A 57671-nucleotide genomic window follows, 5' to 3' on the forward strand; every position below is an offset into this window, starting at 1 on the left:
ACGGCCGCACGGGCCTCCCGGCGACGGGCCTGCTGAGCCTGACCGTCGTGGCCGCCACACTCACCGAGGCGGACGCCACGGCGACGGCGGCGTTCGCGATGGGCGCGGAGGGCGTCGGCTGGGCCGCCGCGCGCAAGGGCTGCGAGGTGTTCGCGGTGGACACCGACCGGCAGGTGTCGCGGACGCCGGGGTTCCCGGTGGCCGCCTGAGAGCCTTGCTTGTTCTCGTACGTCCATGAGGGCGCCCTCCGTTGTCGACGGTGGGCGCCCACTGGCGTGCGGGGTGGTGGTGGGGTCAGTGGCCCCGGGTGATCCACTCCTCCAGGTGCGGTGCCTCGGCGCCGATGGTGGTGGGGTCGCCGTGCCCGGTGAGGACCTTCGTCTCGGGCGGGAGGGCGAGCAGCCGGTCCCGGATCGAGTCGATGATCGTCGGGAAGTGGGAGTAGGAGCGGCCGGTGGCGCCCGGGCCCCCGTTGAAGAGGGTGTCGCCGGTGAAGACGGTGCCGAGACCGGGGTCGTAGAGGCAGACGGCGCCGGGTGCGTGTCCGGGCGTGTGCAGGACGGTCAGATCGGCACCGGCGGCCTCGATGACCTGGCCGTCGGCGAGCCATGCGTCGGGGTCGCGGTCCGGGTGGGTCTGCTTCCACAGGGGCAGGTCGTCGCGGTGCAGCCAGATGGTGGCGCCGGTGCGCTCGGCGAGCGCGGGGGCCGCGTCGATGTGGTCGTTGTGCGCGTGGGTGCAGATGATCGCGGTCAGCCGCCGGTCGCCGAGAGCCTCGGCGATGGCGTCGGCGTCATGGGCGGCGTCGATGACGATCGCCTCGTGGTCGTCGCCGACGATCCACACGTTGTTGTCGACGTCCCAGGTGCCGCCGTCAAGGCTGAACTGACCTGAGGTGACGAGTCGTTCGACACGGGCGGCCATCAGAACACCACCACCGAACGCAGGACGTCGCCGCCGTGCATCCGCTCGAACGCCTGCTCAACCTCGTCGAGTTGGATGGTCTCCGTGACGAACTTCGCGAGGTCCAGGCGGCCTTGGAGGTGCAGGTCGATGAGCATCGGGAAGTCACGGGAGGGCAGGCAGTCGCCGTACCAGGACGACTTGAGCGAGCCGCCGCGTCCGAAGACGTCGATCAGCGGCAGTTCGAGCTTCATGTCGGGCGTGGGCACACCGACCAGGACGACGGTTCCGGCCAGGTCGCGGGCGTAGAAAGCCTGCTTGTAGGTCTCCGGACGGCCGACCGCCTCGATGACGACGTCGGCGCCGAAGCCGCCGGTGAGTTCCTGGATCGCCGCGACGGGGTCGGTCTCCTTGGAGTTGACCGTGTGCGTGGCGCCCATCGTGCGGGCCGTGGTGAGCTTCCGGTCGTCGATGTCGACGGCGATGATCTTCGCAGCACCGGCGAGGTTGGCCCCGGCGATGGCGGCGTCCCCGACTCCGCCGCAGCCGATGACGGCGACGGTGTCACCGCGCCCCACGTTCCCGGTGTTGATGGCGGCACCAATCCCGGCCATCACGCCACACCCCAGCAGCCCGGCGACAGCGGGCGAGACGGCCGGGTCGACCTTGGTGCACTGCCCGGCGGCGACCAGGGTCTTCTCGGCGAAGGCGCCGATACCGAGAGCGGGGGACAGCTCGGTGCCGTCGGTGAGGGTCATCTTCTGCTTGGCGTTGTGGGTGTTGAAGCAGTACCAGGGGCGACCGCGCAGACAGGCCCGACAATTCCCGCAGACGGCACGCCAGTTGAGGATGACGAAGTCACCGGGGGCGACATCGGTGACCCCCTCGCCCACCGACTCGACGATGCCCGCCGCCTCGTGGCCGAGCAGGAAGGGGAAGTCGTCGTTGATCCCGCCCTGCTTGTAGTGCAGGTCCGTGTGGCACACCCCGCAGGCCTGGATCTGGACCACGGCCTCGCCGGGACCGGGGTCGGGCACGACGATCGTCTCGACCCGCACCGGTTCGTTCCTGCCCGGTGCGATCACGCCGCGTACTTCCTGCGCCATGGTGCTGAACCCTTCCATCGGCCAATGTTCGGTTCTTCCCTCCGACCCTACGCGCGACTGATCGGTAACGCCGCGCCCACGGCCGAGCCAGCTTCTTGGATACCCCCGGGGGTACCTCTGCTACGGTGTCGAATATACCCCCGGGGGTAATTTTCAGAACGCTGTACGAGCTACGAGCTACGAGTTACCAGTACGGAGAGGGAGGAGTGCCGCCATGTACTTCGTCGACCGCATCGAGGTGCCGGGGCTCGGCAACCGCGGCTATCTGGCGGGCGGGCCGCACCGGGCCGTGGTGGTCGATCCGCCACGGGACATCGACCGGGTGATCGAGGCCGCCGCCAGGCGGGGCGTGCGCGTCGGGCATGTCGTCGAGACGCACGTGCACAACGACTACGTCACCGGGGGCCTGGAACTGGCCCGGATCACGGGGGCCGCGTATCTGGTCCCGGCGGGTGCGCGGGTCGCGTACGACAGGGTGCCGGTGACGGACGGGGACAGTGTGGAGGTGGAGGAGGGGCTGGCGCTGCGGGCGCTGGCCACGCCCGGGCACACCCCGCACCACACCGCGTACGTCCTGGAGGCGGACGGGCTGCCGGTGGCCGTGTTCACGGGCGGTTCGCTGCTGATCGGTACGGTCGGCCGGCCGGACCTGGTGGAGCCGAGGCTCACCGGGGAGTTGGCCCGGGCGCAGCACGCCTCGGCACAGCGGCTGGCGGCCGAACTCCCGGACGGGACGGCGGTACTACCCACGCACGGCTTCGGCAGCTTCTGCTCGGCGCGAGCCGCGGCGGGCGACGACGAGACGACGATCGGCCGGGAACGCGTGGCGAACGAGGCGCTGGTCAAGGACGCGGACACGTTCGTCGCGGAGCTGCTGGCAGGGCTCGACGACGTGCCCGCGTACTACGCGCACATGGGCCCACTGAACGCGGCGGGCCCGTCCCCCGTCGACCTGACTCCGCCGGCCCGGGCGGACGCGGCGGAGATCGCGGCGCGACTGGCGGCCGGGGAGTGGGTGGTGGACCTGCGCAACAGGGTCGCGTTCGCGGAGGGCCACGTGGCCGGCTCCCTGAACTTCGAGGCAGCGGGCCAGCTCGCAACGTACCTGGCGTGGCTACTCCCGTGGGGCAAGCCGGTGACACTGCTCGCGGAGTCGGCGAGTCAACTGGCGGCGGCACAGAGGGAGTTGACCCGGGTCGGCATCGACCGCCCGGCGGCTGCGGCGACGGGCTCGCCGGAGGGTTGGCTGCGCCCGGGGGAACGGGCGCGCAGCTTTGGGCGAGGGACGTTCGCGGACTTGGCGTTGCGGGTTGGTGGGAGTGGGCGGGGGTTGGTGGGGGCGGATCAGGAGGGGGCTGTTGGCAACTCCCTGTACAGCGCCGCAGACACGCGACACCTGGGCGAGCAGCCGCCCTCCACAGCCGCCGACCAGGGGACCCACCTCGTGGACGCCCAGCGGAAGTTGGTGAGCGCCGACATCGACTCGGCGGGCCGGGTGCACGAGCAGGTCGTCGTGCTGGACGTGCGGCGGGACTCCGAGCGGGCCGGTGGCTATATCGCGGGCTCGCTCCACATCCCGCTCCACCAACTCCGCGACCGGCTCACCGAGATACCCGGCGGAACGGTGTGGGTGCACTGCGCGGGCGGTATGCGGGCCGCGACAGCCGCCTCGCTGCTGGACGCGGCGGGGCGCGTGGTCGTCGCCGTCGACGACGGCTTCGCCGGTGCCCGTGAGGCGGGGCTGCCCATGGCCCGGATCACACCGGCCGAGGCCCACGAACACACGGGCGCGAACGGGACGGCCGTACTCCTGGACGTCCGCGAGGCGGAGGAATGGGCTGCCGGGCACGCCGCCGACGCGGTGCACGCCCCGCTGTCGGCACTGACGGCCGGTGCCGCGCTTCCGGGGCCCGCGCGAGACCGCCCGCTGGTCGCCATCTGCCGCTCCGGCAAGCGCTCCCGCGAGGCCATGGCCCTGCTCACGGCGCGCGGCGCCCAGGTCTCGGACGTGCTCGGCGGGATGGCCGCGTGGGCGGCGGCTGGCTTGCCGATGGCGACCGGAGGGGCTGGGGTGGTTGACGGTCGCATGTCGACCGGCGAGCCCACGATGGCTGCAGAACCCGCGCCGGCCGAAGAGTCCGCGGTTCCCGAGGGCCTCACACTGACCGACGGACCCACGGTGACCGCCGGGACCGTACTGACCGACGAGCCCTTGGTGGACGCGGGGCCTGGGGTGGCCGAAGAGTCACTCCCGGCCAAGGAGTCGGTCTCGGCCGGAGAGCCAGGTACGGCAGGCTGCCGGACCGCAGCCGGAAGTCGAGCCGACGCCCCACGCCAACCCCTCCCGGACTCCACCGCCGACCACGGGCCGGCCGCGTGAGCGTGGTCGTTCTCGCCCTGGTCGCCGGAGCGGTGACCGGTATCGCGCTGGGGGCTCTCGGAGGTGGCGGCAGTGTGCTGGCCGTGCCCGCGTTGATCTATCTGCTCGGGTTCACCCCGGCTGCGGCCACCACCGCGAGCCTCGCCGTCGTCACCGTCACCTCCGCCACCGCGCTCGCCGCGCACGCCCGTGCCGGCACCGTCGAGTGGCGGGCCGGTGCCCTGTTCGCGGCGGCGGGACTCGTGCCCGCGACGCTCGGCGGCGCCGTCAGCGGCTACGCCCCGCCCGCCCTCCTCACCGGCGCGTTCGCAGTGATCGCCGCGCTCGCCGCGTACCGCATGCTGCACCCCTCGGCCTCTCTGCGGGAAGGCGTGCCGGTACGCCCCCTTCAGGTCGCCCGGGCGGGCGCGGGGCTCGGCGCGGTGACCGGCGTACTGGGCGTGGGCGGCGGTTTTCTCGCCGTACCTGCGCTCGTGAACGTCGTCGGACTGCGGATGCGAGCCGCCGTAGGGACGAGCCTGCTCGTCATCACCGTCAACTCGCTGGCCGCGCTGCTCGCCCGGGCCGGCACGGCGACCCCCGTCGACTGGGCACTGGTCGCCCCCTTCGCCGGGGCCGCGATCCTCGGCGCGTGGGACGGAAAGCGGCTCGCGGGCCGGGTCTCCGGGAGCCGGCTCCAGCGGATCTTCGCCTGGGTACTGCTCGCGGTGGCGCTCTTCATGCTGGCCGACGCGATGACATGACAAGACGCCACATGACATGACTGTCTGACCACCAGATGAACAGACGACCAGATCGCCGGACCGTCACACCGTCCGACGACCGAGCCGCCGAGCCGCCGAGGTATCAAGCCACCCAACCCCAGCGACAGGGGAAGCCCCCGCCCTCCAACCAACCCCCCGAACAAACTCACGCCAACGACAAGAACAGCTTCTCCAACCGCGCCCTCATCTGCTCCTTCGTCTCCCCGCTCCGCTCCGCCGCCTCCACATCCGTCAAGCACTGCTGCAGCCCGGTCGCGATGATGGCGAAGCCCGCTCGGTCGAGCGCTCGGGACGCGGCGGCGAGCTGGGTGACGACCTCCTCGCAGTCGCGGCCCTCCTCGATCATCCGGATCACCCCGGAGATCTGCCCCTGCGCCCGCCGCAACCGGTTCAGCACCGACTTCAGCTCATCACCCTCGAACTGCAGCTCCACAACCACTCCTCCGCACACCCCGTTGCATACCCTTGGGGGTATTTTACCTCCCCAACGGTCACACCCCCCGAAAGGACCCCCTCACTCATGACCGCTCCCGCCGCTCTCGACACCGACCAGGCCCGCACCCGCCTGCCGCAGCTGACCGTCGTCGATGTCCGCACCCCGGGCGAGTACGCCTCCGGATACCTGCCCGGCGCCCTCAACATCCCCCTCGACAGCCTCCGCCGCGCCCTGCCCGCGCTCAAGGAGGCGGCGGAGCACGGCAGCGAGCTGCTCGTCGTCTGCGCCTCCGGCGCGCGTTCCGAGTCCGCCTGTTCCGTCCTCGTCGACAGCGGCATCCCCGCCATGACGCTGACCGGCGGTACCCAGGGCTGGCGGGACCAGGGGCATGAGCTGCACCACCCCGCCACCACCACCGAGGCCCGCGCCACCTGGTCCATGGAGCGGCAGGTCCGGCTCACCGCGGGCGGCCTCGTGCTCGCGGGCCTTGTGCTCGGCCGGGTGCGTCCCGCCTGGCGGCTGCTCGCCGCGGGCGTCGCGGGCGGGCTCGTGTTCTCCGCCGTCAGCAACACCTGCGGCATGGCCCACGTCCTGGGCAGGCTCCCGCACAACCGGCCCAGGCCCGCCGACCTCGACGCCACCCTCGCCACTCTCACCGCGCTCGCCCAGCGGTCACGGGAACGCGCCGCGACCCGTGACTCGGACGAACAGGCCGACGCCCTCAGCGCATGAAGTCCCGGACGGCCAGGGCGAGTTCCGCCTCGTCCAGGCCGCCTACGCCGTCCGGACCGCCCGTACCTCTCGTACCGCCCAGCGCCAGCAGCCGGTGCGGTACGTGGACCAGCGTGCCGGCGACATGGTGGGCCGACGTGCCGCGCGGGCACGGCTCGACCAGCACCACGTCGGCATGGTCGGCGGCCAGCACGGCCGTACGCAGTCCGACCTCGTCGAAGGGGCGGACGGTGGCCGTGTAGAGGACGGCGAGGTCCAGTCCGGCCGTGGCCCGCAGCACCGGGTCCAGCGTGGCGCCCACCGCCACCACCACACCGGCGCTTCCCTCCCGGACCGGTTCGAAGCCGTCGATCCCGCCGTGCGGTTCGGCGTTGGACTCGGCCGACACATGGACGTACGTCTGCTCGCCGCAGGCCATCGCGGTCAGCACCGCCCGCCGCACCTCGTCGGGGTGGCCGGGGACGTACACCGTCCAGCCGGGGCGGGCGGCGAACCTGGCCAGCTCCGCCGGGACACCGAAGCCGACGAGGACCCTGGCGTCCGGGCTGCCCGCGTCGCCTCCCGGCAGCGGCAGGGCGTCGGTGGCGGCGAGCAGCATCTCGGATTGCACGTTTTCCTCCTGGGTAAGAACTTGACGCACAGCATGAGGAATTCATGAGAAAAGGGCCGCGACACTCCTCTTCACATCGCTCCTGATTCCCCGGAATTTCTCCCTCCAAGCCGGTTTTTCCGGCCTTTAACAACCGCAGATGAACGTGGATGTTTCTTTGCCGTGCCCAGGCTGCGAGCTGGTGTCGACACACGTCGGCTCGTGCTTCTCTGGTCCCTGCTCAACAAACGGTTGCACGGATCGGGAGGGAAACTCCGATGGCCGAGGGCTCAGCGGATTGCGCGGTTCGTCCTTTTGTTCATCTGATCGCGGGGCCGACGGGAGCGGGAAAGAGCGCCGCGGCCAACGATCTGGCCCGGGTCACCGGAGCCCCGGTGGTCGTCGCCGACCGGCTCCAGTGCTTCACGGATCTCGCCACCACCAGCGCCCGCGCGGGCGCCCAGGCTCCGGGCGTACGCCGGTACTGGCTGGCCGACCGGACCGTCGCCGACGGCGACCTGGGCGCGGCGGCTGCCGCCGAGTCTCTCGTCGACCTGGTCGAACAGCTGGGCGCGCAGCATCGGTTCGTGATCGTCGAGGGCGGTTCGATCTCCCTCCTCAGGGTGCTGGCCGCGCGCTGCGTCGCACTCCCCTGGCAGCTCTCCGTACGGGTACTGCCGCTGCCCGCGTACGACGACTACGTCGGGGCGCTGACCGGCAGGGCGCTGACGATGCTCGCCCCGCCGACCCCCGACCGCAGCCTGCTGGAGGAGCTGGCCGCGCTCTGGGTCGATCCCCGGCAACGGCGTTTCGCGGCCTCCGTGAACGGTTTCGAGGCGGTGCTGGAATGCTGTGCGAAATACTCACTGGATGTAGAGACCATTCACAAACAGGTGCTGCCCGATCCGGTACGGTCCCGGATGGCCTCGCTCATCGCCCTGCGCCATGCCGAGCACGGCATTCTGCAGAGCCGCGTGTTCACCGAAACTTTCGAGAAGCGGATGCCCGGTCCGCTTTTCGATCCGAGCATGCTGGGGCGTGCGGCATGAAAGGACTCACCGGCGCCGTTTCCCGGTCGGATTACCTGGTTCCGTCCGCCGGCTCGGTCGGCGAGGGCATGTTCCGGGCCGCCGACGACTTCGGCCATATCGTCGGTTCGCAGCCGCTGGGCGTGTTCTCGCCCCAGTCCGTGGCCGCGCTGCGGGACTTCGTCGCGCTGGCCGGTCCGCAGGGGCTGCCGGTCACCGCCCGGGGCGGCGGCTACTCCGTGTACGGCCAGGGCCAGGCCGAGGGCGGGTACGTCGTCGACCTGGGCGCCCTCGACGAGGTGCGCTGCGTCCCGGCCGCGCGGACGCTGACCGCCGGAGCGGGCGCCCGCTGGAGCGAGGTCGTCCGGGCCGCCCTCGCCGAAGGGCTCACCCCGCCCGTGCTCCCCGACCATCTCGGCGGCAGCGTCGGCGGACTGCTGAGCACCGGAGGTCTGGGCGGCTCCAGCCACCGGCACGGCCTGGTCGCCGACCACGTAAGGGAGTTGGACGTCGTCACCGGGACCGGCGAGGAGGTGACCTGCTCGCGCGAGCGCCGACCCGACCTCTTCCACGCGGTGCTGGCGGGCCTCGGCCAGTGTGCGCTGATCGTGGGCGCCACCCTCGACCTGGTCGCCGCCCCCGCCCTGGTCCGGCGCTTCCGCCTCTACCACCACTCCCCCGGCACGTTCTTCGCCGACCAGCGCGCCCTGGCCCGCGACGACCGCTTCAGCCATGTGTGCGGCCAGGCCCGCCCCGCGCTCGGCGGCGCCTGGGACTACATGATCGAGGCCGTCGCCCCGCACACCGGCCAACTGCCCGACGACGACTCCCTGTTGACCGGCGGACTGCACCACGACCGGGACACCGAGGAGATCGAGAACCTCTCCTACGAGGAGTTCCTGCGCCGCATGGACCGCGACGAGCGGATCCTGCGCACCACGGGCGAGTGGCAGCGCCCGCACCCCTGGCTCACCCTGCTCCTCCCCGAGGAGACGGCCGCCGAGTTCGTCCCGACGGCACTCGCCGACCACGCGCAGAGCGGCCTGCGCGCCTGCGGAGTGGTCCAGCTGCGCCCGCTCACCTCACACACCCTGCGCGCCCCACTCCTGCGCAGGCCGCCCGGCGAACTCCTGTGCCTGCTCTCCCTGATGCGTACGGCCCCGCCGGGCGCCCCCGAGAACGTACGGGCCGCGGTCACCGCCAACCGCGCCCTGTACGAACGGGCCCGCGACCTCGGCGGAGTCCTGCACCCGACCAGCGCACTGCCGATGACCCCCGAGGACTGGCGGGCCCACTTCGGCCCCGACTGGGAGACCCTCGCCCGCGCGAAACACCGCTACGACCCGCACGCCGTCCTCACCCGGGGGTACGGGCTGTGGCCGTGACCCCTGCAACTCCCCTGTCCCCTATACCTTCTTCGACCCCCGTGACCCCCACACCTACCGCGACCGGCGTCACCGCCGCCCCGGCCATCACCGCCGTCACCGTCTTCTGCGGCGCCTCCCCCGGCCACTGCCCAGGCCATCGCGAAACCGCCGCCGAACTGGGCCGCACCCTCGCCGAGGCGGGCCTGCGGCTCGTCTACGGCGGCGCCCGCACCGGCCTGATGGGCGCGCTCGCGGACGCCGTGCTGGACGGTGGCGGCAAGGTCACCGGAGTCATCCCGCGCCGGCTGCTGCCGTACGAGATCGCGCACACCGGTCTCAGCGAGCTGGAGGTGGTCGCCGGCATCCATGAACGCAAGGCGCGCATGGCGGAGTTGGGCGACGCGTTCGTGGCACTGCCGGGCGGGCTCGGTACGGCGGAGGAGTTGCTGGAGGTGCTGTCCTGGGCGCAGCTGCACATCCACCGCAAACCGTGTCTGCTGCTCGACCCGGACGGCTTCTACCGCCCCCTGCTGACGTTCCTGGAGCACGCCCGGGACGAGGGTTTCCTGCACCCCGGGGATCTGGAACGGATCGTGGTGTGCCGGTCGGCCGGGGAGGTGCTCGCCCATTTCACCACTCCCGTACGGCAGTTGACCGAGAGGGCGACACCCGCGAGGCCGACCAGCCCACTCCGGCGGCGTCCTGACGGCCGTACCGCGTTCGTGTTCTCCGGCTCCGGCTCCGGCTCGCGGCGGCCGGAGACAGTGCGTGAACTCCACGACACCTTCCCGGTGTTCGCGTCGGCGCTCAAGGAGGTGTGCGCGGGACTCGACCCCTACCTCGACGTGCCGCTGCTGGACGTGATGTTCGCTGAGGCCGGGACGGGCACGGCCGCGCTGCTGAACCGAACCGCCTTCGGTGATCCGGCGGTCTTCGCCCTCCAGGTCGCACAGTTCCGGCTGCTGGAGAGCTGGGGCATCCGCCCGGACGTGCTGTTCGGCGACTCGGCCGGGCGGATGGCCGCCGCCCATGCCGCCGGGGTGTTCTCCCTCCCGGACGGCTGCCACGCCGTGGGTACGCTGTCGCGGCTCACGGGTACGGAAGTGGCCGCGCACTCGCACCACTTCGAGTCCCCCCACTTCGAGTCGCTCCGCGCCGACGGGTTCCGCCGCACCCTGGAGTCCCTGGACCTGCGCGCTCCGCGCCTGCCCCTGATCTCCGGCAGCACAGCCGAACCCGTCGGCGCGGAGGCGGCCACTCCGGAGTTCTGGCTGCGCGAAATGCGGGAGGCGACGCAACTAACCGACGCGGTACACCTGTTGGCGCAGGGCAAGGTGGCCACGTATCTCGAACTCGGACCGGGCGGCGAACTGACCGGCAGGCTGGACGACTGCCTGCCGAGGACAGACACCCCACCCCTCGTCCTCTCGACCGCGCTGGACTGGCGGGCGCTGTACGAGGAGTACGCCGACCCCGGCCGGTGACGACCGCCCCTCCGCTTGTCCGGCCGCCGACGTAGGGTGAATGTCCCGCCCGACAGCCCGCCGAGGAGCACCGTGAGCATCGCAGCACCGAACGCCGCTCAGCCCGCCTGGCGGCTGCTCCTCGGGTACGTACGGCCGCACCGGTGGACCCTCCTGCTGGGCGCCGTCCTGTCGCTGGCCACGGGGGCCGCCGGGCTGGCGCTGCCGCTGGTGGCGCGGGGGCTCATCGACGATCTGTCCCACGACCGCACGATCACCGGCGCCCTGCTGATGATGTCGGCGCTCGTCGTCGCCAACGCGGCGCTGGGCGCGCTGGGTTCGTACGTGCTGCGGCGGACCGCCGAGTCGGTGGTGCTGGGGGCGCGGCGGGCGCTGTCCTCCTATCTGCTGCGGCTGCGGATACCGGCCGTGGACCGGACCGAGCCCGGCGATCTGATGGCCCGGGTCACCTCGGACACGACCCTCCTGCGCGAGGTCACCACCGACTCGCTCGTCGGCCTCGGCACCGGCGGGCTCACCCTCGTCGCGACGATCGTGATGATGGGCCTGGTGGATCCGGTGCTGCTGGGCGTCACCCTCGCCGTGATCGTGGGCGCGGGAACGGTGCTCGGCGTGATCGTGCCGCGTATCAACAAAGCGAGCCGACGGGCTCAGGACGCGGTCGGGGTCATGGGCGCGTCGCTGGAGCGGGTGCTGGGCGCGCTGCGCACGATCAAGGCGTCCGGCGCCGAGCACCGCGAGGAGCGCAACCTGCACGCGGCGGCCGAGGAGTCGTGGCGGCAGAGCGTGAGCGCCGCCAAGTGGTCCGCGGCGGCGGGCAATACGGCGGGGCTCGCGATGCAGATCGCGTTCATCACGGTGCTCGCGGTGGGCGGCGCGCGGGTCGCGACGGGGGCCGTCGAGGTCGGCACGCTGGTCGCGTTCCTCCTCTACGTCTTCTATCTGATGTCGCCGATCCAGCAGGTGGTCGGCGCGATCACGCAGTACCAGACGGGCGCGGCGGCCCTCACCCGTATCCAGGAGGCCCTCGCGCTGCCCGCCGAACCGTCCTCGGCCCGGCCCGCGCCCCTCCCGGCCGCCGACGCCGAACCGGCGGCGCTGGCCTTCGAGGAGGTCCGCTTCCGCTACGACGACGATCTGCCGTACGTCCATCACGGTGTGACGTTCGCCGTGCCGGCCCGGGGCATGACGGCGTTCGTCGGCCCGTCCGGCGCGGGCAAGACCACCGTCTTCTCGCTGATCGAGCGGTTCTACGACCCCGAGTCGGGCGTGATCACGCTCGACGGCCGGGACACCGCCGACTGGGACCTGACCGAACTCCGGTCCGCCATCGGCTATGTCGAGCAGGACGCGCCCGTGCTGTCGGGCTCGTTGCGCGACAACCTGCTGCTCGGCAGTCCGGAGGCCGACGAGGAGGCGCTCACGCGTGTCGTGAAGACGACCCGGCTCGACGGACTCGTCGCCCGGCTGCCGCGCGGCCTCGACACACTCGTCGGGCATCGCGGCACCAAGCTGTCCGGCGGCGAGCGTCAACGGGTCGCCATCGCCCGCGCGTTGCTGCGCCGCCCCCGGCTGCTGCTGCTCGACGAGGCGACCTCGCAGCTGGACGCGGTGAACGAGGCGGCGCTGCGGGACACGGTCGCGGATGTCGCCCGTACGACGACCGTGCTCGTCGTCGCCCACCGGCTGTCGACGGTGACGATGGCGGACCGGATCGTGGTGATGGACGCGGGGCGGGTACGGGCGGTGGGCACCCATCGTGAACTCGTCGCCGGGGACCCGCTGTACGCCGAACTGGCGGCGACGCAGTTCCTGGCGACCACCGGCGCCGGCTGAGGCTCAGCTCTCCAGCCTGCGCAGGCGTTCGGAGTCGCAGGTGCGGGGGCAGGTGGAGCAGGCCTCGTCGGGGCGGATCGTGTAGTGGAGGCAGCAGCCCGCGCGGGTGCGGGTCGGGTGGCGGTGCCCGGAGGAGTCGGTGAGGTGGCGGAAGTCGGCGCCGCCGGGGTACGGGGAGACTGCGGAGGGCAGCAGTTCGGTGGCCGCGCGGACGGCGTCGCCCTCGCGGCCGAGGACGCGCCCGAGGTACCAGATCCCGGAGACCAGGTCGTCGGAGACCAGACCCCACAGGGCGCGCGAGCCCCGGCGGGCGATCGGGCCGAGCGCGGTCAGCAGCGGGGCCATGTGGTCGGCGACGGCGGAGCGCAACTCGGTGCGCAGGGCGTCCTCGTGGGGCAGTGCCGTCGCTCCGGAGAAGACGGCTGCGGGGTCGTCGGGGAGGCAGGAGAGGTAGGAGCCCGGTGTGATCTTGTACACGCCGGTGGCGAGGTCCAGCCGTACGTCCTCGGGCCGGATGCGCGGCACCCTGCGCTCCAGGTACCAGACCCCGCTCATCAGCAACCCGACCGTCCAGGCGTAGTCGTGCAGGGCGCGGGACGCGGCGACGTGCGGACGGGCGGAGTGCCCGTAGCGCTCCTGGATCCGCGCCGCCTCGGCCTCGACAAAGGCGTCCAGGGCATCCGGACTGTCCGTCAACTCCGCCCCTGTGACTCCTGCTTGAGGGCCCGTCAGACCCGGCTCGGCGACCTGCGCGGTGAGCACTTCACACACGTCGGTGAGGCGTTGATAGGCGCCGCCGAGCACGCGCGCGGCGGCGGTTGCCGGCGGGTTCTCAAGGGCGACGCTCATGGGTACTCCTGCGCAGAGAGGTGCGAGTGGGGTTAGATAGGCAAGGCTTACCTTAGCGACAAGATCGCAAGGTGATGACCGGGGCACCTCCCCTGTCGACGATCAAGGATTGCGCACGTCACAGCACCTCTACAGCTGGTTGAAATATAAAGCATGCCTAACCTAAACTCCCGGCTCGTGACTGTGACCCACCGGGGCGCAACGACCGGTGTGTCCTTCCGTGCCCTGCGGCACCTCCCGGTCCTGCTGACGGTGGCCGACTCGCTGTTCGGCCAAGCCCGGGGGAGAGACGCGCTCGTGGTGCTCGCCGACCGCTCTCGGGATCAACGCGGGCGCCGGTTTCGCGGTGGTGGTCGCCGTCTTCGCGCCGAGGCTCAACGACCCTGTCGAGCCTCCAGCTCGATCCCCCGACCTGGGCCCCAACCCCCACCCGCTAGCGGAAGTTGTTCCACGCCCTCATGCGTCTGTATCTCCTCGCCCTCAACCCCACCGACTCCGTCACCGAGGGCTTCCTGCCCGCCGCCGCCCGACTCGGCCTGGACGTCACCGTGTTGACGGACCAGCCCGACGCCCACCGGGCCGTGTACCCGGACATCGAGATCCTGGCCTGCGAGGTCCGTGACTTCCGGGCCGTGGTCACCCGGATCTCCACGCATCACCGGCCCGACGCCGTCTTCAGCAACAGCGACCACCTCCAGACCCAAGCAGCCCTGGCCGCGCACTACTTCGGCCTGCCCGGCAAGGACTGGCGGGCCGCGCTGGCCTGCAAGGACAAGGCGGAGATGCGGCGCAGGCTCGCCGCAGCGGGCGTGGACACCGTGTGGTCCGCCGAGCTGACCGAGGCCGGTCCCGTCGAGCCCGTCGCGTCGGACGCGCCGTACCCGTGTGTGCTCAAGCCTCGTGAGGGCGTGGCCAGCGAGGACGTCGTACTGGTCGGCAGCAGCCGGGAGTTGGAGGTCCGCGCCGGGGAGATCTTCGCGCGGCGGCCGGGTGCCGTGCTGGTCGTCGAGGAGTATCTGCCGGGCGAGCTGTACACGCTGGAGACGCTCGGCGACGGGGACGTCCGGCACGTGCTGGGCGGGTTCCACACCGAGGTGTCGGCACCCCCGTACTTCGTCGAGGAGCGGCTCGTCCTCGTACCGGCCCACCCCGAGCCGGTCGTCGCCCAGATACTGGCCCAACTCGACGCGCTGGGCGTCGGGTTCGGCGCGTGTCACACCGAGTTCGTGGTGCACGAGGGCCGCGCCCGGATCATCGAGGTCAACTACCGTGCCATCGGCGACCAGGTGGACCTGCTGCTGGCCCGGCTCCTGGACATCCCGCTCTTCGAGCACATCCTGCGCACCCATCTGGGCGAGCCGCTCCCGGCCGACCTGGGCGTCCGTCGCGACGGCGCGGCCCGGCTGGAGTACCCGTGCGCCGACCGCGCGGGCACGCTGGTCTCCGCTCCCCCGGCCACCGAACTCACCGTGGACGGCGTCCATCTGACGTACCGTCCGCTGCGCTCGGTGGGCGAGCGGCACGAGCTGTACCGCACCAACCGCGACTACGTGGGCGTCCTGCGTGCCACCGGCACCGATCAGGCGACGGTCGACCGCGTGTCAGCTGACTTCCTGGCGGCTCAGCGCTGGGTGGTCCAGCCGTGACCGTCGCTCCTCACATGACCGCCGAGGCCGAGCTGCTCACCCGCGTCCTCAGCGCCCTCCTCCGCGAGGACGTCGTCGGTCTGCGCACCCGGGGTACCCTCACCCACCGCCCGGACGGCACCTGGCTGCGCCTGCCGACCGACACCGGCGACGCCCTGCTGCTGCCGCTCACCGAGGACGGTTTCCAGTGCGTGTACGCGGCCCGACTCCCGCTGCTCGTACGCGAGTCGGACGGCGCCGAACTGACCTCGTACGACACCGTCCTCGCCGAACTGCGCGCACTGGCCGACCCCGTGGACCGCGACGGCTTCGACGCCTTCGCCGAGGAGTGCCGCCAGACTCTGGCCACCCTGCGGCTGCACGACGCGACGCGGGCGGAGGTCATGGAGCGGCTGACGGAACGGCACGGTGCCGACCCTGCCCGCTGGACCGGCCTGGCGGCCTCCCTCGCCCACGACACCCTCGCGGCCCGCGTCGACCATCCCGTGTACCCGACCGCACGCGGCCGGTCCGGGCTGGCGGAGAAGCAACTGCGGTCCTACGCACCGGAGTTCCACCCCCGTTTCACGCTGCGCTGGCTCGCCGTGCCCCGGGAGGCGGTGACCCTCGCGGGTGCGCTGCCGGAAGGCTGGCCGACGCCCGCCGTGCTCGGTATGGAGGAGCTGGACGGCACGCATCTCGCCCTGCCCGTGCACCCGTTGACCGTCGGTGCCCCGCTCGACGATGCGTTGCAGGTCACCGGGCTCGCGGGAGGCGCCCGGCTCGCCGAGCACGGGTACCTCGAAGTGGTCCCTACGCTGTCGATGCGTACCGTCGCGTTGGCCGCCGATCCCACCCTGCATCTCAAACTCCCCCTGGCCACCGCCACGTTGGGGCTGCGCAACCGGCGTTCCATCAAACCTGGCACCCTCGTCGACGGTGCCGCCGGACAGCGGCTGGTCAAGCGGGTCGTCGAGCGCGAGCCCCGCTTCCGGGACACCGTCCTGCACGCCGACGAGACGACGTACGCGCACGCCGGACACGAACTCCTCGCCGTCCTGGTCCGTCGCTACCCGGCCGGCCTCGACGAGGCGGCCGTCGTCCCGCTGGCCGCGCTGCTCGCCGAGGCGCCCGGCGGAGGGCTGGTCGTCGACCGTCTCGCCGACCGCTTCCACGGCGGCGACCCGCTCGCCCTGCTGGACGCCTGTCTCACCCTTCTCTTCGACTGGCAGACCACGCTGTTCGGTCACGGGATCGCCCTGGAGTCACACCAGCAGAACGTGTCGCTGGTCCTCGGGCCCGAACCGGGCCGGGTGCGGCTGCTGTTCAAGGACAACGACGGGCCGCGTGTCAACACCGAGCGGCTCGCCGCCGCCCTGCCGGGGCCGTGGGGTTTCGACGACGCGCGGACCTACGGCACCGAGGACGGGCCGGTCGCCGACGTGTTCGCCACCATCACCGTCCATCTGTGCGCGGGCGCCTACGCGTTCGGGCTCGCCCGGCACGGCCGCGCCCCGCTGCCCGCGCTCCTCGGCCTGGTCCGCGACCGGCTCGCCGAGGCCGTCGACCGGCTCGGCGGCACCCCGGCCGCCGTACTGCGCGCCCGCGTCCTGGACGCGCCGCACCTGCCCGTGAAGGCGATGATCAGCGCCGGGACGCTGCTCAGCAAGGAGCGTTCGGGCGCCGCCGACATCAACAAGCACTACACCACCGGCCCCAACTACCTTTTCCGGGCGGAGGATTCGGCATGAGCGCCGAGGCCTGGCGCCTGCCGAGACTCTCCTCCTTCGGCCGTGGCCAGGTGCACGCGGTGGCCGCCTGCTACTTCGTCGCGTCCTTCGCCGCCCTCGGTCTGCCGCCGTATCTCACCCGGATCCTCCCGGAGTTGGGCGACCGCGACGCCCGCTGGGCCGGGGTGCTGTACGTCGTCCCGACGGTGTTCGGCGCGCTCGGCGCCCCGCTCTGGGGGAGGCTCGCCGACCGTTACGGCCGTAAACGGCTGCTGCTGCGCGCCCAGTTGGGGCTCGCCGTCGCCTTTCTGCTCGCCGGGTGGGCGGACTCGCTGGCCACGTTCACGGTCGCGCTGGTCCTCCAGGGCATCCTCGGCGGCACCTTCGCCGCGTCCAACGGCTATCTGGGCGCCGCCCTGGAGGGCCCGGCGCTGTCGAAGGCGCTCACGCTGATGCAGGGCAGTGCCCGGGCCGCGCTGGTCGTCGCGCCGATCGTCGTGGGCGCGCTGTCGGGCCGGCTGTCGCCGCACCGCCAGTACGCGCTGCTGGCCGTACTCCCCCTGGCCGCCGCCCTGTTGCTCGCCGCGCTGTCCGAACCGGCCGAGGAGCGGGCCGCCGAGTCCATACCCGACACCACCGCGCCCGCCCCGGCACCGGTGGTCTCCCTGCGCGCCCTGTACGCCCTGGAGTTCGCGTTCGTGTTCTCCACCGTCATCTCCTTCCCCTATCTGATCTCCCTGGTCGAGGACCGGCTGCCGTGCACCTCGGCGACGCTGTCCGGTGTTCTCTTCGCCCTCCCCCACCTCGTCTATCTGGTGTCGGCACTGGCGGTGCACTCCGCCGTCCGGGACCGGCCCAGGGCCGGGATCGTGCTCGGCTTCGCCTTCATCGCGCTCGGCCTCGCCGGACACGGCGTCGCCGATTCGCTGGGCACGCTGATCGCCGTACGTCTGGTCCTCGGGGTGGGGCTGACGATCGGCCTGGTGTCCCTGTCCGTGCTGGCCGCCGACTGCGCCAAGGGCCGTGCGCCCGGCGGGATGTTCGGCGCGCTGGAGTTCTTCTCGAAGGCCGGCGCGGTCGCCGCCGGTCTCGCCGCGGCGGCGGGCAGCGCCCGCTTCGGCCCGGCCGCGCCGGTGCTGACCGGCGGCGGTGCCGCCGCCCTCACCGTGCTCGCCTCCCTCTTCCTCCCCAACCCCCGCTCGCCCCGCGCCCGTTGGAGCCGCTGATGCCTTCACTGACCGACTCGCCCGCCACCACCACCGCCGGTACCACCGCCGAACTCCCCACCGCCGACGACGTGGTGACCCACACCCTCCTCAACTGCCTGCTGCGCGAGGTGTCGGGCCCGGAACGCCAGACCGTCGTCGACGACGGCCACCTCCTGCTCCGCCTCCCCCGCCGCGGCGTCCTCCTGCGGGTGGGTCTGCGCCGTACGTCCCTCATCGGCGCCCACCGCTTCTCCGGCCCGGTGAGCGAGCGGGCCGGTGCCGGCTGGGCGGTGGTGGACTGGCGGCGGCTGGCCGAGTACACGCGCGACGAGCTGTCCCTGCGGACCGGGGAGCGCAACGACGAGTTCCTGGAACAGATCGCCTCCAGCCACCAGGCCGTCACGACCGCCCTCGCCCACGAGCGCCCCACCGGCCCGACGGCCGCGCACGCCGTACCCCGCACCACGCCCCACCCCGCGTCCCGCCCCGCCTCCCACCTCGCCGCCTATCTCGCCTCCGAGCAGTCCCTGCTGTTCGGCCACCGCTTCCACCCCACCCCCAAGGCCCGCACCGGCGACCCGCGCGCCTGGGCGGCGTACGCACCCGAGACCGGCGCCGTCTTCCCACTCCGACACCTCGCCGTGCGCGCCCGGTTCGTCACCGAGGAGTCCGCCGCGCCCTGGGCCTCCGCCGCGCTGGACGGTCAGCGCGTGGACGTCCCCGACGGCTACCGGCTGCTGCCCGCGCACCCCTGGCAGTACGAGACCCTGCGCGAACACCCGCTGCTGCGAACCGCGTCGGAGCGCGGCGACGTCTTGGACCTCGGCCCGGGCGGGCGCCCCTTCGCCGCGACCGCGTCTGTGCGGACGCTGTACGACGGTGAGACCTTCCTCAAGTTCAGCCTCAACGTGCGGATCACCAACTGCCTGCGCAAGAACAGCAGTTACGAGCTGTCCGGTGCCGTCGCCCTCACCCACGCCCTCACCCCGGCGCTCGCCGAGCTGGCCGAGCGCTTCCCCGGCAGCGCGGTGCTCCGCGAGCCCGCCTACCGCACGCTCGCCCTGCCGGGCCCCGACGGCACCCCCGACCGTGAACTCTTCGAGGGCTTCGGCGTGATCGTCCGCGAAGGCCTGCCCCGGCGCCTTGCACCCGGGGCAACTCCCCTGCTGGCGGCGGCGGTTGCCGACGAATACCCGGTGAGCGCCGCGCACATCTCCCGGCTGCTCACCGACGCGGACCCGGACACAGCCCTCGACTGGTGGTCGACGTATCTCGAACTGCTCGTACCGCCCGTGCTCGCCGCCTACTTCGACCACGGACTCGTCCTGGAACCGCATCTCCAGAACGTGCTGGTGTGCGTGGGCGCCGACGGCCGTCCCGCCCAGGTCCTCTTCCGGGACCTGGAGGGCACCAAGCTGATCCCCGAGCACCACACCGGGACCCTGGCCGCCGTACCGGCCGAGGTCGCGGGCCCGATGACGTACGACGCGGAACGCGGCTGGGACCGGGTCGTCTACTGTCTGCTCGTCAACCACATCGCCGAACTCCTCGCCGCCCTGGCCGACTTGCACCCGGACGCCGAGGCCGCGCTGTGGGCCCGGGTGCGCGACACGCTCCGCTCCTACGCCGACCGTTCGGGCTGCCCGCCCCGGCTCGCGGCGCTGCTCGCCGGGGTGCCGCTGCCCGCGAAGGCCAACCTGCTCACCCGCTGGGACCGAAAGGCGGACCGCGAGGCAGGATACGTACGGCTGCCGTCCCCGCTCGCCGAGGACATCCTGCGAGACACCCCCCGGAGCATCCGTTGACCCTCGCCGTGCGCGACCACGCACTGTCCCTGCCCGTCACCGAACTGCCCGCGTACATCTACGACTTGACGGAGCTGCGCAGTCACGCGGCGATGGTCAGGGCGGCTCTGCCCGAGCGGGTCGAGCTGTACTACGCGGCGAAGGCGAACCCGGAGCCGGAGATCCTGGCCGCGCTGTCGCCGCACGTGGACGGGTTCGAGGTCTCCTCGGGCGGTGAACTCGCCCATGTCGCCGAGGCGGTGCCGGGCCGTGCGCTGGCGTTCGGCGGGCCCGGCAAGACGCCGGACGAGGTCTTGGCCGCGCTGAAGCTGGGCGTGGACCGGTTCCATGTCGAGAGCGAGCACGAGCTGCGCATGCTGGGCGAGTTGACGCGGCAGGTCGGGCCCGAGCGGCGGGTGGCGGTGCTGGTGCGCGTCAACATCCCGGTGTCGGACGGCTCGTTGGCGGGCAGCTCGCTGACGATGGGCGGGCGACCGACCCCCTTCGGCCTCGACCCGGCAGGTGCCGCGCGGGTGTTCAGGGCGCTCGCGGAGGGGACCTACCCGCAGCTCGAACTGCGCGGAGTGCACGCCCACTTGGCGAGCGGGCTCGATGCCAGGCAGCAGCTGGCGGTGGCCGAGTCGGTGGTCACCTGGGCGGCGGGGCTCGGGGTGTGTCTCACCGAGGTCAACGTCGGTGGCGGGATGGCCGTCGACTACGCCACCCCCAACCGGCGTTTCGACTGGGCGGCGTTCGGCAGGGGCCTGGCGTGGCTGACCGAGGCGTACCCGGAACTGACCCTGCGGATCGAGCCGGGCCGCGCGCTGACCGCGTACTGCGGCTGGTACGCCACCGAGGTGCTGGATGTGAAGCGGAGCCACGGCGAGGAGTTCGCGGTGGTCCGGGGCGGCACCCACCATCTGCGCACCCCGGCGGCGAAGGGCCACGACCAGCCGTGCACGGTGCTGCCGGTGGAGGCCTGGCCGTACCCCTGGCCGCGCCCGTCGGCCGAGGGCGACCGGGTCACGCTGGCCGGTCAGCTGTGCACGCCGAAGGACGTACTGGCCCGGCAGGTCCCGGCGCCCCGGCTGCGGGCGGGCGACCGGGTGCTGTTCTCGCTGGCGGGCGCCTACGCGTGGAACATCTCCCACCACGACTTCCTGATGCACCCGCGACCCGGCTTCCACTTCCTGGACTGCAGGCGACAGCGGCAGGCGGCAGCGGCACTGCCGGTCCCGACAGGCGAGGGCCGCCCGGTCCGGCCGGGCGGCCCTCGCTCCTGCTCGTGATCTGCTCGTGGTCTGCTCGTGCGGTGTGTCCGTCAGGCCTCGACGGCCGGCAGCAGTCCGGTCACGGGGGCGGCCATGTCGGTGACCTGGTGGAGCTGCTGGAGGTCGCTGAGCCGGTTGAGCGAGCTGAGCTGGGTGGAGACCCGGGGCAGGTCCTCGTGGTACTGGGCGGGAATCTCGCTCACGGCGAGGGAGTCGAGCTGGGCGATCGGGTTCAGCTTGCCCGCGTTCTGGTCGGCGGCGGGGGCCGCGCTGGCCAGCGGGGCGGCGAGGCCGGTGACACCGACGGCGAGACCAACGGCGGCGGCGATTCGTCGTGTTGAGATCATGTATTCAGCAACGCCCACGCCCCGTCCCGGACACGGGCACCCCGCCTCGCTCACTCGTCAGGCTCATCCCCCGTCTGCGCTTGCCGAGGCCCCCGGGAGGGAGGAGCCTCGGGAGGAGAGGCCCCCGCGGCCCGCTCCCGACCGGGCCGCGCCCCTCGGAGGAGGTCACCATGGGCACCGCGGCCAGCCCCGCCTTCGACACCGAAGCCCTGCGCCGGGGCATCGAAGGACAGGACGCGACGGCACTGCTGTCGCTCTACGCCGACGACGCGGAACTGCGCGTCGTCGACCACAACACACAGCCCAGCCACCCGATGGTCATGCACGGACGCGCCGAGATCGGCGCCATGCTGAACGACGTGTACAGCAGGGACATGACCCACAAACTCGAACAGGTGGTCGTCCAGGGCGACCAGGTCGCCTACACGGAGTCCTGTCTGTACCCGGACGGCATCCGCGTACTCGCCGGCTCGATGCTGTCCCTGCGCGACGGCAAGATCGTCGACCAGACGGTACTGCAGGCCTGGGACGAGGAGGGCGGCTGAGACCTCGATTAGGCTGGGCTCCGGGTCGTGACTGGCGCTTGGGTGGATCACCACCGGGGAGCGGCCCTCACGGAGTGGGCATCCTTCCGTGGACGCGGAGTGCGTGCCGTGCGCCTGGGCGATGACGACTGTCACCCTCAGGAGTGGATCATGCCTCAGGCCCGGCTCATTGACGGCACCTCGCTCGCCCGGCGCACGGTCGAGGAGACGGCGAAGAAGGCCGCCGACCTCACCGACCGGACGGGCACGACGCCCTGTCTGGCGACGGTGCTGGTGGGCGCGGACCCCGCCTCGGTCACGTACGTCCGGATGAAGCGGAACCGTTGCCGCCAGGCGGGCATCGAGTCCCGCCATGTCGAGCTGCCCGCCACCACGACGACCGGGGAACTGGTCGCCGCGCTGCGCGCCCTCTCGGACGACCCCGCCGTGCACGGCATCCTGCTCCAGCACCCGATGGGCGGGCACATCGACGAGCGGGCCGCGTTCGAGGCGATCGCCCCCGAGAAGGACGTCGACGGGGTCACCTTCGCCTCCTTCGCGACGATGAGCTTCGGGCTGCCCGGGTTCGTGTCCTGCACCCCCGGCGGCATCATGCGGCTGCTCGACGCGTACGACGTCGACCCGTCCGGCAAGCGGGCCGTGGTGGTGGGCCGCAGCGCGATCCTCGGCAAGCCGGTCGGCATGCTGCTCCTCGGGCGCGACGCGACGGTGACGTACTGCCACTCACGGACCCGGGACCTGGCGTCGGCCGTCCGCGAGGCGGACATCGTGGTCGCCGCCGTGGGCCGCCCCCGGCTCATCCGGGGTGAGGACATCAAGCCCGGCGCGGTCGTGATCGACGCCGGGTACAACGCCGGGAACGTCGGTGACGTCGACTTCGACTCCGCCGTGGAGCGGGCCGGGCTGATCACGCCGGTGCCGGGTGGCGTCGGCCCGATGACGATCGCGGTGCTGCTGGAGCAGACCGTGGATGCCGCCGCCCGGCAGCTGGGGGCGTGAGGGCTTCCGGGAGCGTCAGGCGCCGCTCACGTTCTTGTCCGGAGGTGTCCAGCCCGCCGGGCGCAGGATGCCCAGGAGCATCCGGACCAGCTCGTCCACGACCTCGTCCAGGGTGGCGTTTACCCACCCCGCGCTCCAGTCGTGCAGCAGGCCGTTGACGCTGCCGATGAACGCGGTCGCGGCCAGCTGGTAGTCGCGCGGCGCCGCTTCCCCCGCCGCGACGGCGGCCTCCGCCTCCGTGCAGATGAGGTCGACCCAGCGGGAGCGCCGGGAGAGGCGCTGTTCCTCCAGGCGGGCGCTGACGCCGATGATCTCGACGAAGGTCATCCGGATGCGGCGCGGGTCGGAGGTGACGTTGGCGGCGTAGGCGCGGAAGATCGCGGCGGCCCGCTCGGCGAGGGGCAGGCCCTCGGCGGTGGAGAGGGCGTTGAGGGCCGCCTCCTCGGCCCAGTCGTTGACCTGGAGGTGCAGGGCGGCCAGCACGTCCTCCAGGCTGCGGAACTCCTCGTAGAACTGGCGGGTCGACAGGCCCGCCGTCTCACTGAGCGCGGCGACGGTCGTCGAGCGGTAGCCCGGGGTGTCGCCGAACAGCTGGAGCGCGGCGTCCAGGAATCGCCGACGCCGTGCGATCTGCCGCTCCTCGGCCGATTTTCCGGCGTAGCGGCCGGTCGGCGCCTTGAGCCTGCCCGCCAATGAGCCCTCCTTCGTCGGTCCGAGGGCCAAGTTTGTCGTGCACGCAGTCTTGTGGAGAAGGGCACCCCCTCCTTACTTTCCAGTAAGTCCAATCTGAACGTGCTCGTTTTCAGTTTCTTCGCTCCGCCGTGCCTGTCATGCACCCGCCACAGTTCGCATCCACACTCCCGGAGGGGAGAGCACTCATGCCCGCTTCCAGATCCAGGTACCTCTGTGCCATGGCCGCCGCCCTCGTCCTGACCATCACCGCCCCCGCGTCCGCCGCCGTCGCGGCGACCGACGCCGAGGATGTCGGCGCCGCCGCCCTGCGCGAGGTGATGTTCGTCGGCAACAACTGGGAAGGCACCGCGGACGTCATCAAGTCCACCGGCGACTTCGCCAAGATCGGCCGGATCAACGTCGTACCGGACAAGGCGGCCCGGCTGGCCGCGATCAACGCGGACCCGATCAAGTGGATCTACTTCATGGCCATCCGCAACGGGGTCGGCGAAGGCCATGACCAGCTGGTCGACGACATGTACTCCACCCCGGACGGCAAGTCGATGGTGGTCTCCCGGCCGAGCTTCGCCGACGTGGTCTCGATCAACCTGGCCACCGGGGCGATCAACTGGCGCTTCCCCGTGTCGGGTTACCGCTCCGACCACATGGCGGTCTCCCCCGACGGGACCCGGGTCGCGGTGTCCGCCTCGATCTCCAACACCGTGCATGTGCTCGACATCAACACGGGGGCGCAGGTCGGTTCGTTCAAGACCGGCGACAAGCCGCACGAGAACATCTTCACCAAGGACGGCAAGTACATCTGGAACATGTCCATCGGTGACGTCAACACCGATCAGGACGCCCCCTGGCAGGACTTCACGAAGGGCGACCGGAAGATCACGGTCGTGGACGCGGCCACCTTCCAGCAGGTGAAGGTGATCGACATGCGGGCGCGGCTCGACGCGATCGGTCTCACGGACTACTCGGACGCGGTCCGTCCGGCCGCCTTCTCGCCCGACGAGACGAAGCTGTACTTCCAGGTCTCGTTCTTCAACGGCTTCTTCGAGTACGACATCGCCACCGACAGGATCACCCGGACGAAGACCCTGCCCAAGAACCCGGCGACCAGCGACGACCGCACCACGTTCGTCAACGACTCGCGCCACCACGGCATCTCGATGAAGCCTGACGGCACCAAGCTGTGCGTCGCGGGCACGATGGACGACTACGCGACGGTCGTCGACCGTGCGACCCTCCAGGAGGGCCCGCTCGTCACCGCCTCGAAGCCCTACTGGGCCACGGTGAGCGGTGACGGCAAGTCCTGCGTCATCTCGGAGAGCGGCTCCGACCAGATCACGGCGATCGACTTCGCCACGGGCCAGAAGACGGTCTCGGTTGCGGTGGGCGACCACCCCCAGCGGGTCCGCCTCGCCCATGTGGAGGCGAACTGGACAAGCCCGACGGCCAATTGAGACACCGGCTCCGCTGAAGCCACGAACAGCCCCGCGCCCCTGTCTTTCAGGGGCGCGGGGCTGTGTCGTTTGAACTACCTGTCCTAACTGAACTCGGACGCAGCCCAGGAAGCCAGCTCAGCCCGGGCGGCGCTGAGCAGGGTCGCGGACGGGGCGGTCGCCCCGTTGGTCACCAGCGCGTAGTGCAGTACGCCGGTGTCCGCCGAGGTGAGCAGGAGACGGCGGCTGCCCGTGCCGCCGGGCTCGGTGCCCGCCGCGATCGGGGTGGTGCTGGTGTAGGCCGGCGGGCCGTACACCGTGCCGAGGTCGGAGACGACCGTGGTCGTCGCGGTCGGGAAGGACGCCGGCAGATGGAGTTCGGTCGGCGCGGAGATGCCCTTCGAGCGCCACACCAGCACGCTGTACTGCCCCGAGCCCACCAGCGAGGACACGTTCGGCAGCGAACTCGGCACCGGGTTCCAGGTGAGGGTCGTGGACCCGTCCCGGGAGCGGTCCTCGTAGGTGAAGGCGAGCGTCGTCCCGGCCGTGGCGCCCGGGTAGACGCGGTCCAGCATGCGGGCGTCCTGGCGCAGGACCGCCGTACCGGAGTCGTCGAGGCGGACTGCGGACAGGTCCTCGTCGTTCCAGGCGTCACCGGTGGTGAGCACCTTGTCGGGGTTGTCGTTCATCAGCTCGTTGTGGCGGCCGTTGTAGATGTCCCACTGCCACTGGCTGCCCGAGAGGACCGGCCCCGACCCGCTCGCGCCGGACCACCAACTCGCCCCCTTCACACGGGAGTCGAGGGCCTGGTACATCGCCTTGTAGACCGTGGGCGCCTTGCCGGAGACCGAGCCGGCCAGCGGGTGGCCGAACTCGCTGATGATCCCGGTCGTCCCGAGGGCGGTGGCCCGGTCGCGGATCGTGCCGAAGTCGGTGACGTACTGGCCGTCCTCGGCGTTGCCCCACATGAAGACGCCGGAGATCGCCTTCTGGTCGTAGAAGTGCGTGTTGAAGACGTAGCGCGTACCGATGGCACCCGCGTCGAGGAGTCCGCCCTCCTGCTTCTGGAAGTCGATGTTGGCGTTCCAGAAGAGGTTCGGCTCGACGAAGGCGGGCTTGTCCTGCCAGCCCGCCGCGTCCATCCGGGCGCGGAACTTGACGTAGAACGGCCACATGACGTTCTTCTCCCACGTCCGGCTGGTCTCGCCCGAGTCGAGGATCCCGAAGTGCGGCTCGTTGTACGGGTCGAAGCCGACGACACCCGTGAACTGGGCGCTGGTGAGGTTGGCCTTGAGGTACGCCATCGTCTTCTGCGCGGTGAGGAGGAACGAGTCCTGGACGCCGTTGGTGTTGTGCCAGAAGTCGTAGGTCGCCTCCGTCACCGCCGCGTTGGAGGTGATGTTCTGTCCCCAGAAGGGGCAGATTCCGCAGTACTCGTCCGGGTAGTCACCGAGGTCGACGGCCCACTTGGGGGCGCCGTCGCCGGTGTACCAGCTGTCCGAGTCGAAGAGCCAGCGGGAGTAGAGGTCCTGGTGGAAGTCGGGGTAGACGCGGATGCCCGCGTCCAGGAAGGCACCCATCTGAGCGGTGGCGGCGGCCAGGTAGCTGCTGCTCACCGTGCCACGCACGGGCTCCGCGTACGCCCAGGAGAGCAGGAAGCGGATGCTGTTGCCGCCGCCGAGCGCTCGCAGTGCGGTCGCGGACTTCTTCGCGTCGGCGACCGAGGCGAAGGGCAGTCCGTTGTTCTCCTTGAGCTTCGTCTCGCCGGAGACGTTGTAGCCCCGGAGGACTACCTCGCGGCCCAGGGCGTCGGTGAACCGACCGTTCTGGACGGTGAGGGTGGTGTTGGTGGGAGTGTCGAACCAGAGGGTGTCGGCCCGGGCGGGCTGGGAGCCGACGGTGGTCAGGAAACCCGTGACCAGGACCAGTACGCCGAGCAGATGCACACGCAACTTCGACATGTGCATTACAGTCCCGCGCGCAACAGTGGTCGTCAATACCAAGTGACTGTTGAGTAATCTTCAGCTTTTGACGCTCATGGGCGATGATCAAGTCACATGAGCGACAAAAGGAGCGGATCGTGCGTGACATCCTCCCGGCGCTCGGGCGCTGGTACGCGGCGGGCGAGCCGTTCGGACTCGCCACCGTCGTCTCGGTGAGCCGCAGTGCGCCGCGCGACCCTGGGGCCGCGATGGCCGTGGGGCCCGGTGCGGAGGTGGTGGGGAGTGTGTCCGGGGGGTGTGTCGAGGGCGAGGTGTTCGAGCTGGCCCGCGAGGTCGTGGCGGACGGGGAGGCGCGGCTCGCGACCTTCGGCTACAGCGACGAGGACGCCTTCGCGGTGGGGCTGACGTGCGGCGGCGAGATCACGGTGCTGGTGCGGCCGGTGACGCCGGTTCTGGATCCGTCCTTCGCGGCGGTGGCGGAGTCGGTGGCGGCGGGCCGGCCGGTGACCGTGGCGACCGTGACCGACGGTCCGGCGGCGCGCGGCGCGACGCTCGCGGTGTGGCCGGAGACGGTGTCGGGCACGCTCGGCACGACCGGCCTGGACGTGGCGGTCACCGCCGACGCGCGCGGCGAACTCGCCCTGGGGGCAACGGGGTTGCGGCACTACGGGCCACACGGTGAGCGGCGCGAGGACGCGGTCACGGTGTTCCTGCACTCGTTCGCGCCGCCGCCCCGGATGCTGGTCTTCGGCGCGATCGACTACGCCGCGGCGGTGGCCCGGATCGGCGCGTTCCTCGGCTACCGGGTGACCGTCTGCGACGCCCGCCCGGTCTTCGCGACCCCGAAGCGCTTCCCCGAGGGCGTCGAGGTGGTCGTCGACTGGCCGCACCGCTACCTGCGCGGCACGAACACGGACGAGCGCACCGTGGTGTGCGTCCTGACCCACGACCCGAAGTTCGACGTACCCCTGCTGGAGGAGGCGTTGCGCCGCCCCGCCGCGTACATCGGCGCGATGGGCAGCCGCCGTACGCACGACGACCGCCGCACCCGCCTGACGGAGGCCGGCCTCACCGGGGCGGAGCTGTCCCGGCTGCGGTCGCCCATCGGGCTGGACCTCGGGGCCCGTACGCCGGAGGAGGTGGCAGTGTCGGTGGCGGCGGAGATCGTGGCTCTGCGGTGGGGTGGCAGCGGGGTGTCGCTGACGGCTACGCAGGGTGCGATTCATCCGCCGAAGGGGGCGGGTTAGCTCTCGCGGGGCGGCAGGCGGTGCGGGTCCACGTCGGTGAGCCGGGGATCAGCAGCGGATCTCGTGGCCCCGGGCGGGGCCGGTCTCGTGGACAACCCTGAAGCGGAGGCATTCCGCAGGGGGTGCCACGATCTGCCGTCTCGCGACTGCGGCGGCGTCGGGGCTGGGTCGCGCCCGCGCGGCGGAGCCGCATATCGAACACAGCCCCGCGCCCCTTTCGGGGCGCTGTCGCACCCGGCGGACATCACGCGCACCGGCCTCGACGAATCCCTCTGACGCCCCGGCGCACCATGCCCCCGCACATGCCGGAGAGCCTCGCGAGGTTAGTATCGAGCAGCCCGTTCCGTGTCGATGCGGAAGCGGGGAGTAAAGCCAAAAGGGGGCTTCCAGCCGCATGTCGGTAAAGGTCAGCGTCATCGTTCCGGTGTACAACCCGGGGCCGTACATCGAGGACTGCGTCGCGTCGCTGTTGCGGCAGTCGCTGCCTGCCGACGAGTACGAAGTGATCTTCGTCGACGACGGTTCCACCGACGGGACCCCGGCCAGGCTGGACCAGCTCGCCGCCGAGGAATCGCGTTTCCAGGTCATCCACCAGGAGAACTCGGGCTGGTCGGGCAAGCCGCGCAACGTCGGTATCGAGGCCTCGCAGGGCGAGTTCGTGATGTTCGTCGACAACGACGACTATCTCGGTGACGAGGCCCTTGAGCGGATGTACGACTACGGCGTGGCCAACGGTGCCGATGTGATCGTCGGGAAGATGGCCGGCAAGGGTCGGCCCGTGCCGGTGGAGTTGTTCCGGCACAACCATCCCAAGGCCAGTGTCGAGAACGCCCCGCTGATCGACAGCCTCACCCCGCACAAGATGGTCCGGCGGGCCTTTCTCGACCGTATCGGTCTGCGTTTCCCGGAGGGTCGGCGGCGGCTCGAAGACCATGTCTTCGTCACCGAGGCCTATCTGCGCGCGGACAACGTCTCCGTGCTCAGCGATTACGTCTGCTATTACCACGTCAAGCGCGACGACGCCTCGAACGCGGGGTTCCAGCGCTTCGACCCGGTCGGCTACTTCCGTAATCTGCGTGAGGCCCTCGACGTCGTCGAGCGGTACACCGAGCCCGGTACCGTGCGCGACCGGCTCTTCCGGCGCTGGCTGCGCAACGAGATGGTCGAGCGGATGCGCAGCAACCGGCTGCTCAAGCTGCCGGAGGACTACCGCAAGGAGATGTTCGACGAGATCCGCGGGGTCGTCGTCGAGCGCTTCGGACCCGGTGTCGCCAACGGTATGCAGGAGGCGCAGCGGATCGTCGCCGCGCTGATCGCCGCCGACCGGCTGGACGACGTCATCGCGTTCGCCGAGTGGGAGGCCTCGCTCGCCCCCACCGCCACCCCGCAGAGCGTGGAGTGGCGGGACGGTGTCCTGCACGTCGGCTTCACCGCCGAGTTCACCTCCCACGGCAAGCCGATGACGTTCCCCGCCGAGGACGACAGCGACGGCGCCGACCTGGACGGCACACCCACCGACGCCGACGACGCGATCGCCCGCGTCGCGGCCTCCACGGTCGCCCGGTTCGGCAGTGCGACGGCCGACTTCCTGGTGCGGGAGCGGGCCACGGCCGCCCAGTTCTTCCAGCCCGTCGAGCTGACCCGCGAGACCCTCCCCGCAGGTGAGGGCGGCGACGACGGTCAGGTGCGGCTCGTGCTGCGCGGTACCGCCACCGTCGATCCCGGTACGGCTGCGGGCGGTGTCGCCCTCGGCGGCGGACTGTTCGACGTGTTCGTCCGGATCAAGCTCGGCGGCTGGACCCGCGAGTGCCGGCTCGGCCCGGTCAAGCTGGACCCCCGTCCGGTGCCCCCGGCCGGTGTGGTCGCCGGTCGCGTCGTCCTGCCGTACTGGACCGCCAAGCAGGCCACCCTCTCGCTGGACGTCGACCGTGCCGTGAAGGGCGTGGGCCTGGGTCGGCTGAAGCCCGACGACGTCACCGTCACGGGTGACCGACTGCGGGTCGCCCTCCCCCTGCACGTACCCGCCGACACCAAGGCTCTGCTCCGGTTCACCTCGGCGACCGCCGCCGAGCCCGTGGACGTCGAGTCCACGCTGACCGGCGGCGCCGTCGAGGCAACCCTGCCGTCCGGCGCGCTGGCCGACGGGACCTGGAAGCCCTCCCTCTGCCTCGCCCCCGAGGCCGACGAGCCGCGTTTCCTGGCGATGTCCGTCAACCTCGCCGCCAAGTCCGGCCGCGTACAGGTCGTTCGGCCCGCCAAGCCCACCGGAGCGAACGGCAGTCAGACGCTGGTCCGCAAGGTGCGGCGCACCCTCGGGAAGATCGCCCGCAAGGCCGGGCTGCGACGCGGAAACGGAGCCTGACACCATGCGCGCACTGGACATCGAAGGCGCCTGGGTACTGGAGCCGAAGATCTTCCCTGACGACCGGGGAACCTTCCACGAGTGGTACCGGGGCGAGGAGTTCCGCGAGGCCACCGGCTACGACCTCTCCCTCGCCCAGGCCAACTGCTCGGTCTCACGCCGGGGCGTCGTACGCGGGGTGCACTTCTCGGACGTACCACCGAGCCAGGCCAAGTACGTGACCTGCGTGCGTGGCGCGGTCCTGGACGTCGTCGTGGACATCCGGGTCGGCTCGCCCACCTACGGGCGGTGGGAGGCCGTACGCCTCGACGACGACACCCGGCACGCCGTGTTCCTCGCGGAGGGCCTCGGGCACGCCTTCATGGCGCTCACCGACGACGCCACCGTGGTGTACCTGTGCTCGACCGGGTACGCGCCGGGGCGTGAGCACGGGGTGAATCCGCTCGACCCGGCGCTGGGCATCGCCTGGCCCGAGGGCATCGAGCCGGTGCTGTCGGAGAAGGACGCCGAGGCACCCACGCTGGCCGAGGCGGAGGAGGCCGGACTGCTGCCGTCGTACGCGGACTGCGCGGCCTACTACGCGGGCCTGCGCGACAACCGGTAATCCTCACGAGGAACAAAGGCCTGTGGCCCGACAGCTCGTCAGCTGCCGGGCCACAGGCCTTTGTTCAGTGGTACGTCAGCGCGTGGTGCTCAGCGGCTCCAGGCTGCGGCGGAGCTGCTCCAGGCCCTTGCCGCGCTTGGTGCCCCGGTTGCGGGACTTGACGAGGGGGGCCCAGAAGGCGGCCTCGACCAGGGTCTCCGGCTTGACGGCCGGGGTGCGCTCCAGGACGCTCTCGGGCACCTTCTGCGGGTCCGCGACCTCGAACTCCGCGATGATCTCGTCGTACTTGTCCGAGAGCACGGTGTTGTCGGGGTCGGCGCCGAAGACGATGAGCTGACCGGTGGGCGCGGTGTCGACGAGGACCGTGACCAGGTCGGGGCGGTACCGGGCGAGGATCTCGATCAGCTTGTAGACGTCGCCGGTCCAGGCGTTGGTGTGCCGGTCGCGGGCGGCCTCGTCGATGCTGCGGGGCAGCATGTCGTCGAGGACGATGACGCTGGCCCAGTCCGAGTGCTTCTCGACGTTGATGAAGTCGCGCAGCGCGTACTCGAACAGGTGCATGCCGTCGATGAACGACAGGTCGAGCGTGGTGCGCTGCCAGTAGCCGAACGGGCTGCGGTTGCGGGCCAGGTTGCGCAGCGGGTGCCGGCCGCCCGTGAGGTGGGCGAGGGGGTTCTTACGGGCGAAGAAGTCGTCGCTGGTGGCCTTGGCGAGATGGACGTCGCAGCGGATCTCGGAGACCACCCTGAACGCGGGGTCGATCGCGATGCTGGGTACCCGGGACAGGGTCAGGCTTCGGCCGTCGTTGACGCCGATCTCCAGGTAGTTCCTGTTCGCGCTGACCTTGTGGAGCTCCCGGAGGAACTCATGGCGTTTCACTAGGAAATCTCCTTGCGGATGTGTGGCAGTGCTTCGTGCAGGGCGGTACGCCAGTCTCGGAGGGGTCCGAGACCGGCCTGCTGCCAACGGCCGTGGCCGAGGGCGCTGTATGCGGGCCGGGGTGCGGGCCTGGTGAAGGCCGCGCTGGTGGTGGGGCGTACCCGGTCCGGGTCGGCGTCGACGAGGCGGAACACCTCGCGCGCCAGCTCGAACCAGGTCGCCTCGCCGGAGTTGGTGGCGTGGAGAATACCGTTCGCCTCGGGGCCGATGCGGGGTCCGAGGTCGGCGATGCGTACGGCGACGTCCGCGCTCCAGGTCGGCTGACCGCGTTGGTCGTCGACGACGTCGAGGGTGTCCCGACGCGCCTCCAGGTCGATCATCGTACGCACGAAGTTGCCGCCGTGGGCGCCGTACAGCCAAGCCGTGCGCAGGACGGCGCTCGCGTCCGGGAGCGTGGCGAGGACGGCCTGTTCGCCGACGAGCTTGGTACGGCCGTACGCCGTGCGCGGGGCCGGGGTGTGGTCCTCGGGGTACGGGGCGCTGCGGGCCTCGCCGTCGAAGACGTAGTCCGTGGAGATGTGGATCAGGCGGGCGTCGAGTTCGGCGCAGGCCTGGGCGAGCAGGCGGGGGCCGACGCCGTTGATGCGGAGCGCGGTCTCCTCGTCCGTCTCGGCGTCGTCGACGGCGGTGTAGGCGGCGCAGTTGACGACGACGTCGGGGCGGTGCTCCGTGAGGACGCGGCGTACGTCGTCGGGGTCGGTGATGTCCAGGGCGGCGCGGGCGAGGCCCACGACGTCCTCACCGCGCCGGAGGAGTTCCTCGACGGTGTCGTGGCCGAGCATTCCGGCGGCGCCGGTGACCAGCCACTTCATTCCTTGACCTGCTTCGGCGCAGAACTCACCCGCTGCTTGAGGGGCTCCCACCAGGCGCGGTTGTCGCGGTACCAGGCGACGGTCGCGGCGAGGCCGGTGGCGAAGTCGTGGCGCGGGGTGTAGCCCAGCTCGTCGTGGAGCTTGCTCCAGTCGACGGAGTAGCGCAGGTCGTGACCCTTGCGGTCCTCGACGTACTCCACGCTGTCCCAGGTGGCGCCGCAGGCCTCCAGGAGCAGTCCGGTGAGTTCCTTGTTGCTCAGCTCGGTGCCGCCGCCGATGTTGTAGACCTCGCCGGGCCGGCCGCCGGTGCGGACCAGGTCGATGCCCTGGCAGTGGTCGTCGACGTGCAGCCAGTCGCGGACGTTGAGGCCCTCGCCGTACAGCGGGACCTTCTTGCCGTCGAGGAGGTTGGTGACGAAGAGCGGGATGACCTTCTCGGGGAACTGGTGCGGCCCGTAGTTGTTGGAGCAGCGGGTGACGCGGACGTCCAGGCCGTGGGTGCGGTGGTAGGCGAGGGCGAGCAGGTCGGAGGAGGCCTTCGACGCCGAGTAGGGCGAGTTGGGGGCCAGCGGGTGGGTCTCCGGCCAGGAGCCGGTGTCGATCGAGCCGTACACCTCGTCGGTGGAGACGTGCACGAAGGGGCCGACGCCGTAGCGCAGGGCCGCGTCGAGGAGCACCTGGGTGCCCACCACGTTGGTGCGGACGAAGTCGGCGGCGCCGTCGATCGAGCGGTCCACATGGGACTCGGCGGCGAAGTGGACGACCTGGTCGGCCTCGGCCATCAGCTTGTCGACGAGTTCGGCGTCGCAGATGTCGCCCTGGACGAACGTCAGCCGGGGGTGGCCGGCCGGCAGGTTCTCCAGGGTGCCCGCGTACGTCAGCTTGTCCAGCACGGTGATCCGGGGCGCGTCGGGGCCCTCGGCGGCGAGGAGGTTGCGGACGTACATGGAGCCGATGAATCCGGCGGCGCCGGTGACGAGGAGGTTCATGAGTGGATCTGCACCTTGCTGTGGTCTCCGAGGACGAGTCGGTGGGCGCTGGGAACACTGGGGGCCGGGGTCACCTCGACATGGCGGCCGATGAGCGAGGACTCGATACGGCCGACCCCGGCGATGGAGGAGTCGCGCAGCACGATGGAGAACTCCAGCTCGCTGTCGGTGATCCGGCAGTTCTCCGCGAGGGAGGTGAAGGGTCCGACGTAGGAGTCGCTGACGACGGTGCCGGCGCCGATGACGACGGGGCCGACGATCCGGGAGCGGGTGATGCTCGCGCCCTCCTCGATGACCACGCGTCCTATGGTCTCGGACGCGTCGTCCACCTCGCCGTCGATCCGCCGCTCCAGTCCCTCCAGGACCATGCGGTTGACCTCCAGCATGTCGGTGACGTTCCCGGTGTCCTTCCAGTAGCCCTTGATGAGCGTGGATCGTACGTCGGACCGGGCGTCGATGAGGTGCTGGATGGCGTGGGTGATCTCCAACTCGCCGCGCCAGGACGGGCGGATGGCGCGTACGGCGTCGTGGATGGCCGGGGTGAAGAGGTACACGCCGACGAGCGCGAGGTCGCTCTTGGGGTGCTCGGGCTTCTCCTCCAGGCCGATCACCTGGCCGTCCGCGTCGAGTTCGGCGACGCCGAAGGAGCGGGGGTCGGGGACCTGGGTGAGGAGGATCTGGGCGTCGGGGCGCGCGCCGCGGAAGCCGTCGACGAGATCGCGGATGCCGCCGACGATGAAGTTGTCGCCCAGGTACATGACGAAGTCGTCGTCGCCGAGGAACTCCCGTGCGATCAGCACCGCGTGGGCCAGGCCCAGGGGCTTCTCCTGCGGGATGTAGGTGACTTGGAGGCCGAACTTCGAGCCGTCGCCGACCGCTTCCTCGATCTCGGCGGCCGTGTCGCCGACGATCATGCCGACCTCGGTGATGCCCGCCTCGGCGAGGGATTCCAGGCCGTAGAACAGTACGGGTTTGTTGGCCACGGGCACGAGCTGCTTCGCCGAGGTATGGGTGATCGGCCGAAGCCGCGTGCCGGCGCCGCCGGAGAGCACGAGAGCCTTCATCCGTTCACCCTAGCCGCGATTCGCCGGGACGTAATATCCGGTGCCTCAGGGTGACCGGAGCGGGTGCCCGTCAGGACTCCAGAGGGATCTCGCTCCACACCTGTTTGCCGCCGCTGACCGGGACGGTTCCCCAGGTCGCCGACATGGCCTCGACCAGGAGCATGCCCCGGCCGCCGGTGGCCTCCCAGCCGAGGTTCGTGGGCCGGATCGGGGTGCGGGGCGAGTTGTCGGCGACGGCGACGCGCAGCCTGCCGTTGAAGAGGGTGAGGTCCAGGCGGACCTGCCCGTCGGTGTGCACGAGGGCGTTGGTGACCAGTTCGGAGACGACCAGGAGCACCGTGTCCATGCCCTCCTGGATGTTCTCCTGGCCCCCTGCCTCGCCGGACAGGCTCCACGCGCGCAGGGTGCGCCGGGTGAAGCGGCGGGCGTGCCGGACCGCCTCGGGCACCCGCCACACCGTCCAGCTCTCGCGCAGGGGCCGTTTCTCCATGCCGTCGTAGCGGAGCAGGAGCAGGGCCACGTCGTCGTTGCGGTTGGCGCCCGCGAGGAGGGCGTCGGCGACCAGGCCGAGGTGGACGGGGTCGGCGGCGGCGAGGTCGGCCGCGAGGGCGTTGAGGCCGTCCTCGACGTCGGTCTCCGCGGACTCGACGAGACCGTCGGTGGTGAGGGCGAGCAGGGTGCCGGGCTGGAGGCGCAGCATGCTCATGGGGAAGTCGGCCCGGGGCAGCACACCGAGCGGCGGGCCTACGTCGGACTCGACGACCTCGGTGGTGCCGTCGGGGTGGCGGACGACCGGAGGGAGGTGGCCCGCACGGACGTACCAGGCGGTGCCCTCCTCCATGTCGACCTCGACATAGCAGCAGGTGGCGAAGAGGTCCGTCTCCATGTCGGCGAGGAGCCGGTTGGAGAGGGAGACGACGACGTCGGGCGGGTGGCCCTCGACGGCGTAGGCGCGCAGGGCGGTGCGCATCTGGCCCATGAGGGTGGCGGCGCTGGCGTTGTGGCCCTGGACGTCGCCGATGACGAGGGCGACGTGGTTGTCGGGCAGCGGGATCACGTCGTACCAGTCGCCGCCGACCTCCAGGCCCTCGGTGGTCGGGAGGTAGCGGGCCTCGGCCACCCCGCCCGGCAGTTTGGGCAGACGGCGGGGCAGCAGGGAGCGCTGGAGCATGCCGACGAGTTCGTGTTCGGCGTCGAAGGCGTGGGCGCGGGTGAGGGCCTGGCCCGCGAGGCCTGCGGCTGCGGTGAGCAGGGCGCGTTCGTCGGTGCCGAACTCGTGCGGGCTGTCCCAGCCGATCAGGCAGAGCCCGGCCATCCGGCCGCCCGCGGGCAGCGGCAGTACGGCGAGTCCGCCGGGGCCGACGCCGTCGAGCGCGGGTTCCATCTCGGTGCCCGCGGGCCAGATCGCGGCGCGGCCCTCGCGCAGGGCGGCGGCCAGGGTGGGCATGGAGCGGACGGGCGACTCGGGCCACTCCGAGCGCCATTCCAGGCGCCACGACTCGGGCCAGGCCTCGGGTTCGGGCGGGTCGAGGACGGTGACGACGAGCCGGTCGTTCTCCAGCTCGGCGAGGGCGATCCGGTCGGCCCGCAGCGGCTCGCGCAGCGCGGTGACGACGGCCTGGCTGACGTCCCGGACGGTCCCGGCGGTGGCGAGGGCGGCGGCGAGGCGCTGGACGCGGGCCACGTCGGTGACGCCGGAACGCAGGGTGGAGGCGTCGCCGACGGTGCCCACGAGCCGGGCGGGCCTGCCCTCCCCGCCGGTGACGAGCCGACCGCGCAGCCGCAGCCACCGGGGCGGTCCTGCGGGCTGGAGCACCCGGAACTCCAGCTCGCGGTCGCCGATGGACATGTGGTCGGCCTCGACGACGGACATCAGGGAGGGCAGGTCCTCGGGCACGGTGAGCCCGAGCAGCGTCTCGACTTTTCCGTCGAAGGCGGTCCGGTCGAGCGCGAACAGTTCGAGGAGTTCGTCGCCGACCTCGACGCGGCCGGTGTCCATGGCGAGGCTGAAGGCGTTGGCGGGGAGTTCGCCGAGGTCTCCGGCCAGGGTCGGGGCGGGCCAGGCGACGGCGTCGGCGAGCAGGGTCAGACAGTCCCGGGCGTCGTCGTCGAAGCCGCCGGGACTCTCCGTCACGGCGAGCAGACAGCCACCGTCACCGACCGCCGCGCCGGCGCGCACGGGCAGGGCGGCGAGGTGGACGTCACCGGCGGGCATCCGGCGGGACTCGGCGCAGTCGGCGAGTTCGTCGGGGCCGAGCCAGAGCGGGCGGCCTGCGCGGTGGGCGTCGGCGGCGGGCGAGCCGCCGGTCACGGGGTAGCTGTCGCGCAGCCCGTACAGCGTGCGGGGCACGCCGGCGGACTCGACGAGACAGAGCAGCTCGCCGCCGTCGCCCGGGGTGTACACGGCGGCGACGGTCGCGCCCGCGAAGACGAGCGTCTGTTCGAGGACGCGGCGTAGGCGTTCGCGCGGGTCGAGGTCGACGGTGAGCGTTTTGAGGACAAGTTCGGCACGCAGCGTTCTCGATCCGCGCCCGGCGGCGCCCTCACCTACCACGTTCGTCATTACAGCGCGTATCTGCCTCCGGCGCAGCCCCTGTGCCGCTCCGACGACACCGATCGGCCCAGTCGGCACCCGGGCGGGCCACAGCGGGGGCGAGAAAAAGCCGGTGCCGTGGCGTCGGGGGCTTCGCCGTGCGCCGTCGGTCGTGTGGAGGGAGCCTTGAGCCGGGAGGGCCCGGGTCCGGTGAGGAGGTGGTCCGGATGGGTGATGCGCAGTTCCCCGGACGCCCGGGCGCCGGCGGCTCCGCGGTGTTCGGCCGGCCCCTGCTGTCGCTGGCGCTGGCCGGGATGATGGACGACGTCCACGCCCACGCGGGCGGCGTGTATCTGCTGGCGCCCGGCGGGTCGGTGCTGGAGATGGCCGTCATGGCGGGGCTGCCCCGGGCCTTCGCCGCGCCCTGGGAGCGGGTCGGGATCGGCTCGCCGGTGCCGGTCGCCCAGGCGTCGCGCGAGCGGCGGCTGGTGTGGGTGGGCGGCGAGGAGGACATGGCCCGCCGGTATCCCCGGGTCGCGGTGGTGCTGCCTTACCCCTTCGCGCTGGCGGCCATGCCGGTGGCGACCGAGTCGACGCTGTACGGAGCGGTCTTCGTGACCTGGCCCGGTTCGCATCCGCCGGAGCTGTCCGACCGGGAGCGGGAGCAGCTCACCTCGGCCTGCGACCGGCTGGCGCTGCGGCTGGAGCGGGCGGCGGCCGAGCACCGTACGCTGCGGCCCGAGGCGGATCTGCTGGCCGCGCTGCCGGGGGCACCGGTGGCCGACACCCTCGGCACGGTCGAGGCGGCCCGGATGGTGGCGCGGCTGCCGTTCGGGCTGTGCTCGCTCGATCTGCACGGGCGGGTCGGTTTCGTGAACGCAGCCGCCTCGGAGCTGCTGGGGGTGCCGGCGGGCGGACTGCTCGGCGGCCACCTGTGGGGGTCGGTGCCGTGGCTGAACGATCCGGTGTACGAGGACCGCTACCGCGCCGCGCTGTTCAGCCAGCACGTCACGTCGTTCGTGGCGCTGTGCCCGCCCGGGGACTGGCTGTCGTTCCGGCTGTATCCGAGCACGACGGGGCTGAGCGTCCGGATCACCAGGGCGCGGGCGGTGGCCGAGCTGGACCGGGCGGGGCGGCGGCCGGGCGGTCCTTCGAGCCTGGTCACGATCTCGCAGGTGCTGTCGCTCGCGGGAGCGCTGACCGAGGCGGCGGGTGTCCAGGACGTGGTCCAGCTGGTCGCGGACGAGATCATGCCGGCGGTGGGCTGCCAGACCCTGGTGATGCTGGGCTCGCGGGGCGGGCGGATGCGGGTGGTGGGACACCGGGGATACGCGGACGCGCGGCTCGTGGAGCAGTTCGACGGGCTGCCGCTGACCGGGCAGACCCCGGGCACCCAGGTCCTCACCACGGGTGTGCCCGCGTTCTTCGAGTCGCGGGAGCAGTTGGAGCGGCTGTATCCGGCGGTGCGGGAGGTGCCGGGTCCGATGGCGGCCTGGGCGTTCCTCCCGCTGATCGCGTCCGGCCGCCCGGTGGGCACGTGCGTGCTGGGCTACGCCGAACGGCACACCTTCCCCGCCGACGAGCGCGCCGTCCTGACCAGCCTCGGCGGCCTGATCGCCCAGGCCATGGAACGGGCCCTGCTGTACGACGCGAAGCACCGGGTCGCCCACGGCCTCCAGGCCGCCCTGCTGCCCAGCTCCCTGCCGTCCCTGCCCGGCATCGAGGCCGCGGCCCGCTATCTGCCCGCCACCCAGGGCATGGACATCGGCGGCGACTTCTACGACCTGGTGACCTCGCACGGCCGGGCCTCGGCGGTGATCGGGGACGTCCAGGGGCACAACGTGACGGCGGCGGCGCTGATGGGGCAGATCCGTACGGCCGTACGGGCGTACACGACCGTGGGCCAGGCACCGGAGGAGGTCATGAGGAGCACCAACCGCCTGTTGATCGACCTGGGCACGGAACTCTTCGCCAGCTGCCTGTACCTGCGCCTGGACCCGGGTTCCGGCCGGGTCGTCCTGGCCCGCGCGGGGCATCCTCAGCCGCTCCTGAGAGCCCCGGACGGGCGGGTACGGGTGCTGGACCTGGCCGGCGGCCCCCTGCTGGGGATCGACGCCTCGGCCACGTATCCGACGACGGAGATCGAACTGCCCCCGGGCTCGGTCCTGGCCCTGTACACGGACGGCCTGATCGAGTCTCCCGGCATCGACATCGACGAGACCCTGACCGCCCTGGCCCACCTGCTGGCCGAGACGGGCGACCGCCCACTGGACGAACTGGCGGACGGACTGGTCGAGTTCGGCGCCGGGGTGACGGCCCGGGCGGACGACATCGCGTTGCTGCTGCTGAGGGCACGGGCGGAGGGCTGACGGTTCTGGGGGGGTGCCCGTGCCGAAGGGCCAGGGCGTGGTGCGAGGGCTGCCTCCCGGGAGGGGCGCGCACTCCCGTGCCTACGGGCCGGGACCCGGGGTGTCCGCGCACCTGCGCCAAGGGCTCGCCCGGTGGGGTGCCGCCGCCCTGCTGGATAGACGCCCACGCCTGTGATTCAGGGGCGCCCGGCCGGACAGGGCCGAGGCTCGGGGTGTCCACGCCCACGTGCATCGAGGGCTCGCCCGGAATCGACAGCCGCTGTGGGTGGGCGGCGCGTGAGGTGTCTGTCGTGCACGGCCGTGCGGTCGGTGCCACGCGCAGGTACGCCACGAGGTGCCTCCGTCGAACCGCCGGAGGCATACGCAGAACGGTCCGGCCCTCCCGCCGGAGGGCCGGACCGTTGTCACTGACGGCCGGTGCTACTGGTGTGGCCGGTCAGTGGTCCTGGTTCTCCTGGCCGATGCCGTCGTCCACGCCCTCGGTGGCCTGGTCGTCGACGCCGCCCAGCTCGTCGCCGCCGACCTCTTCACCGAGTCCGGCCTCTTCGCCCGCGCCGGCTTCCTCGCCCGCACCGGCCTCTTCACCGACGCCGACCTCCTCGCCCGCGCCCGCCTCCTCACCGGCACCGGCTTCCTCGCCCGCACCGGCTTCCTCGCCCGCGCCGGCCTCATCGCCGGCTCCGGCGCCCGCGTCGGCCGCGCCGAGGGTCGCGCCCACGGCCTCCAGGGCGGTGGTGACCGGCTGGAAGAAGGTCTCGCCGCCGACCGTGCAGTCGCCGCTGCCGCCGGAGGTCAGGCCGATCGCGCTGCCGTCCTGGGTGAACAGCGAGCCGCCGCTGTCGCCGGGCTCCGCGCAGACGTTGGTCTGGATGAGGCCGGTGACGGTGCCCTCGGGGTAGTTCACGGTGGCGTCGAGGCCGGTGACCTGGCCGTCGTTGAGGCCGGTCGTGGAGCCCATGCGGAAGACCTGCTGGCCGACCTCCGCGTCGGCGGCCTGGAGGATGTCGACGGTCTGGCCGCCGCCGACGTCGACGGTGCTGGCGGCGACGGTCGCCGGGTCGTCGTACTTCACGAGTGCGAAGTCTCCGTCACCCGGGAAGGTGGCCGCCTCGACCGTGCCGACCGGGGCGCCGCCCTCCTCCTCGGACCACTCGGCCGCGGCGACACCGCAGTGGCCGGCGGTCAGGAAGCCGGGCGTGCCGTCGCCGGTCACGACGTTGAAGCCGAGGGAGCAGCGGGCGCCGCCGCCGAAGATGGCGTCGCCGCCCTCCACGGCGAGGGGCTTGAAGGTGCCCGCGCTCTTCTTGATGGTCGCCATGCCCGCGCCGAGGCTCTGGACGGTCGACTCGATGGTGTCCCAGTTGGTGCCGGTCACCGTGCTGTCGGCGAGGACCTGGATCTTGTTGGTGCGGGGGTCGACGGACCAGGCGGTGCCCGGGATGGTCGCCTCGGCCTTCAGCGTCTGCGCGCCGGCCTTCAGCTCGGCGATGCTGTTCTCGACCTCACGGACGGCGGCGCCGGCCTTCTGGGCCTGGATGATGACGTTGTTGTTGTCACCCTCGACCTCGACGACGTTGATGATCAGCTGCTGCTTGTCGGCGTCGTAGTAGGAGCCCGCGAAGGCGTCCCCGAGCAGTTCCTCCAACTGCGAGGCGAGATCCGAGGCAGCCGTCGCCTTGAGGGTCTTCGGAGCCGCGCCGTCCGCAGCGTCGGTCTGGGACGCCATGGCGTTGGGGAGCAGCAGAGCCGCCGCACCGATCGCCGCGACACTGCCCACCGCTATCGCGGCCTTACGCTTCGGAACTCGCTTGTGACTCAACTTCTTGACCTCCTGCGGGGCGGGGTCTTAGCCGCCGTTCGTTCTCGGCGACCGACTGGGGCGCCTGGATGGCTGTAGGTACGCACGGTTCACGTGGGGCGTTCAAACGTGTTTGCCAACTCCCTTTGCGAAACAGCGAATCGGCCATTGCCAGGGCCTGACCGAAGGCCGCCGGGAACAACCACCCATATCCCGATGACGCCCACCGAAACAGACAAGATCCTTTCCATCGGCCCCACTCCCCGAGGACTCCGTCCGCCGGGTCCGGCGGGCCTTGCGCACCGCCGTGACTTCCCTGGTCGGAGCGGTCCGCCGGAGTGGGTGGCAGGCCGCCCGGGCGCCGTCCGGGGCCGCCGGGGCGGCGCGCGGCGATCCGATGCCGGATGCCCGAATCCGATGTCCTGAACAAGTCGCTCCCCCGCGGCGGCCCGTACCACAGCGGGAACACAGGAAGACACGCCTCGTGATCGCCTCATGGCGCTGCGTCGGTCAAACCGATACGAATCCCCGCTTCAGGGAATCTGCACATCGAATACTCAGTCAGGTCACCGCATACGACGGTCCTGCACATCCGCTCGTTACACGCCACGCCTTTGGTGGCGGACTGTCCGATTCCGTCGCGCACCCGTGACCGACGCGTGCGCCCGGCCGCAAGAGCCGTGGTGCACCGAAGCCGTGCGGACTGTGAAGAAGTGGCCACCAAGGCGTGCGCACACCCTCACGGTGTGTGGCCCGTTGGGCTCAAGTGCCCTGGTGAGGGCCTTGGTTGATTGGAAGCGCGCTGTGCGGGCGTGCTTTGATCCATCGCATCGCAGGGGCCGCACAGGTTCCGGAAACGGGCCTGGTCCGGCCCTGCGGTCGCGGCCGTCATCTGTCCCCAGAGGGGGCCGCTCTCCCCCCTTGAAATACCCATACGAAGGGAAGTTCCATCATGAACTCCACCCCCCAGGTCGAGACCGCCGAGCTGTCGGACTCCGCTCTCGACGCCGTCTCCGGCGGTCTGTCCCTGAACGCCGTCGGCACCGTCACGGGCCTGGTGGACAGCGTTGCCCCCGCCGCGCTCCCGCTGGTCGGCTCGGTCGTCGGCACCGTCGAGGGCCTCACCGGCCTGCACACCGGTGCGGTCACCGGCCTGGTCGCCGGTCTCTGATCGACGCCTTGTGCCGCTGAGTCCCGGAACCACTCCCCCGGTTCCGGGACTCTCGGTTGCCACAAACCCACCGGCCCCGGTCCGGGCCGGTCTTCTCACACAGGTGAGGAATGCCCGTGCAGTTCCGCCAACAGGCCCTCGCCAAGCTCCAGTCGCCCGAGGAACTGGACCTCCCGGTGCGTTTCGCGCGCCCGCAGGGCTGGCTGGTCCTCTCGGTCACCGTCGTCGTGATGGCCGCCGCGTCGGTGTGGGCGGTCACCGGTTCCGTCTCCTCCACGGTGAGCGCGCCCGCCATCCTCACGCACGGGGAGGGCAGTTACGTCCTGCAGAGCCCCGTCTCAGGCCAGATCACCGCGGTCCTCGCCGAGGAAGGCGCCCGGCTGCCCGCCAACTCCCCTGTACTCAAGGTCCGTACGGCCTCCGGCGACACCGTCGTCCGCTCGGTCGCCGCGGGCCGGCTCACCGCGCTCGCCGCGACGATCGGCCAGATCATCGGTACGGGCACGAACATCGCGGCCGTGGAGAAGGTCGCCCGCGCGAGCGATCCGCTGTACGCGACGGTGTACGTCCCGGCCGAGAACGCCGCCACGATTCCCGCGAACGCGGCCGTCGACCTGACCGTCCAGACGGCACCGACCCAGCAGTACGGGGTGCTGCGGGGCCATGTGAAGTCGGTGGACCGGGCTCCCCAGACGCAGCAGCAGATCGGCGCGTTCCTCGGGGACAGCCAGTTGGGCGAGCAGTTCACCAAGAAGGGGCGGCCGGTCGCCGTCCTGGTGAGGCTGGACAAGTCGGCGGCCACGAAGAGCGGTTACCAGTGGTCCTCCGCCGAGGGACCGCCGTTCGCGCTCACCTCCATGACCCTGGCCTCGGGCTCGATCCGGCTGGCCGACCAACGTCCCCTCGATTGGCTGCTGCCGTGAGCCCCGCACCGAACTCCCGGGCCAGGCGCCGCTCGGCCCCGCCCCGGCGCACGGTCCCCAAGGGCAGCGGCAGGTCCGTGCGCACGCCGACCGTCCTCCAGATGGAGGCGGTGGAGTGCGGCGCGGCCTCGCTCGCCATGGTCCTCGGGCACTACGGGCGGCACATCCCGCTCGAAGAGCTGCGCATCGCCTGCGGTGTCTCCCGGGACGGCTCTCGGGCCAGCAACCTCCTTAAAGCGGCCCGGAGTTACGGTCTGACGGCCAAGGGCATGCAGATGGACACGGCCGCGCTCGCCGAGGTGAACGCGCCCGCGATCCTCTTCTGGGAGTTCAACCACTACGTCGTCCTGGACGGCATGGGCCGCCGCCTCGGCCGACGAGGCGTGTACATCAACGACCCGGGCAAGGGCCGCCGGTTCGTGCCGATGGAGGACTTCGACTCCAGTTTCACCGGTGTCGTCCTCGTCATGGAACCGGGCCCCGACTTCGAGCGCGGCGGACGCAAGCCTGGCGTCCTGGGCGCCATGCCGGCCCGCCTGCGCGGCACTTCGGGCACGATGCCCGCCGCGATCCTGGCGAGCCTGCTGCTGGTGGCGGTGGGCGCCGCGATGCCCGCGCTCAGCCGCACCTACATCGACACCTTCCTCATCGGCGGCCAGACCTCGATGCTGGAGGTGCTGTTCGCGTCGATGGGCGCGTGCGTGGCGCTGACGCTCGTCCTGACCTGGCTGCAGCAGGCGAACCTGCTGCACGGCCGCATCATCTCCTCGACCCTGAGCAGCGCCCGCTTCCTGCGCCATCTCCTCCGCCTCCCGGTCACCTTCTTCTCCCAGCGCAGCCCGGCCGACCTGGTCCAGCGCCTCCAGTCGAACGACTCGGTGTCCGAGACCCTGGCCCGCGACCTCTCGGCGGCGGGCGTCGACGCGGTCGTCGTCGTGCTGTACGCGGTGCTCCTCTATACGTACGACCCGCAGTTGACGGCGGTCGGCATCGGCGTGGCGCTGCTGAACATCGTGGCGATGCGGGTGGTGATCCGGCTGCGGGCGACCCGTACCGCCAAACTCCGGGCGGACAACGCCCGGTTGACCAACACCGCTTATTCCGGGCTCCAGTTGATCGAGACGATGAAGGCGACCGGCGGCGAGGAGGGCTACTTCCGCAAGTGGGCCGGGCAGCACGCGACCACGCTGGAGGAGCAGCAACGGCTCGGGGTGCCGAGTGCCTGGCTGGGTGTGGTCGCGCCGACGCTGGCGACGCTGAACAGCGCGCTGATCCTGTGGATCGGCGGGATGCGGGCGGTCGAGGGGCACTTGTCCGTGGGTCTGCTGGTGGCGTTCCAGGCCCTGGTCGTGCGGTTCACGGCGCCGCTGACCCGGCTGAACGGGGTAGCGGGCCGCATCCAGGACTTCGCGGCGGACGTGGCCCGGCTGAAGGATGTCGAGAACTTCCAGGCGGACCCGCTGTACAACCGCCCGGGTGGGGGTGGCGATTCGACGCGCCGACTGCACGGCCACGTCGAGCTGCAGAACATCACCTTCGGCTACAGCCCCCTCGACAAGCCGCTCCTCTCCGGCTTCGACCTGACCGTCGGTCCGGGGCAGCAGGTGGCGCTGGTCGGCGGTTCGGGGAGCGGCAAGTCGACTGTGTCCAGGCTGATTTCGGGGCTGTACGCCCCCTGGGAGGGCGTGATCCGGATCGACGGACAGCGTCTGGACGACATTCCCCGCGGCGCGCTGGCAGCGTCGGTCTCCTTCGTCGACCAGGACGTGTTCCTGTTCGAGGGCAGCGTCCGGGACAACGTGGCGCTGTGGGACCCGTCGATCCCGGACGAGTCGGTGGTGGCGGCGCTGGAGGACGCGGCGCTGTACGACGTGATCACGCGTCGGCCCGGCGGTATCCACAGCCGGGTCGAGCAGGACGGGCGGAACTTCTCCGGCGGGCAGCGTCAACGGCTGGAGATCGCGCGGGCGTTGGTGCGCGACCCGAGCATTCTCGTCCTCGACGAGGTGACCAGCGCGCTGGACGCGGAGACCGAGCAGACAGTGATCGACAACCTGCGCAAGCGCGGCTGCGCCTGTGTGGTGATCGCCCACCGGCTCTCCACGGTCCGCGACAGCGACGAGATCGTGGTGCTCCAGCACGGCACGATCGTGGAACGCGGGCGCCACGACGCCCTGTTGGCGGCCGGTGGGGCGTACGCCGAGCTGGTCAGGGAGCGTTGAGATGACGACCGTGTCCGAAGTCTCCGACGTCTCCGGGGGCGATGTCGTCCTGGGCGCGCTCGGGCAGATGGGGACGCGTTACGACCTGTCCGGGCAGACCCGGCTCGACCTCGAAGGCCCGCAGGTGCTGTGGCTGGTCGCGTCCGGCGCGCTCGACCTGTACGCGGTGGACGCCGTGGAGCAGGGCCAGTGGCACCACATCGGCCGCCTGGAGGCGGGCGCGCTGCTGCTCGGCCCGGTCACCGGCCCCGAACACACCCTGGTCGCCCGCCCGGTGCGCGACTGCGCGGTGCACCGCATCAACCTGCGCGAGCTGTACCAACAGCCGGAGACGCAGACCTGGTCGTACGACGAGTACGGCAACGCCCAGTACGTGCCCCCGGCGACCAGCCCGCTGGAGTACGCCCTCGCCCTGGGCGTCGGACGCGGACTGTCGATCCTCTTCCAGGCGCCGATGGCATCGGAACGGGCCGCCGCCCCGACCGACGACGACGTGTTCTGGATGCAGGTCCCGCCGGGCAGCGTGCAGTACGGCTCGCTGTACGGCGCCGAGGCCGCCGCCGATCTGCTGATGGACCCCGGGGTCTGGCAGGGCATGGTCGACCAGCAGCACCGGCTGCTCGGCACCCTCGACCGGTGGATCGAGCAGTTGGAGCGCCGCCACGAGACCCGTACGGCGGCCGGTATCAAGGCGGGCGAGGCGGTTCGTGCCCAGGCCGACCGGACGCTGCTGGCGTCGATCGGCAAGCAGTCGTCGGGGAAGCGCGCGACCGCCGCCGACGCGGACGCGACCTACGCGGCCTGCAAGTTGGTCGCCGAGGCGGCGAACATCACCCTCGCCGAACCGGCCCAGAGCGGCACCGAGAGCGACCGGCTCGACCCGGTCGAACGGATCGCGCTCGCGTCCCGGGTCCGCACCCGGGCCGTACGGCTCGACGGCCGCTGGTGGCACGACGACGTCGGCCCGCTGATCGGCCACCGGAGCCTGTCGGGCACGCCGGTCGCGCTGCTGTGGCGGCGCGGCGGCTATGTGGCCGTACAGCCGTCGTCGGGGCGCGAGACCCCGGTGGAGAAGGCGAACGCGGCCGAGTTCGAGGAGCGGGCGGTGATGTTCTACCGGCCGCTGCCCGAACGCGGGATGAGTCCGCTGCGGCTGCTGCGGTTCAGCATGGGCGGCAGCCGGGGCGACGTGGTGAACCTGCTGCTGAGCACGCTGGTGACGATCGCCATCGGCGCGCTCGTACCGGTGGCCACCGGCAAGGTGCTGGGCGAGTTCGTACCGAAGGCGCAGACCACACTCATCGTGCAGTTCTGTCTGGCGGTGATGATCAGCAGTGTGGTGGCGGCGGCCTTCATGCTGCTGCAGAACCTCACCCTCCTGAGGATGGAGGGCCGGATCGAGGCGACGCTCCAACCGGCCGTCTGGGACCGGCTGTTGCGGCTGCCGACGAAGTTCTTCACCGAGCGCTCGACGGGTGAGCTGGCGAGCGCGGCGATGGGTATCAGCGCGATCCGCAAGCTGCTTGCGGGAGTTGCCCCGGTGGTCACGCAGTCGGTGACGGTCGCGGCGATGAATCTGGGCCTGCTGCTCTGGTACAGCGTCCCGATGGCGCTGGCGGCGATCGGCATGCTGGTGGTGATTGCCGCTGTGTTCCTGGGACTTGGCCTCTGGCAGGTCCGCTGGCAGCGACGCCTGCTCGTCCTCTCCAACAAGCTGAACAACCAGGCCTTCCAGACCCTGCGCGGGCTGCCCAAGCTGCGGGTAGCGGCGGCCGAGAACTACGCGTACGCGGCCTGGGCGGGCGAGTTCGCGCGCAGTCGGGAGCTGCAGCAGAAGGTCGGCCGCATCAAGAACCTCACGACGGTGCTGGGCGCGGTCTATCTCCCCATCTGCACGCTGCTGATGTTCATGCTGCTCGCGGGCCCGGCACGCGGAGAGATGTCGGCGGCGGCCTTCCTCACCTTCAACACCTCGGTGACGATGCTCCTGACGTCGGTCACCCAGCTGACCGGCGCCTTCGTGTCCGGGGTGGCGGCACTCCCCCTGTACGAGGAGATCAAGCCGGTCCTGGAGGCGACCCCGGAGGTACGCGTCGCGAGCACCCGCCCCGGCGTACTGACCGGCGCGATCGAGGCCCGCCGCCTCGCCTTCCGCTACGCGGACGACGGCCCGCTCGTCCTGGACGACGTGTCCTTCCAGGTGAAAGCGGGCGAGTTCGTGGCGATCGTCGGCCCCAGCGGCTGCGGCAAGTCGACCCTGCTGCGCCTGCTGATCGGCTTCGACAAACCGGTCTCGGGCAGCGTCCTGTACGACGGCCAGGACCTGGGCGCCCTCGACCAGTCCGCCGTACGACGCCAATGCGGCGTGGTACTCCAGCACGCGCAGCCGATGACGGGCTCGATCCTGGACGTCATCTGCGGTACGGAGCCCTACACCCCGGAGGAGGCGATGGCCGCCGCCGCGATGGCGGGCCTCGCCGAGGACATCCAGCGGATGCCGATGGGGCTGCACACCATCGTCCAGGGCAGCGGAGCGATCTCGGGCGGCCAGCGCCAGCGCCTGATGATCGCGCAGGCCCTGATCCGCAGGCCACGCATCCTCTTCTTCGACGAGGCGACCAGCGCCCTGGACAACGAGACCCAGCGCACCGTCATCGAGAGCACCCGCGCCCTGAACGCCACCCGCATAGTGATCGCCCACCGCCTCTCGACGGTCCTGGACGCGGACCGGGTGATCGTCATGGAGGACGGCAAGGTCGCCCAGCAGGGCCCACCCGCGCAGTTGCTGGCGGACACGGGCGGACGGCTGCACGAGCTGGTGCGGCGGCAGCTGGCGTAGGAAGCCGTCAGGGTGCCTCCGGTGCGCCCCGCCACAGCCCCGGCACCCGGCCGTCACCCGCGTACATCTGGGTCGCCAGAACCCGTACCGCCGCCGCGAAGCGGGTCGGGTGGCGGAGGAACTCCATGTGGATGCCGGGGAACTCCACCCAGGCCGCGCCGGTCCTGCGGGCGATCTCGATCGACGGGCGGGCGTAGTACGTGCCCCGGTCGTCCGCGCCCGCGCCCAGGACGATGGGGAAGGGGGCCGATCGCAGTGCCGTCTCGTCGGGGTGGAAGGCGGCGAAGGCCGGCCATTCGTGGGCGAAGAGGTGGTCGGCGTTGGCCAGGAAGCGTTTCCACAGGTCGGGGGGCCAGCGGTAGGAGCCCTCGCCGCGTGTCGTCTCGCCGAAGCGGCGGCCCGCCGCCGGGGCGCCGCCCGTCCGGTAGCGGGCGGCCACGTCGGTGAAGAAGTCGCGCCCCGGGTCGTCGTCCGGGAGGACGTTCACGGCGGGTGGTTCGTGGGCGATGAGGCCCACCAGGCACTCCGGGTGCAGGGCGGCCAGTGTCAGGCCGATGATCGCACCGGCGCTGTTGCCGAAGACCAGCGCCCGGCCGCCCGCGAGTGCGACGGCGAGCGCGTGGGCATCGGCCGCCTGCCGGGCCAGCTCCACGGGGGCGCCCCCGCCGCCCGTGCTGCGCGAGTTGCCGCGCCGGTCGTAGGTGATCACCGTGAACGCGTCCGCGAGGCCCTCGGCGATCCCGGAGTAGTAACCGGCGTCTCCCCCGGCGCCGCTGATCATCAGCAGGGCCGGGCCGACCCCGCGTACCTCGTAGTACAGCTCGGCCCCGTCGACCGCCAGCCTGCCGCTGCGCACGTCCGTACGACCTCCTTAACGACACTTCTTCGTATCGATACTTTGCCGTTTCGATGAAAGTGGTCTAGTCTCGACGAGTCGAGAGTACGAAACCGTTTCGTTTACGTATTCGTAACCCCTCGACCCCGTCAGTTTCCGAGAGTCTCCGCTTCACGAGCGACCTTCCCTGGAGTGTGCTCAGATGTCCCAGTCCCTGACCGAAGGCGCCCCGAAGGGCGCCGCGAACGACACGGACAAGGGATCCGCCGCGCCGAACGCGAGGCGGTGGTGGATCCTCGCGATCATCGGGATCGCGCAGCTGATGGTCGTCCTCGACGCCACCATCGTGAACATCGCCCTCCCGTCCGCCCAGGCCGACCTCGGCTTCTCCGACGGCAATCGGCAGTGGATCGTCACCGCGTACGCCCTGGCCTTCGCCTCCCTGCTGCTGCTCGGCGGCCGGATCGCCGACCTGTTCGGCCGCAAGCCCGCCTTCCTCATCGGCGTCGCCGGATTCGCCGGCGCCTCAGTCCTCGGCGGCGCCGCGAACAGCTTCGAGATGCTCGTCGTCGCCCGTGCCCTCCAGGGTGTCTTCGGCGCGCTGCTCGCGCCCGCCGCACTCTCCCTCCTCAACACGACCTTCACCGATGTGCGCGAGAAGGCCCGCGCGTTCAGCGTGTACGGCGCCATCGCCGGCGCCGGCGGCGCGGTGGGCCTGCTCCTCGGCGGTCTGCTGACCGACGCGCTCGACTGGCGCTGGACGCTCTACGTCAACCTGGTCTTCGCCGTGGTCGCCTTCGCGGGCGGCTGGATCCTGCTCGGCAACCACCGCGACGCCGCCGGCTCCAGGATCGACCTCCCGGGCACCCTGCTGGTCTCCGGCGGTCTCTTCTCGCTGGTCTACGGCTTCTCCAACGCCGAGAGCCACGACTGGAGTTCGCCGCAGACCTGGGGCTTCCTGATCGCGGGCGGCCTGCTCCTCGCCGCCTTCGCCTGGTGGCAGACCCGCGCCGAGCACCCGCTGCTGCCGATGCGCGTCCTGCTCGACCGTGACCGCGCCGCCTCCTTCTTCACGGTGCTCATCTCCGGCGCGGCGATGTTCGGCGTCTTCCTCTTCCTCACCTACTACCTGCAGCTCAACCTCGGCTTCAGCCCGACCAGGACCGGCCTGGCCTTCATGCCGATGATGGCCGCCCTGATGGTCGCGGCCCAGGTGTCCACCACCAAGCTCGTGCCCCGCTTCGGCCCCAAGATCATCATCCCGCTGGGCTTCGCCCTCGGCGCGGCCGGCATGGTCTGGCTGACCGGCATCGACGTCGGCTCGTCCTTCAGCACCGCCGTCCTGCCGCAGCTCATCGTGATCGGCCTGGGCATGGGCGTGATCATGCCGCCCGCGATGCAGCTGGCGACCAGCGGAATCGGCGCCGAGGACGCGGGCGTGGCCTCCGCGACGGTCAACACGATGCAGCAGGTGGGCGGTTCGATCGGTACGGCGCTGCTGAGCACGCTGGCCGCGAGCGCCGCGACCAACTACCTGGCCGGCCGCAACGCGAGCGACAAGCTGGTCCAGGCCCAGTCGACGATCGAGAGCTACACCACCGCCTTCTGGTGGTCGGCCGGCTTCTTCGCCGCGGGCGCCCTGATCACCTTCTTCCTCTACCGCCCGGGCGTCCCCGCCCAGGACGAGAACGCCGCACCGGTCGTCCACATGTGACCCACCGGGTTCCCCAGGCCGAGGGGCCGCCGTCTTCAGGGAGACGGCGGCCCCTCTCGGCTGTCGCGACACGCGCCGCGCTGCCATGGTGAAGGGATGCGCAAACCGGCGGCGGCCCTGGGCAGTTCACTCTTCCTCGCACTCGCCCCCGGCACCGTGGCGATCCTGGTGCCGTGGTGGCTGACGGGCTGGCATACGGGTGACTGGTGGCCGCCCCTGCGCCTGCTCGGCCTGCTCCCGCTCGCGGCGGGCACGGCCGTCCTGCTGTCGGCCTTCGTCCGCTTCGCCACCGAGGGCCTGGGCACCCCGGCCCCGGTCGCCCCCACCGAGCACCTGGTCGTCGGCGGCCTCTACCGCTACGTACGCAACCCGATGTACGTGGCTGTCGTGGCCGTCGTCGTGGGGCAGGCGCTGCTGCTCGCCCGGCCGGTCCTGTTCACGTACGGCGCCTGCGCCGGCCTGCTGATGTGGGCGTTCGCGCGCTGGTACGAGGAGCCGGCGCTGGCCGACAGGTTCGGTGCCGAGTACGAGGGTTACCGGCGGTCGGTACCGGGCTGGTGGCCGCGACCGCGCCCCTGGCAGGGCGAGTGAGTGCACGCCACACGGAAACGTCAACCGTTGTGGCCGTAATTCACCTTGTCGAGTGAACCAGATCTTGCGGGCGGCGCATCAGGGATGGTCACGGCTCCGCCGGGGTAGTTTCCGAGATCGAATGCGCCCCCTGCAGAGGTGGAGCAGCCATGACGCCGGAAGCCGACGACCGTATCCCCGGGCCGCCCGAGCGCACGGACTCCGACCCGGACTCGTCCGGAGCCGCGCCGCCGACGGCCAATCCGTATGCCCGTACGCGCAGGCGCGGACCGTTCACCGTCGTCGAGGTCTCCGGCGAGATCGACCTGGCGACCGCGGGCTTCCTCGCCGAGCAGCTGGACGCCGCGACCTCGCGCCCCGACCCGGACGTCCTGGTCGACCTCCGCGGGGTCGGTTTCTTCGACTGCTCGGGCCTGCGCGAACTGTGCCGGGCGGAAAGCCGGGCCCGCGAGCGCGGCGGACGCCTGCGCCTGGTCTCGGACACTCCCCGCCTCCACCGCCTGCTGCGCGCGTCGGGCCTGCTGCACCGCTTCCCGCCCCTCCCCCGGATCCCCGAGGAGTGATCCGCGGCCACCCTCCCCTTTTCCGCACGTTCCACAGATTCCAGATGTTCCAGATATTCCAGATGTTCCACATGCCAAGGGCCGGTCGGCGGCCCCACACCACCGACCGGCCCCGCTACGAGATCGCGCGGCACCCCGCGACACAGGTTCCGCACTCCCCATCCGCGAGCGACCTGCGATGCTCACGGAGGCGCGCGACCCCGGTCCCTAGAACGTGAAGAGAGCTGTCCCGTAGGTGCTCTTCACGCACTCGTTCGCGAAAGTCCGCTCGTAGGCGACCCGCTGGCCGCGCCACACGCCCTCGACGGTGACGACCACCGGGTCGTACTGCTTGGTGCACTTCACGTCGTCTCTCGCCGCGAGGACGTCGAGGTCCCCGCCGGCGGCCCGGAGTTCGGCGCAGGCCTCGGTGGCGGCCGGGTGCGTGCCCGAGGCCGTCGGCGCACAGGTCAGGGTGACGGCACGCTCGGGGGTGACGGCCGCCGAGGCCTCGCCGTGGCCCACGGTGAGCACCAGGGCCGAGGGGGCGTAGAGCCCGGAGAGGGTGGGGCCCGGGGCGGCGACGGCGGCCCCGGCGAGGGGGCCGCAGACGGCGGTGGCCGTCATGGTAAGGGTCGCTGCCCAGCGCGCGGTGTTCGGCATTGTGTGCATCCTTCCGCTCAGTTCGAATGCGAATCGAAGGTCCAACGGTCCGCATGGGTGCTCGATCCCAGCCGGTCGGGCCGGATCGGCGAGCGTGAGTCTGCCGAGTCCGGCGCCGAAACTCATCTCGACCCCATGCATTTCGGTAACCTTGCGTATTGAATCAGTGGCGTGAAGTTACGCGACTCGAACGCCTGAAGCCCGTAACTGGGCGCCCGTTGATCGCCCGGGGCGACCGACTGGCCGGATTCACCGGTGTTTTTAATCGGCCTGAAACATTCCGATTCGACTGCCACCCCCCTGGCACATCCATCCATGAAGGCCCCGGAAGATGGATGAAACATCCCCTGGCGCGACCCCGACCAGGCCCCCTACGGTCGGCAGACCACCCATGGACGCCATGCGCCTCCGCCGCACACCCAGCGGCGACGGCAGGCCTCCCCGCCCGCCCGCGCCACAACGCGCTCCACCGCCGATCCCCCGCTGGAGCCCCCCTTGCCGTCCTCACCACCGCCCCCGTCCCCCGCGCCGCCGGCCCTCACCGAGGTCGAGACGCACGGCGTCGAACGCATTCCCGACGCGGACCGCACCGCGACCCCGCTCGACCTGTTCCGGGTCGCGTTCGGCGGCGCCAACACCTTCTCCACCTGTGTCCTCGGCGCCTTCCCCATCCTGTTCGGCCTCTCCTTCTGGCAGGGCCTCGCCGCCACGCTCCTCGGGGTGGTCGCGGGCGCGCTGATCCTCTGCCCGATGGCGGTCTTCGGCCCGGTCAACGGCACGAACAACGCGGTCTCGTCCTCCGCCCACCTGGGCGTCCACGGCCGAGTGGTGGGCTCCTTCCTCTCCCTCCTCACCGCTGTCGCCTTCTTCTCCATCTCGGTGTGGAGCTCCGGCGACGCCCTGGTCGGCGGCGCCCACCGGCTGTTCGGCCTGCCGCGCGGCGATGTGTCGTACGGCGTCGCCTACGCGCTCTTCGCCGGTCTGGTGCTGGCGGTGTGCGTGTACGGGTTCCGGTTCATGTTGTTCGTCAACAAGATCGCGGTGCTGTCGGCGACGGTGCTGTTCCTGGTCGGCGCGGTCGCGTTCGCCGGTGACTTCGACCCGTCGTACGCCGGTGTCTTCACCGACTCGGCGGACGCGGCGACGCAGGACCTGTTCTGGCCGTCCTTCATCGGCGCCGCGCTGATAGTCCTCTCCAACCCGGTGTCGTTCGGGGCGTTCCTGGGCGACTGGTCGCGCTACATCCCGGCGGACACCCCGCGCCGCAGGGTGATCGGGGCGGCGTTCCTGTCGCAGGTCGCGACGCTGCTGCCGTTCGTGTTCGGCCTGGCGACGGCGAGCATCATCGCGACGAAGGCCCCCGACTACGTCGATCCGGCCGCACCGGACTTCGTGGGCGGTCTGCTGGCCATCTCCCCCGGCTGGTTCTTCCTGCCGGTGTGCCTGCTGGCACTGATCGGCGGCATGTCGACAGGCACCACGTCGCTGTACGGGACCGGCCTCGACTTCTCGTCGGTGTTCCCCCGGCTGTCGCGGGTCCGGGCAACCGTGCTGGTCGGTGTGCTGTCGATCGCGTTCATCTTCGTGGGCCGGTTCGGGTTCGACCTCGTGCGGTCCATCTCGACGTTCGCCACGATGATCATCACGTGCACGACGCCGTGGATGGTGGTGATGATCCTGGGCTTCTACACCCGGCGCGGCTGGTACGACCCGGACGCCCTCCAGGTCTTCAACCGGCGTCAGCGGGGCGGCCGTTACTGGTTCGCGCACGGCTGGAACTGGCGGGGCATGACCGCGTGGTGGGTCGCCGCGGTGATCGGCGTGCTCTTCACCAACATCCCCGGTCAGTTCGTCGGCCCGCTGGGGGACCTGGCGAACGGCATCGACATCAGCCTGCCGCTGTCCCTGGCGGTGTCGGCGGTCCTGTTCCTGACGCTGCTGCGGGTGTTCCCGGAACCTCGGGCGGTGTACGGCCCGGAGGGGGCACGGCTGGCGCGGACGGTCGAGGTCCCGGTGCCGCCGGTGACGGGCCCGGGGGCAGAGGCAGAGGCAGGCGGTGACGATCTACCGTCTCCGGCGCTCACCACCGAGAGCAACTGAGCCCAGACCTTTCCTCGCCCCCGCCGCCCCTACCCGTCCCATCCTCGGGGGCTCCGCCCCCGAACCCCCGCTATCGCGCTGAACGCGCTCGTCCTCAAGCGCCGGACGGGCTGAGGGGTGCCGGCCTGGGCTGCAGATGGTGGCGGCCGGCGCTTGGTTTTTCAGCCCGTCCGGCGTTTGAGGACAAGCGGGGGGTCTGGGGCGGCAGCCCCCAGGGATGGGAACGGGTAGGGGCGGCGGGGGCGAGGAAAGGTTGTTCGGGCACCCGAGCCCGCCCTACCTCGGGGCCGCCTCCACCTGTGCCGCCTTCCCCCGCGGCCCCCCTATCGACAGCGAACCAGGACTCGCCGTCACCACATCCGTCAGCCAGCGCTGCTCCGCCGAGCCGTTCCGCACCTTCACCACCACATCCGTGTCCGGATCGTCGGACGCCGGAGCCACCGCCAGGCCTTCCTCCCAGCGGGGCAGCAACTCGCCCCGCACGGTGAGGTCGTAGCGGACGTCGTCCGCCCGTGACGTGGACGCCGCCGCGCAGCGGCCGAGGATCACGACGCCCGCGTCCGCGTGCGAGTCCAGGCACAGGTCGGGGTTGGCGACACTGCGCAACAGCCCGTCGTCCTCGTACGTCCACAGCTGGGTCCACGCCGTCGAGCAGGACGCCAGCCTCGTGGTGGCGCCGGCTACCGCCTTTCCGCCCCGGATGTCGAGGCACAGGTCGGCGGTGACATTGCGCAGCCGGGTCTGCCGGGCGGCGGTCGGGTTGCTGCCCGTGCCGGGCGGTGAGGAGGACACTGCGGGCGGAGTCGGCGAGGCGTCGGGTACCGGGGCGCGTCCGCCGGTCGCGCTGGAGGAGGCGGCCGGGTCGGCGCCGCTGCCGTCCTTCGGCCACAGCCCGCTGCCCAGGACGACCGCGAGGACCACCGCAGAGGCGAGGCCCACGCTGGTGAACAGGGTCCGTCTGTTCCGGACCCCGCCGGGGACCGAGCCGCGCTGGGACGGAATCCGGGACAGCAGGCGCCCCCGGCCGACGGCGATGCCCCCGCCTTTGCCGCCGTGCCGCGCATGCCCCCGTACCCGCGTACCCCCCTGGCTGCGCGACGGGCGCGAGTCGAGATAGCGACGGGCGCCCCAGCCGAGCACCGCCTCCGCGAGGAGCGTGCCCAGGCTCCCCTCGAAATGGCTCAACTGCTCGGCGGCGTAACGGCAGTAGCGGCACTCCATCAGATGCTGCTGCACATCGGGCAGCAGTGCGCCGCCGCGCCGGATGGGAATGTCGAGAAGCCGGTTGTAGAACCGGCAGTCCTTGGACGGCGCGAGTTCCCGGTGGGCGCGTACACAGCCCTCGCGGAATTGTTCGCGGGCCTGTTCCAAAGAGGCCGCCGCCGTATCCGTGTCCATGCCAAGAAGAACGGCGGGGACATTCATCGGATCGGCTTCCACCTCGACGTGCCACAGCAGACACTGCGCGAGTCCGGGAAGGGACTGGAAGGAACGTTCCGCGAGCTTGCGGTTTTCCGGCGTCATGGACTTCGCCGCGCGCATACCGCGACCGCCCGCCGGTTTCCGCAGATCGGGCAGCACATCGGATATGCGGTCGTCGGCGGCCCAGCCCCGGACGGTGTCGCGGACGGCGACGAGGAAACGGGGGCGCAGTGCCACGGCCGACTCGGCCCGCATCACCCGCTCCAGGACCTGGTGGAAGGCGGCGGCGGTGACCATGGAGGCGGCCTGGGCCGAGGTGGCGAGGCAGATGACCGCGTACTCGTGGGTCGCCTGCCAGTGCCGCGCGGTCAGCAGGGCGACGGCGGGGCCGGTCTCGCCCTCCGGCCTGCTTCTGAGCTGGGCGGCGAGACTCTCGTCCGATTCCCCCGGAACCCCACCGGAGTACGGGGGGTAGGACGGACGAGGAGGGTGGGGGGTGGGCACTGAGCGGTTTCCTTCCCACACGCGGATGACTCACAGACCTGCGGATGACTCACAGACCTTCCGGGAAACGGCCCGGACGAATCCGCGCGCGGACCGGCGGCTTTGTGTCCCCCCGCCCCCGGTCCGGCCATTCCCCCTGCATAGGTAGTTCACCTTTGCACAAGTCACTCACGGCCAACAAGGCACTTGAGCAACATCCATTTCTTGAAGGGAAGTCAGCGAAGGAAAGTCGGCGACATCTTTCGGGTCTTTTCCCGCGCCCCGTGTGAACCCGACGCACGCGCCGGTGCGTCGCGCACGCTCCCGGCGTGCGCGACGGTGTAGTCCACTGGAACCCGGCCCTTCCTCGGAGGCCACGCGCGGGACGGCGGCACTTCCG

The 57671-nt window shown here is 71.4% G+C and carries 45 protein-coding genes and 1 riboswitch (1 of these 46 cut by a window edge); of the genes, 28 read left to right on the top strand and 17 right to left on the bottom strand.

Going from position 1 to position 57671, the window contains the following annotated elements:
• Nucleotides 1–209 carry the 3' end of an FAD:protein FMN transferase gene (locus CW359_RS29035; protein WP_105973138.1) on the top strand. The gene continues 514 nt to the left of window position 1, outside the view, so 209 of the gene's 723 nt are visible here — the last part of the coding sequence; the start codon falls outside the window, past its left edge; its stop codon occupies nucleotides 207–209.
• 85 nt (nucleotides 210–294) lie between these two features.
• Here CW359_RS29035 and CW359_RS29040 read toward each other — a convergent pair whose 3' ends face one another.
• Together CW359_RS29040 and CW359_RS29045 are read right to left on the bottom strand one after the other, a co-directional pair.
• The gene (locus CW359_RS29040; RefSeq protein WP_105973139.1) at nucleotides 295–924 is read right to left on the bottom strand and encodes an MBL fold metallo-hydrolase; all 630 of its coding nucleotides are present in this window, start codon (nucleotides 922–924) and stop codon (nucleotides 295–297) included.
• Nucleotides 924–2009 (bottom strand): S-(hydroxymethyl)mycothiol dehydrogenase, encoded by a 1086-nt coding sequence (locus CW359_RS29045; protein ID WP_105973187.1) that lies wholly within the window; start codon nucleotides 2007–2009, stop codon nucleotides 924–926. Before CW359_RS29045 ends, CW359_RS29040 begins: the two co-directional genes overlap by 1 nt.
• A 214-nt stretch (nucleotides 2010–2223) precedes the next feature.
• Between CW359_RS29045 and CW359_RS29050 the strand changes: the two genes are divergently transcribed.
• A complete protein-coding gene (locus CW359_RS29050) occupies nucleotides 2224–4389 on the top strand; it encodes an MBL fold metallo-hydrolase (RefSeq protein ID WP_232838652.1) in 2166 nt (721 codons plus the stop codon).
• The gene (locus CW359_RS29055; RefSeq protein WP_105973140.1) at nucleotides 4386–5132 is read left to right on the top strand and encodes a sulfite exporter TauE/SafE family protein; all 747 of its coding nucleotides are present in this window, start codon (nucleotides 4386–4388) and stop codon (nucleotides 5130–5132) included. Before CW359_RS29050 ends, CW359_RS29055 begins: the two co-directional genes overlap by 4 nt.
• A 166-nt stretch (nucleotides 5133–5298) precedes the next feature.
• Here CW359_RS29055 and CW359_RS29060 read toward each other — a convergent pair whose 3' ends face one another.
• Nucleotides 5299–5586 (bottom strand): metal-sensitive transcriptional regulator, encoded by a 288-nt coding sequence (locus tag CW359_RS29060; RefSeq protein WP_105973141.1) that lies wholly within the window; start codon nucleotides 5584–5586, stop codon nucleotides 5299–5301.
• Nucleotides 5587–5673: 87 nt separating this feature from the next.
• On the opposite strand from CW359_RS29060, the gene CW359_RS29065 reads away from it, so the two are divergent.
• A complete protein-coding gene (locus tag CW359_RS29065) occupies nucleotides 5674–6321 on the top strand; it encodes a rhodanese-like domain-containing protein (protein ID WP_105973142.1) in 648 nt (215 codons plus the stop codon).
• Here the strand turns inward: CW359_RS29065 and CW359_RS29070 are convergent.
• Entirely contained in the window at nucleotides 6311–6931 is a 621-nt protein-coding gene (locus tag CW359_RS29070; protein ID WP_105973143.1) for a transketolase, read from the bottom strand. The two genes, CW359_RS29065 and CW359_RS29070, sit on opposite strands and share 11 nt — an antisense overlap.
• A gap of 257 nt (nucleotides 6932–7188) precedes the next feature.
• Here CW359_RS29070 and CW359_RS29075 point away from each other — a divergent pair, with 257 nt between their 5' ends.
• The 4 genes from CW359_RS29075 to CW359_RS29085 all read left to right on the top strand — a co-directional run bounded on the left by CW359_RS29075 (nucleotide 7189) and on the right by CW359_RS29085 (nucleotide 12625).
• The gene (locus CW359_RS29075; RefSeq protein WP_105973144.1) at nucleotides 7189–7959 is read left to right on the top strand and encodes an isopentenyl transferase family protein; all 771 of its coding nucleotides are present in this window, start codon (nucleotides 7189–7191) and stop codon (nucleotides 7957–7959) included.
• Entirely contained in the window at nucleotides 7956–9323 is a 1368-nt protein-coding gene (locus CW359_RS45980) for an FAD-binding protein (protein WP_198655424.1), read from the top strand. Before CW359_RS29075 ends, CW359_RS45980 begins: the two co-directional genes overlap by 4 nt.
• A gap of 41 nt (nucleotides 9324–9364) precedes the next feature.
• On the top strand, nucleotides 9365–10789 hold the full coding sequence (locus tag CW359_RS45985) for a TIGR00730 family Rossman fold protein (protein ID WP_198655425.1): 1425 nt from the start codon (nucleotides 9365–9367) through the stop codon (nucleotides 10787–10789).
• Between the two features lie 72 nt (nucleotides 10790–10861).
• The gene (locus tag CW359_RS29085; RefSeq protein ID WP_105973145.1) at nucleotides 10862–12625 is read left to right on the top strand and encodes an ABC transporter ATP-binding protein; all 1764 of its coding nucleotides are present in this window, start codon (nucleotides 10862–10864) and stop codon (nucleotides 12623–12625) included.
• Between the two features lie 3 nt (nucleotides 12626–12628).
• Here CW359_RS29085 and CW359_RS29090 read toward each other — a convergent pair whose 3' ends face one another.
• Nucleotides 12629–13474, bottom strand: a complete 846-nt coding sequence (locus CW359_RS29090) for a (2Fe-2S)-binding protein (protein WP_105973146.1) — start codon at nucleotides 13472–13474, stop codon at nucleotides 12629–12631.
• A gap of 458 nt (nucleotides 13475–13932) precedes the next feature.
• On the opposite strand from CW359_RS29090, the gene CW359_RS29100 reads away from it, so the two are divergent.
• Genes CW359_RS29100 through CW359_RS29120 form a run of 5 tightly spaced genes read left to right on the top strand, consistent with a single transcriptional unit; the run spans nucleotide 13933 to nucleotide 21110 of the window.
• Nucleotides 13933–15120: an ATP-grasp domain-containing protein gene (locus CW359_RS29100; protein ID WP_105973147.1), complete on the top strand. Its 1188-nt coding sequence runs from the start codon at nucleotides 13933–13935 to the stop codon at nucleotides 15118–15120.
• 14 nt (nucleotides 15121–15134) lie between these two features.
• Nucleotides 15135–16850 (top strand): IucA/IucC family protein, encoded by a 1716-nt coding sequence (locus CW359_RS29105; protein WP_105973148.1) that lies wholly within the window; start codon nucleotides 15135–15137, stop codon nucleotides 16848–16850.
• On the top strand, nucleotides 16847–18055 hold the full coding sequence (locus tag CW359_RS29110) for an MFS transporter (protein ID WP_105973149.1): 1209 nt from the start codon (nucleotides 16847–16849) through the stop codon (nucleotides 18053–18055). Before CW359_RS29105 ends, CW359_RS29110 begins: the two co-directional genes overlap by 4 nt.
• Nucleotides 18055–19842, top strand: coding sequence for an IucA/IucC family protein (locus CW359_RS29115; protein ID WP_105973150.1), 1788 nt, complete (start codon nucleotides 18055–18057; stop codon nucleotides 19840–19842). The genes CW359_RS29110 and CW359_RS29115 overlap by 1 nt, the downstream gene beginning before the upstream one ends.
• Complete coding sequence (locus CW359_RS29120; protein WP_232838653.1) at nucleotides 19839–21110, top strand: type III PLP-dependent enzyme; 1272 nt, start codon at nucleotides 19839–19841, stop codon at nucleotides 21108–21110. The genes CW359_RS29115 and CW359_RS29120 overlap by 4 nt, the downstream gene beginning before the upstream one ends.
• 32 nt (nucleotides 21111–21142) lie before the next feature.
• Here the strand turns inward: CW359_RS29120 and CW359_RS29125 are convergent, their stop codons facing one another.
• Nucleotides 21143–21439 carry a hypothetical protein gene (locus CW359_RS29125; RefSeq protein ID WP_105973151.1) on the bottom strand — a complete coding sequence of 99 codons (297 nt, stop codon included), beginning with the start codon at nucleotides 21437–21439 and terminating at the stop codon, nucleotides 21143–21145.
• Between the two features lie 170 nt (nucleotides 21440–21609).
• On the opposite strand from CW359_RS29125, the gene CW359_RS29130 reads away from it, so the two are divergent.
• Nucleotides 21610–21984: a nuclear transport factor 2 family protein gene (locus CW359_RS29130; protein ID WP_105973152.1), complete on the top strand. Its 375-nt coding sequence runs from the start codon at nucleotides 21610–21612 to the stop codon at nucleotides 21982–21984.
• Nucleotides 21985–22001: 17 nt separating this feature from the next.
• Nucleotides 22002–22111, top strand: a riboswitch (ZMP/ZTP riboswitch).
• 23 nt (nucleotides 22112–22134) lie between these two features.
• Nucleotides 22135–22983, top strand: coding sequence for a bifunctional 5,10-methylenetetrahydrofolate dehydrogenase/5,10-methenyltetrahydrofolate cyclohydrolase (locus tag CW359_RS29135; protein ID WP_105973153.1), 849 nt, complete (start codon nucleotides 22135–22137; stop codon nucleotides 22981–22983).
• Nucleotides 22984–22998: 15 nt separating this feature from the next.
• Here the strand turns inward: CW359_RS29135 and CW359_RS29140 are convergent, their stop codons facing one another.
• Nucleotides 22999–23676, bottom strand: coding sequence for a TetR/AcrR family transcriptional regulator (locus tag CW359_RS29140; RefSeq protein ID WP_105973154.1), 678 nt, complete (start codon nucleotides 23674–23676; stop codon nucleotides 22999–23001).
• Between the two features lie 185 nt (nucleotides 23677–23861).
• Here CW359_RS29140 and CW359_RS29145 point away from each other — a divergent pair, with 185 nt between their 5' ends.
• Nucleotides 23862–25127 (top strand): YncE family protein, encoded by a 1266-nt coding sequence (locus tag CW359_RS29145; RefSeq protein WP_105973155.1) that lies wholly within the window; start codon nucleotides 23862–23864, stop codon nucleotides 25125–25127.
• 83 nt (nucleotides 25128–25210) lie between these two features.
• On the opposite strand, the gene CW359_RS29150 is transcribed toward CW359_RS29145, so the two are convergent.
• Complete coding sequence (locus CW359_RS29150; RefSeq protein ID WP_105973156.1) at nucleotides 25211–27073, bottom strand: glycoside hydrolase family 5 protein; 1863 nt, start codon at nucleotides 27071–27073, stop codon at nucleotides 25211–25213.
• A gap of 113 nt (nucleotides 27074–27186) precedes the next feature.
• Between CW359_RS29150 and CW359_RS29155 the strand changes: the two genes are divergently transcribed.
• The 3 genes from CW359_RS29155 (at nucleotide 27187) to rfbC (ending at nucleotide 31262) form a co-directional block, all read left to right on the top strand.
• Nucleotides 27187–28296, top strand: coding sequence for an XdhC family protein (locus CW359_RS29155; RefSeq protein WP_105973157.1), 1110 nt, complete (start codon nucleotides 27187–27189; stop codon nucleotides 28294–28296).
• A 394-nt stretch (nucleotides 28297–28690) separates the two neighbouring features.
• Nucleotides 28691–30658, top strand: coding sequence for a glycosyltransferase family 2 protein (locus CW359_RS29160; protein ID WP_105973158.1), 1968 nt, complete (start codon nucleotides 28691–28693; stop codon nucleotides 30656–30658).
• A 4-nt stretch (nucleotides 30659–30662) separates the two neighbouring features.
• Nucleotides 30663–31262 (top strand): dTDP-4-dehydrorhamnose 3,5-epimerase, encoded by a 600-nt coding sequence (rfbC, locus tag CW359_RS29165; RefSeq protein ID WP_105973159.1) that lies wholly within the window; start codon nucleotides 30663–30665, stop codon nucleotides 31260–31262.
• A gap of 75 nt (nucleotides 31263–31337) precedes the next feature.
• Here rfbC and CW359_RS29170 read toward each other — a convergent pair whose 3' ends face one another.
• From CW359_RS29170 to CW359_RS29190, 5 genes are all read right to left on the bottom strand, one after another.
• On the bottom strand, nucleotides 31338–32141 hold the full coding sequence (locus tag CW359_RS29170) for a class I SAM-dependent methyltransferase (protein WP_105973160.1): 804 nt from the start codon (nucleotides 32139–32141) through the stop codon (nucleotides 31338–31340).
• Nucleotides 32141–33013 (bottom strand): dTDP-4-dehydrorhamnose reductase, encoded by an 873-nt coding sequence (rfbD, locus tag CW359_RS29175; RefSeq protein WP_105973161.1) that lies wholly within the window; start codon nucleotides 33011–33013, stop codon nucleotides 32141–32143. The genes CW359_RS29170 and rfbD overlap by 1 nt, the downstream gene beginning before the upstream one ends.
• Nucleotides 33010–34002, bottom strand: coding sequence for a dTDP-glucose 4,6-dehydratase (gene rfbB, locus CW359_RS29180; protein WP_105973162.1), 993 nt, complete (start codon nucleotides 34000–34002; stop codon nucleotides 33010–33012). Before rfbB ends, rfbD begins: the two co-directional genes overlap by 4 nt.
• Nucleotides 33999–35066: a glucose-1-phosphate thymidylyltransferase gene (locus CW359_RS29185; protein ID WP_105973163.1), complete on the bottom strand. Its 1068-nt coding sequence runs from the start codon at nucleotides 35064–35066 to the stop codon at nucleotides 33999–34001. The genes rfbB and CW359_RS29185 overlap by 4 nt, the downstream gene beginning before the upstream one ends.
• Nucleotides 35067–35136: 70 nt before the next feature.
• Nucleotides 35137–37629: a SpoIIE family protein phosphatase gene (locus CW359_RS29190; RefSeq protein ID WP_105973164.1), complete on the bottom strand. Its 2493-nt coding sequence runs from the start codon at nucleotides 37627–37629 to the stop codon at nucleotides 35137–35139.
• Between the two features lie 197 nt (nucleotides 37630–37826).
• Between CW359_RS29190 and CW359_RS29195 the strand changes: the two genes are divergently transcribed.
• Nucleotides 37827–39968, top strand: coding sequence for a PP2C family protein-serine/threonine phosphatase (locus CW359_RS29195; RefSeq protein ID WP_105973165.1), 2142 nt, complete (start codon nucleotides 37827–37829; stop codon nucleotides 39966–39968).
• A 436-nt stretch (nucleotides 39969–40404) separates the two neighbouring features.
• Here CW359_RS29195 and CW359_RS29200 read toward each other — a convergent pair whose 3' ends face one another.
• Nucleotides 40405–41787 carry a S1 family peptidase gene (locus CW359_RS29200; RefSeq protein ID WP_198655426.1) on the bottom strand — a complete coding sequence of 461 codons (1383 nt, stop codon included), beginning with the start codon at nucleotides 41785–41787 and terminating at the stop codon, nucleotides 40405–40407.
• A gap of 931 nt (nucleotides 41788–42718) precedes the next feature.
• On the opposite strand from CW359_RS29200, the gene CW359_RS29205 reads away from it, so the two are divergent.
• The 4 genes from CW359_RS29205 (at nucleotide 42719) to CW359_RS29220 (ending at nucleotide 48921) form a co-directional block, all read left to right on the top strand.
• Entirely contained in the window at nucleotides 42719–42937 is a 219-nt protein-coding gene (locus CW359_RS29205) for a type A2 lantipeptide (RefSeq protein WP_105973166.1), read from the top strand.
• A 116-nt stretch (nucleotides 42938–43053) separates the two neighbouring features.
• Nucleotides 43054–43860: an HlyD family efflux transporter periplasmic adaptor subunit gene (locus CW359_RS29210; protein WP_105973167.1), complete on the top strand. Its 807-nt coding sequence runs from the start codon at nucleotides 43054–43056 to the stop codon at nucleotides 43858–43860.
• Nucleotides 43857–46082 (top strand): NHLP family bacteriocin export ABC transporter peptidase/permease/ATPase subunit, encoded by a 2226-nt coding sequence (locus tag CW359_RS29215; protein WP_105973168.1) that lies wholly within the window; start codon nucleotides 43857–43859, stop codon nucleotides 46080–46082. Before CW359_RS29210 ends, CW359_RS29215 begins: the two co-directional genes overlap by 4 nt.
• Before the next feature lies 1 nt (nucleotide 46083).
• Nucleotides 46084–48921, top strand: a complete 2838-nt coding sequence (locus tag CW359_RS29220) for an NHLP bacteriocin export ABC transporter permease/ATPase subunit (protein WP_105973169.1) — start codon at nucleotides 46084–46086, stop codon at nucleotides 48919–48921.
• A gap of 7 nt (nucleotides 48922–48928) precedes the next feature.
• Here CW359_RS29220 and CW359_RS29225 read toward each other — a convergent pair whose 3' ends face one another.
• Nucleotides 48929–49777: an alpha/beta fold hydrolase gene (locus CW359_RS29225; protein ID WP_105973170.1), complete on the bottom strand. Its 849-nt coding sequence runs from the start codon at nucleotides 49775–49777 to the stop codon at nucleotides 48929–48931.
• Between the two features lie 181 nt (nucleotides 49778–49958).
• Here CW359_RS29225 and CW359_RS29230 point away from each other — a divergent pair, with 181 nt between their 5' ends.
• From CW359_RS29230 to CW359_RS29240, 3 genes are all read left to right on the top strand, one after another.
• Nucleotides 49959–51470 carry an MFS transporter gene (locus CW359_RS29230; RefSeq protein WP_105973171.1) on the top strand — a complete coding sequence of 504 codons (1512 nt, stop codon included), beginning with the start codon at nucleotides 49959–49961 and terminating at the stop codon, nucleotides 51468–51470.
• Between the two features lie 96 nt (nucleotides 51471–51566).
• Nucleotides 51567–52061, top strand: a complete 495-nt coding sequence (locus CW359_RS29235; RefSeq protein ID WP_105973172.1) for a methyltransferase family protein — start codon at nucleotides 51567–51569, stop codon at nucleotides 52059–52061.
• Nucleotides 52062–52210: 149 nt separating this feature from the next.
• Complete coding sequence (locus tag CW359_RS29240) at nucleotides 52211–52624, top strand: STAS domain-containing protein (protein WP_105973173.1); 414 nt, start codon at nucleotides 52211–52213, stop codon at nucleotides 52622–52624.
• 207 nt (nucleotides 52625–52831) lie between these two features.
• Here the strand turns inward: CW359_RS29240 and CW359_RS29245 are convergent, their stop codons facing one another.
• Nucleotides 52832–53266: a protease inhibitor gene (locus CW359_RS29245; protein ID WP_105973174.1), complete on the bottom strand. Its 435-nt coding sequence runs from the start codon at nucleotides 53264–53266 to the stop codon at nucleotides 52832–52834.
• Nucleotides 53267–53761: 495 nt separating this feature from the next.
• Between CW359_RS29245 and CW359_RS29250 the strand changes: the two genes are divergently transcribed.
• A complete protein-coding gene (locus CW359_RS29250) occupies nucleotides 53762–55366 on the top strand; it encodes a purine-cytosine permease family protein (protein WP_198655427.1) in 1605 nt (534 codons plus the stop codon).
• Between the two features lie 276 nt (nucleotides 55367–55642).
• Here the strand turns inward: CW359_RS29250 and CW359_RS29255 are convergent, their stop codons facing one another.
• Nucleotides 55643–57292 carry an RICIN domain-containing protein gene (locus CW359_RS29255; protein ID WP_105973176.1) on the bottom strand — a complete coding sequence of 550 codons (1650 nt, stop codon included), beginning with the start codon at nucleotides 57290–57292 and terminating at the stop codon, nucleotides 55643–55645.
• Between the last annotated feature and the right edge of the window lie 379 nt (nucleotides 57293–57671).

The sequence above is a fragment of the Streptomyces geranii genome (assembly GCF_002954775.1).
In the GTDB taxonomy this organism is placed as follows: Bacteria; Actinomycetota; Actinomycetes; order Streptomycetales; family Streptomycetaceae; genus Streptomyces; species Streptomyces geranii.

Excerpts from the sequence above, each read along its gene's own strand:
- CW359_RS29130 (WP_105973152.1), top strand. The coding sequence starts at position 21,610 with ATGGGCACCGCGGCCAGCCCCGCCTTCGACACCGAAGCCCTGCGCCGG.
- CW359_RS29090 (WP_105973146.1), bottom strand. The coding sequence starts at position 13,474 with ATGAGCGTCGCCCTTGAGAACCCGCCGGCAACCGCCGCCGCGCGCGTG.
- CW359_RS45980 (WP_198655424.1), top strand. The coding sequence starts at position 7,956 with ATGAAAGGACTCACCGGCGCCGTTTCCCGGTCGGATTACCTGGTTCCG.
- CW359_RS29125 (WP_105973151.1), bottom strand. The coding sequence starts at position 21,439 with ATGATCTCAACACGACGAATCGCCGCCGCCGTTGGTCTCGCCGTCGGT.
- CW359_RS29040 (WP_105973139.1), bottom strand. The coding sequence starts at position 924 with ATGGCCGCCCGTGTCGAACGACTCGTCACCTCAGGTCAGTTCAGCCTT.
- CW359_RS29190 (WP_105973164.1), bottom strand. The coding sequence starts at position 37,629 with ATGACGAACGTGGTAGGTGAGGGCGCCGCCGGGCGCGGATCGAGAACG.
- CW359_RS29045 (WP_105973187.1), bottom strand. The coding sequence starts at position 2,009 with ATGGCGCAGGAAGTACGCGGCGTGATCGCACCGGGCAGGAACGAACCG.
- CW359_RS29100 (WP_105973147.1), top strand. The coding sequence starts at position 13,933 with ATGCGTCTGTATCTCCTCGCCCTCAACCCCACCGACTCCGTCACCGAG.
- CW359_RS29185 (WP_105973163.1), bottom strand. The coding sequence starts at position 35,066 with ATGAAGGCTCTCGTGCTCTCCGGCGGCGCCGGCACGCGGCTTCGGCCG.
- rfbD (WP_105973161.1), bottom strand. The coding sequence starts at position 33,013 with ATGAAGTGGCTGGTCACCGGCGCCGCCGGAATGCTCGGCCACGACACC.
- rfbB (WP_105973162.1), bottom strand. The coding sequence starts at position 34,002 with ATGAACCTCCTCGTCACCGGCGCCGCCGGATTCATCGGCTCCATGTAC.
- CW359_RS29110 (WP_105973149.1), top strand. The coding sequence starts at position 16,847 with ATGAGCGCCGAGGCCTGGCGCCTGCCGAGACTCTCCTCCTTCGGCCGT.
- CW359_RS29205 (WP_105973166.1), top strand. The coding sequence starts at position 42,719 with ATGAACTCCACCCCCCAGGTCGAGACCGCCGAGCTGTCGGACTCCGCT.
- CW359_RS29220 (WP_105973169.1), top strand. The coding sequence starts at position 46,084 with ATGACGACCGTGTCCGAAGTCTCCGACGTCTCCGGGGGCGATGTCGTC.
- CW359_RS29195 (WP_105973165.1), top strand. The coding sequence starts at position 37,827 with ATGGGTGATGCGCAGTTCCCCGGACGCCCGGGCGCCGGCGGCTCCGCG.
- CW359_RS29065 (WP_105973142.1), top strand. The coding sequence starts at position 5,674 with ATGACCGCTCCCGCCGCTCTCGACACCGACCAGGCCCGCACCCGCCTG.
- CW359_RS29245 (WP_105973174.1), bottom strand. The coding sequence starts at position 53,266 with ATGCCGAACACCGCGCGCTGGGCAGCGACCCTTACCATGACGGCCACC.
- CW359_RS29160 (WP_105973158.1), top strand. The coding sequence starts at position 28,691 with ATGTCGGTAAAGGTCAGCGTCATCGTTCCGGTGTACAACCCGGGGCCG.
- CW359_RS29115 (WP_105973150.1), top strand. The coding sequence starts at position 18,055 with ATGCCTTCACTGACCGACTCGCCCGCCACCACCACCGCCGGTACCACC.
- CW359_RS29075 (WP_105973144.1), top strand. The coding sequence starts at position 7,189 with ATGGCCGAGGGCTCAGCGGATTGCGCGGTTCGTCCTTTTGTTCATCTG.
- CW359_RS29235 (WP_105973172.1), top strand. The coding sequence starts at position 51,567 with ATGCGCAAACCGGCGGCGGCCCTGGGCAGTTCACTCTTCCTCGCACTC.
- CW359_RS29150 (WP_105973156.1), bottom strand. The coding sequence starts at position 27,073 with ATGCACATGTCGAAGTTGCGTGTGCATCTGCTCGGCGTACTGGTCCTG.
- CW359_RS29145 (WP_105973155.1), top strand. The coding sequence starts at position 23,862 with ATGCCCGCTTCCAGATCCAGGTACCTCTGTGCCATGGCCGCCGCCCTC.
- CW359_RS29105 (WP_105973148.1), top strand. The coding sequence starts at position 15,135 with ATGACCGCCGAGGCCGAGCTGCTCACCCGCGTCCTCAGCGCCCTCCTC.
- CW359_RS29050 (WP_232838652.1), top strand. The coding sequence starts at position 2,224 with ATGTACTTCGTCGACCGCATCGAGGTGCCGGGGCTCGGCAACCGCGGC.
- CW359_RS29230 (WP_105973171.1), top strand. The coding sequence starts at position 49,959 with ATGTCCCAGTCCCTGACCGAAGGCGCCCCGAAGGGCGCCGCGAACGAC.
- CW359_RS29240 (WP_105973173.1), top strand. The coding sequence starts at position 52,211 with ATGACGCCGGAAGCCGACGACCGTATCCCCGGGCCGCCCGAGCGCACG.
- rfbC (WP_105973159.1), top strand. The coding sequence starts at position 30,663 with ATGCGCGCACTGGACATCGAAGGCGCCTGGGTACTGGAGCCGAAGATC.
- CW359_RS29135 (WP_105973153.1), top strand. The coding sequence starts at position 22,135 with ATGCCTCAGGCCCGGCTCATTGACGGCACCTCGCTCGCCCGGCGCACG.